The organism is Rothia sp. P6271, from assembly GCF_048512995.1.
In the GTDB taxonomy this organism is placed as follows: Bacteria; Actinomycetota; Actinomycetes; order Actinomycetales; family Micrococcaceae; genus Rothia.
On the sequence record NZ_JBLXXV010000001.1, the window covers coordinates 345,176 to 402,846 of the forward strand.

Below are 57,671 nucleotides of genomic sequence, written 5' to 3' on the forward strand. Positions count from 1 at the left end.
GCAGCTCTGTTGAGTCTTCAATCATGATGAGGCGTTCGTTGTCCTGACATTCTGAGAGCATTGCGTTGAGCAGCGTCGTTTTTCCGCTTCCTGTGCCACCGCTGATTAAGAAATTGGCGCGGAGGGAAAGAATATAGCGTAAAACGTTTGTAAGCTGTGAGGTCAGCATCCCTTGTGCTTCAAGCTCTGTGAGGGAAAACCGTTGAGGTGGTTGTACTCGAATAGATAGGAGTGTCCCTCGTTCGCACAGCGGTGGTAGTACTGCATGAATACGGTGTCCTCGCGAGTTTGTGATGTCGGTGCTGAGGTTACTTTCATCAAGCCGTCCTCCTCCGGAGACAATGAGTCGGGTCGCTAAAGCTCGTATTTCTTCTTCGTTGTCAAACCTTATGGTGGTGTGTTGAAGGGAACCTGATTTTTCAATCCACACTTCTTGTGGGCCGTTGACGTAGATGTCGCTCAAGCCTTCTTCATCAAGTAATGGTTCGAGTTTTCCTAGATGGAAGATCTCGTGCACAGTTTTTTCGTCTAAGACAGTAATTTTTCGTGAAGTATCTAAATCTTCCGATGTAGTTGTGTCATATTGGGGACGGAATTTTTTCAGAAGCATTGTTTCATGCGAATGTGATGCTCTTTTCATGCGGTGTTCTCTTCCTGAGCCGTTGGAGTTTGGTGGCTGTTGGTACTTTGAGTGTTCCAGTTTTGGCGTGAGAATGCACTGTATGGGAGCGATTTGTGGATAGGGCAATCACCTCAAAGAGGTGTTTTGAACTGTCTGCGGGGTTCTCCACAGTTTTAGGGTGAGAAAGTTCTACGGTTTAGGGTGCGCACATTGACGTGTTGCACCTTGTTCAAACGCAGAACGGCCCCGCTATCGGCTGATAGCAGGACCGTTCAAAGTTGTTTTTGAAGAATGAGCACTCAACGTATTCAAACGTGTGTGGCAAGGATGTCGGAGCTAGGTGCTATGCGCTTAGGCTCCAGCCTTGTGCCCGAAGTTCTTGACGTGTAGCCCCATGAAGAAAAGCTAAATGCAAACGTTCTCGGCCTGGGGCGAACTCGTATTTGAGCAGTTTAGTTGCTTGAATTTCATCAGTTTCACCTTCACCGTAGCTAGGGCAAAGGTCTGCTACGGGGCATACCCCACAAGCTGGTTTACGTGAATGGCAGATTCTTCGTCCGTGATAAATCATACGGTGAGAAAGCATCGTCCAGTCTTTTGGTTCGAAGAGGGCGGCAACATCTTTTTCTACACGCTCAGGTTCTGTTGCTTCGGTCATTCCAAAACGACGTGCTAGACGCCCAAAATGTGTATCTACTGTCAGCCCAGGCATACCAAAAGCATTACCCATAACAACAAAAGCCGTTTTGCGGCCAACTCCGGGTAGGGTAATGAGCTCTTCAACGGTGCGAGGTACTTCTCCGTCGTAGCGTTCGAGCAATCCTTGAGCCAGCCGCACGATAGAGGAGGCCTTTGAACGGTAAAATCCCAAAGGCTGTACGATGCTCTCCACATCCGGCAAAGAGGCTTGTGCTAAAGCTAATGCATCAGGATATGAGGCAAAAAGTGTGGGTGTTACACTGTTGACTCTCACATCTGTGGTTTGTGCTGAAAGGACAGTGGCAATAAGCAATTCGAAGGGGTTGGTGAAATCTAGTTCTGCCACCGCGTAGGGGTAAGTATCGTCGAGGATACGTTTAATTTTTCGTACACGGCGCTTTTTCCCCAGCTCACTTTCTTGGGTGCGCGAGCGACGACGTGCCGCTTTTTCTGCTTCAAGAATGGACACTGAACGAATATGCAGAAGTTCTTGTTCTTGCTCTGTTAAGGGGGTGCTATCTGCCTGCTCTTTCACCTTTCTAGCCTACCTGTTCTATTCAGTGAAGCCTTTTATGAGCTGTGGTGTTCGGTCTTTTTACGAGGTAAATCACCTCACCGCATAGTTTGTGAGGTGTTGTTCTGATTCGTTGAGTGCTCTCGTAGAATAGTGCTATGACTCAACAACGTATTTTTGTTCTCAACGGCCCTAATCTCAATCTCTTAGGACATCGTAAACCGGAGGTCTATGGGACTAGCACGTTGAAAGATATTGAGAGTTCACTCCAGCACCGTGCACAAGAATATGGTTTTGCACTTGAGTTTTTACAGACGAATCATGAAGGCGTTTTGGTAGATCAGGTTCAGCGGGCACGTTCTGAAGCGGCGGGGATTATTATTAATCCGGCGGCGTACACTCATACCTCGATAGCTTTACATGATGCGCTTGAGGCTGTTGATGTTCCCATTGTTGAAGTTCATTTATCGAATATTCATCGCCGTGAGCAATTTCGTCATCAGTCTTTTGTATCGCTTCAGGCAACAGCTATTTTTGCTGGTGCTGGTGCTTATGGGTATCTTCTTGCTTTAGATTTTCTTGCACATCTTTTGGGCGAAGAAAGCACATCGTAGGATACTAGGTTCTGGGCCTAAACGTGTGAGCATTAATTAGTGTTCTCGGCAGGTACCTGTTAGTACCGCTTGAGGTGTTTCGGGAATACTCGCTAGGGCTTCTTTAATAGTTGTTGCTGGAATTGCGTAGCCGATTTTATCTCCAGCGACAGAACGGGCAAAGACCATGCCTACGGCGTCTCCGTTCTCTGTTACCAGAGGTCCACCGGAGTTACCTTGGACGATATCTGCGTTGATTTGGTAAAGGTACCTGATGCGAGATAGCTCTTGAGTTTCGGCTTCAATATTTTGGATGTTTCCGAGTCCTCTCACGCTTGCTGGAGTTATCGTGTAGGGGCCGCCTGCTGGGTACCCTAAAACAGCAAGAGCGGTTCCGGGTGCGGCGTCTTCGCCTAGGGGGATTGCAGTAAGATTGAGCGCTGGTGCGTAGAGAACAGCGATGTCTTCTTCGTGATTGTAGTAAACGGGAGTTCCAGTGACGCTGTATCCGTCTCGTTTTTCGAGCAGAATTTGTCCTGCTCCTTGTATGACGTGGGCGTTAGTTAAGACGTAGTTGTTTGAGGAGACGAATCCACTGCCTTCTGAGGTGTATCCGCAGCGAGGTGCGTATCCGTGAATTTTTACAACGGAGGTTCCTGCGTATTGGATGGTGTCGCTCAGTTGTTCGGTGGTGGGTATGTCTGTTGGAATGGAAGTTGGGACGAGTTCGGGAAGGACCTGACCTAGAATTTCTGGCATATTCGAGGTAACGCCTTGTGCTGTTTCAGAGTATTCTATGCCGATGGTTTGGTAGAAGATGCGAGTAAAGCGGTCTTGTAAGGTATAGATGCTTTCTTTGACGGGTTCGGGAGTGTGTTCCAGCATATATGTAATGACTTTTGAGTTATTTATATGCTGTGTGATGCTGGGAATACCGAGCGGTAGCATCATGAGGACGACGGTAAGTAGAAGGAATAGGTAGACGATGGCGTTGCCTATTGCTCCGAAGATTCGGTTGATGGGTCGAAGAACGCTCAGTCCAAAGAGGGCTCGTAGGAGGCCCATGAGTATAGAGCCGACGAGTTTTCCGGCGAGGAGGAAGAGTATGAGCGCGATAAGGTACCCAAATTCGTGTAGTTGTTGGGGCAGATTTTGACGTACCCAGACAAATCCGAAGGTAAATGCACAAAGTAATGCAATAAATGTTGCGATGAGGTTGATGAGTATGCCGATGAATCCACGCCGTGCACCTGAGATTATGCTCAATAGCAGTAGTCCTAGCAGACCAATATCTAGAATCGTCAAGTCCATAATATAACGCACCTTGTCAGATGTGATTTTTGAGGTGTTCCCCCCAAAATATTCACTCATTGTTGTTGAGGTTTTAACGGTAGTGGATATCTCATAAAACGGGTGTGCTTTACTCTATTTTTACCGTTTTATTGAGCATCTTTTAGTATCTATTAAGAAATCTCTTGGTGGGTTTGAGCTGTACATTGAGAGTTTTTGCGGTAGTCTCATTATTGATTATGTCACACCATTTTATGGCACTGAGTGGTTCGAGCGTTATACTTGTCAGTCGGCAAACCCTAAGAATGGGTGGCTTGTAAAAAAATTATCTCAATTCTTGAGGAGAAAAATGGATATCGAGGTTCTACGTCGGGCACCTTTATTTGCCTCACTCGACGACCAAGCTTTTGCAGCACTCACTGAAGACATCACTGAAGTTGATCTTTCCCGCGGCGCTACTCTGTTTTATGAGGGTGATCAGGGCGACCAACTATATTTCATCATTTCCGGAAAAATTAAGCTTGGACGTACCGCTACTGATGGTCGTGAAAACCTTGTAGCCATCATGGGTCCTGGTGAAATTTTCGGTGAGATGGCGCTCTTTGATCCTTCACCACGTTCTACCAGTGCAACTGCTGTTTCTGAAACCCGCCTTGCCGGAGTTAAGCACGAATCTTTACGTAAGGCTATGGAGAAGTCACCTCAGATTTCTGTGCAGGTTCTTCAGGCGTTAGCTCGTCGTTTGCGCCGCACCAATGAAAACCTTGCTGATCTTGTGTTCTCTGATGTTCCAGGTCGCGTAGCGAAGGCTCTACTTGATTTGGCTGACCGTTTCGGTCGCCCTGCAACCGATGGTATTCTCGTTGCTCACGAACTGACCCAAGAAGAATTGGCTCAGCTTGTTGGTGCTTCTCGTGAAACCGTCAACAAAGCTCTTGCAGAGTTTGTATCTCGCGGTTGGATTCGTCTTGAAGCTCGCGCTGTTGTGATTTTGGATCTTCAGCGTTTGCGTAATCGTTCCCGCTAAAAAGATTCTAAATATTTTTTGAGGATACGTTTATGGGGGCGGTAGAGAAACATATTTCTCTACCGCCCCCATATTTTTATCGTTGAATTAGACGGCTGAAAATTCACCTGACTATAGGGAGCATTTCTGCCGATTCTTTGGCTTTTGAGGCAGAGTGTATTTGAGGAAATATTCTCCGTCGTGTTCTACCACCTCAGCTTTTTTAGGGAGTACTTCTCGTTTTTTTGCGAGGTACGCTACCGAAGTATTTACGGCTGCGAGGTCTTCGAGGATACATAGTGTCGCGGGGACGATGAGCTGTTGCAGGGTTTTTCCTCGAGTGCGTTCATGTCCAATAGCGTCACCTAGTTCTGTTGTTTCTTGCTGTTCGAGAAGTTCACGTACGTTCACCCAGTCACCCCATAGCCCTTTGGAGGAAAGAAGTTTGGGGCTTTGCCCAACGGGCGCCACACTAGCAAAATAATGCGTGTCATAGCGTTTATGACGAAAATCTGGAGATTGCCAGCGTGCGATGGGACGTAAGAGGTCTGTGCGCAAGGTCAGTCCTCTTTTAGCGAGGTAATCAGCAAAACGTTGGTCGCAGTGAGAAATCGCTTCGCGTGCGGACATCAGGTCGAGAGCTTCCGAAGACGTTTCAACGGTGCTTAACTCATCTCGTCCGGCAAGGAGCATTCCTGTTTCTTCAAATGATTCTCGAAGGGCACCAACAACTGCAGCTTGAGTAGCAACGGGATCTTCTTGTTTGAATGCTGCTGCCCAAGTTTTAATATCTGGACCAATCCACGCGAGAGGGTCTTGATCGCTGGGGATGCATAGCCCTCCAGGAAAAGCTAAATCGCCTAGTGGTGAATGTTCTGAACGGAGCGTCAAGATTGTTTCGAGACCTTCTTTTCCGTCTCGAACAAAGACCACAGATGCGGCAGTTTTAGGCTGACAGGGTGTGTGTTGGTGGTCTTCTAACCAAGCTTGAGCGGCTGAAGCATATTCGTCGGGGAGCTTGAATAGTCTCTCAGTAGAGATAGAGATGGTGGGGGTTTCTTCAGTACGTTCTCGAACGACTTTCAACGCCCCTGTATATAGTGTTTGATTAGACATATTCTACGATGAGTTCCACTTCCACGGGGGCATCAAGAGGCAGTACGGCAACGCCTACCGCAGAGCGCGCGTGTACTCCTTGTTCTCCTAAAATGTCGTGAAGTAGTTCAGAAGCTCCATTGATCACTTGGGGTTGCTGGGTGAAATCTGGTGCGGAAGAAACGAAACCTACAACTTTAACAACGCGTTTGATGCGGTTGAGGTCTCCTAGAACAGATTGAACAGCAGATAAAGCGTTAAGTGCAGCGATGCGTGCACATTCTTGGGCTTGTTCTAGGGTGAGGTGTTGCTCTCCGGTGTTCTGGGATGAGAGTTTCCCGCGGTGCAGAAGTTCACCGTTGACAAAGGGTAGTTGTCCGGAGGTGTAAACATAATTTCCGCTGACCACAGCTGGCACGTAGGCGGCAACGGGCTGTGGTGTGCTAGGTAGAGTGTAGCCTAGCTGTTCAATACGAGATTCGATAGAAGTTTTTTCGCTCATCAGGCGTCTTTCTCTGTTTTTAGCTGAACAAAGACCGGCTTCACACCCGAGGGTTATGAATCCGGTCTATGTTAACTATCTTTATGATGACGCAACTTTACGTTTGAAGTATGCGATGGGGTTGCCCACCGTTGGAGCAACCATATTTCCCTGAGGTGCAGCCCCAGCAGGTGCGGTTGAAGGAAGGACTGTTACCAGTTCCCAGCCGTCTTGTCCCCAGCTATCGAGGATCTGCTTGGTGGCGTGAATCATCAGGGGCACTGTAGCGTATTCCCATTTATCCATAGCCCCCAGCCTAATAGTTATGAGCCTAATTGAAAAGTTTTATGCTCAGAGAAGCACAAATTACTGTAAATAACCGTGTTTTTCTTGGTGTTATGGTGAGGTTTGAGGTCCTAAATGTGTGAAATATAATGCCAGCAAACCTAAAATCTTTACCGTTATGTGCCCATCTAGACACCTATTTTTCAGGTTCTACTTGTAGACTGTGGGAATGGCTTCATCGAAGAATGTTCGGAAAAAACGTACTCCGAGTGATTTTATTCAGTTTATTGCACTGAGTGTTATCGCTGGTTTTGTCGCAGCAGGTATCCTCATTCCCCCTACTGTTGGTATGGGTATTGCTGCAACATCTTCTATTTCTTGGTTTAAAGGTCTTCCTGATGACCTCTCGGAGGGTTCTCGTTTTAAGGCGTCAACTCTGTATGCTTCTGATGGTAAGACGAAACTTGCCAGCTTTGAATCTCAGCGTCGTCGCGATGTCCCCCTCGATCAGATTTCAAAGTATATGAAAGACGCGATTGTTTCTGTTGAAGATCGTGATTTCTATGAGCACGGTGCGGTTTCTCCTCTAGGCATGGCTCGTGCTTTTATCAATAACTTGATTCGCCCTAATAACCGTCAGGGCGCTTCAACCCTCACTCAGCAGTATGTCAATAACCTTCTCATCGAGCAGGCGGAGTACCGTGGAGAAGAGGCAAGCACCTTAGGTTCGAACAAGGGCTATATCGATAAGATCAAAGAGATTAAGCTTGCTATTTCTATGGAACAGAATAAGTCTAAGGATGAAATTCTTGACGGCTATCTGAACATTGTGAACCTTGGTGGCACAAACTACGGTGTTGAAGCGGCATCTTACTACTATTGGGGTATCAAAGCTAAAGATCTTAACTTGCAGCAATCAGCACTTTTAGCTGGAATGGTGCAGTCTCCAAACATTTACCGCCCCGATGTGAACCCTGAACTCGCTAAAGAGCGTCGTAATACTGTTTTAGGTACGATGCTGCGTGATAAAAAAATCACTGAAGATCAGTTTAACCTTGCGGTGAGTTCCGGACTCGATCTCGACATTCACACCTCTAAGACTGGTTGCGTTACCGCAGGAGATGCAGCATTCTTCTGTGACTATGTCACCGCGAAGATTTATCAGGATGAGGCATATGGCGCAACTCCTGAAGACCGCCAGAAGAATCTTTATCGTGCTGGTTACACCATTGTTTCAACGATGAGTGTCAGCGCCCAGAAGGACGCTAAAGCAGCCGTTGAGCAGACTCAACCTTCGACAAGTAACGTCGATGATATTAATGCTTCTTTGGTATCCGTAGAGCCATCTAACGGCAATGTTGTTGCTATGGCGCAGAACTCTGATTATGGAACGACTGATGATTTCTCAGCCTCGCTGTATAACTACAACGTAGATTACCAAGATGGCGGTACTCCTGGTTTCCAGCCTGGCTCAACGTTTAAGCCGGTTGTTCTTGCTGAATGGCTCAAAGAAGGAAAAGGCGTTAACGCAACAATTGACGGTACTTCTCTGAATTATCCGAATTCTTTTCCTTGGCGTGCTTCTTGTCTTGACGGTGGTGTATTCCATTATTCAGATACTCCTAACGGTTTTAGCTTCGCTAACGCAGAAGAAGGATTCCAACGGTGGGGCACCGTTGCGTTCGGTATCAAAAACTCCATCAACTCGTTCTTGTATAGCATGGCCTCTAAGGAAGATCTCTGCGGTATTCAAGACATGGCAAAAGCTCTCAACATGCTCACTCCTAAAGTAGGCAAGAGCGGGGGTGACGTAGCGTTTAACCCTCGGTTCTTAGCGTCATTAATTGGTGGCTCTTCTCAGGTTTCACCGTTGACGATGGCTTCTGCATATGCAACTTTTGCTAATGATGGTGTCTACTGCACTCCTCAAGCAATTAAGACTGTCGAAGATCGTTCTGGTAAAAAAATTAAGACCTACGATAAAAAATGCCATCAAGCTATTAGTAAAGAGATTGCTAACGGTGTGAGCTATGTGCTTAAACAAGTTCTTGTTAGTGGCTCTGGTTATCAGCGTGGCATTGGTTTGCCGGATGCTTCTGCAGCAAAAACTGGTACAACCGACTATTCCCGACAGACGTGGATGATTGGTTACACTCGTGGTCTTTCCACAGCCTCATGGGTCGGCTCTTTGAAGAGTGGTTCTCGTTCTCTGAATGGCCTATCGATTAACGGCAAGCGTTTAAACTACGTTGATGGTGCAACCTATGCTGGTGCTCAGTGGCAGACCTTTATGAAGGAGCAAGCTAAGAACTATAACACTGACAAGTTCCCGCTTCCTCCCAATGAGATGCTAGGAACTCAGCAGTAGAATGATGATGTTTTCTACTTCTTCTCAATAGGACGTTTAAGGAGTTTCCTGTTTGATGGTAACTACCAACACTGTGGCGGTTTCTTCCCGTTCTGTAGCCCGTTCTCTTGCACGAGTAACGGCTGCCGGAATGGTGGCAGGAGCCGCCACTGTGGCTTATGCCCATTTTTATGAGCTCAACCATTTCACGGTTCGCAGTGAGAAACTTCCGGTATTATCTGAAGGTGCTCAGGACTTTAGTATTCTGCATATTTCGGATATGCATATGATTCCGGGGCAGCAGAAAAAGATTCGTTTCATGCATTCTTTGGCTGAGCTAGAACCTGATTTGGTGATTAATACTGGGGATAATCTGTCTCATCTTCAGGGGTTGCCAAGTCTTTTAGAGGCACTTGATCCTTTGCTGGATATTCCAGGTGTGTTTGTACCCGGCTCTAATTGTTATTATGCGCCGATAATGAAAAACCCTGCACGCTATTTGTGGAAGCAAAGCACCGCAGATGAAGGCATTGATGATGCTCGCGTTAAACTTCCGACAGAGCAGATGCATGAGGCTTTTGAGGAGCGTGGCTGGGTTGGTCTCATCAATCGTTTTGATGTGATGAACTTTGAGAAGCTACGTCTAGAGTTTTCGGGCGTAGACGACCCACATATTGGTTATGATGAGCACCCAGGGTTCTCCCCCAACGCTTTTTCTACGGATGATACTCCATCAGTGCGTTTGGGTGTGTGTCATGCACCGTATTTACGGACGCTTAGACGTTTTGTTGATGATGGGGCTCAAGCAATTTTTGCGGGACATACTCATGGTGGTCAGGTTTGCCTTCCAGGTGGGCGTGCTCTTGTATCGAACTGTGATTTACCACCATCTCGCGCTAAGGGTGTGAGTTTGGAAGATGATGTTCCTGTTCATGTCTCTGCCGGTCTTGGGACTTCTCGTTTCGCGCCAGTGCGACTTTTTTGCCCACCGGAGGCGGTTCTTGTAACGCTCACGGCAGGTTCATAGCTCGTATAACCGTGGAGACCAAGGTGGTGTGTTTGTTTCTGGTTGCTCTGGTATCTTCTATCAGCTATCATTGAACAGTTGCTTGAGGGGTTATCTCTTAAAGCTAGCGGGATGTGGCGCAGCTTGGTAGCGCGCGTCGTTCGGGACGACGAGGTCGCAGGTTCAAATCCTGTCATCCCGACTCTACTGATAATGAAGATAAAAAAATAATATTTAGCTGTATTTTAGATGCAACGGGTAGATAAAAGGCTCTCAGAAAGTTCTGAGAGCCTTTTGCGTACCCTATTTTGATATTGGGTGAGAAAGTATCAGCTCATTACTCCAGTTCTGGGGTTTTTGCTGGCCACCAGAGCTTCTCTCCTAGTTCAACATAACTAGCTGGTATCAAGATCATATGGATTAAGAGAGCTTGGATAGCCACTGCACAGCTAAGGATACATGCTAGTTGTGCTAGGAATGTTAGTGAAATTGCAAGCAGATAGATGAATACCGAAAGAAGTATTACGCCGCTTGAGAGCAAGACTGGAATCATCATTCTTAGCGCATTTCGGTTCCCTTCGTCCCAACCGTGGCGAATGGTTTCTTCTCGAACACGCATAAAGAAAAAGACGTTGTAGCTGAGGGAAAGAACCATCAAGACGATGAATCCGTAAAGGCTGACGTTGGGGTCTGCTCCAGCACCTGACCACAGGAGCTGGCACAGTGGTGAAGATAGTCCGAGGCTAGCAGCATAAGAAATAGCAGTGATAACAACCATTAAAAGGGCAGGAACGACTGCTCTTAAGGTAATAAAGAGCACCAGAAACATCACAGCCAGCATAAGCGGAATGATCATTTGTTTATCCTGCTGCGCACTTATTTTTACGTCGAGTTCTTTTGCGATTTCACCACCGACTACTGCGGTGGTATCGATATTATTGCGAAGTTTTTGACGTATTTCTTTGACGCTAGCTAAGGCCTCTGGGGTGTCTGCGAAATAGTGTAAGTATACGTTCAGAAAAACTTTCTTATGAGAAACGTAAGGTGCCGGCTCAGATGAGATGTGTTCTTTAATTTTCCCGTTTTCTGATAAGAGAACTTGCCCTGTTGTTGACGTACGGGAAGGGGAGGTAATGCTCTCTACTCCTTGAACGCTGGTGAGAGTTTCTACCGTTTTCTTGAGGTCCTTTTCTGAGACGATCACTTGAGCTAGCGGTGTCATGGGCATCTCAAAATGGTTCTGGTAAATTTCTTGCCCAATACGAGCTTGAGAAGTTCCTGTTACTTTCTGGTTTTCGGCAGTACCCATCGAGGGAAAGCTAATTGCTAGGGTAGAAAGAATGAGAATCGGCAGTGCAACCGCTAACCACATTTTACGGGGCGCATGGTGTATCTGTTGGATGAGTTTTTCTCGTAAGCGTTGGGGCTTTCCCATGAGCGTTGGCCGTTGTGGTGTCTTTGGGGGAAGAAAAGAGAACCGTGTAAGTAGGGCAAGCATTGCCTGAAGAAAGCTTAATGAGGCAAGTGTTGCAAAGAGCATACCGATGCTGCCGGTGATACCGAGAGCTTTTGTTGCTTGTGTTTGAGAGAAGGATAGGCATAACAAGGCAATAGTTGATGTGCCACCAGCGATAAGGATAGGACGCCAGGTACGAGAGAAAGCCTGTTGGGCAGCTCTTGCAAGAGAACGGTGACGTTTACGTTCTTCACAGTAACGCCACAAATATAGCAGTGAATAGGTCATTGACGCGGTAAAAACAAGAACGAGTAGAGTACCTTGAGTAGGAGCTTGGATGTAGATGACTCCGTGGTCTGCAAGAACCCATAGCGTCAACAGAGAAGCACAAAGAGCAGCTACGGTGCTAATCATCACTGTTAAAGACACAAGAAGTGAGCGAAAAATTATTGCTAGTAAGATGAGCACGACGGCAACCGCGTACATCATGAAGGTGATGTTCATAGACTCTAGTGAGTCTGAGAGGTCTACGGTAAAAGCTGCTGGACCAGTCACATACCCTTGGATATTTCCAGGCGGATTGGCAATAGCTCCTTGAATTTTATGGATACTTCGGCGAAGGTCTTGGTCTTTAGCAATTGGAATTGTTATCTTTGCGACTTCTTGGTCCTTTGAGTATTCCAAAGAGTGCAGATTTTTAATGTCTAGCCCTTGGTCACGAAGGTATTGAGGTATTCCTTCTAAATAAGCGTAGTCAATGTCTTGAAAAGGTTTTCCTGAGGAAAAGACAATGATCGCAGGAGTATAGTCCTTGACATAGAACTCTCCTCTCTCTTGAGCAACATGTGAGGACTCAACTGATGAAGCAAGTATCGGTTGAGGTGCGTTGATTGCAAGGTCAGAGATTCTTCCAAAGAGTGAACCTCCAATAACGGTTAAGGCTGCCCAAAAGACGATAAGCACCGCCATGAGAGCTAGTCGCCACCATGGAGTTGTTGCTTGAGAAGAAGAAAAATGTTTAGGGGACATACACTCAATCTTAAATAAGGGACATCAATACATCTGTAAAATTTTAATAGATTTGTCTGTGAAAAAGTGAAAATAGGGAGTATCTAACACGTTATGTACGTCTTAGTATTCTCCGTGGGATTCCTTACAAAGCACCTTTCATCAAGTATTGTTACTATCTTTAGATTCCCACTATGTCAGACTTATAAAGAAAAGTCATGTACACATTTTATATGCTAAGGAATAGCGCGTATGGGTTCTGTCGAACACCTGATTATTGCCAATGCCAGCAGTGAAACGGCAAATGCATACATCTCCATTTTTTGGATTGCACTTGTGGCAATGCTGTCTCCTCTTCTTTCTGCTCTAACCAAGAAGAAAATTCCTGACGTCGTGATTCTCCTTTTGCTCGGAGCAATCATCGGACCTAACGTTTTGCATCTGGCAGACACCGATAACGGTGTTGAACTCATCAAAGAACTTGGGCTCGGAATCCTGTTCCTCATCGCAGGTTATGAAGTCAATACAAAAGCGATGCACTCTCGTCAAGGAGGCTTTGCTTTAGGCACTTGGGCGGTGTGTTTTACTCTTGCGCTCTTAGCATCTGCAAACTTTTTCTCTGAGTTCCGCAACGGGCTCGACCATATTGCGGTGTTTGCAATTGCCATGAGTTCTACCGCTCTTGGCACGATTTTGCCCATGGTCCGAGCCAACGGGAAAACTGGTACAAAACTTGGCGACGCTATTATGGTGCACGGCGCATTAGGTGAAGTCATGCCAGTTTTTGCGATGTCAATTTTGTTATCGACTCATTCTAAAGGTTTCGCTGTCCTCATTCTTCTTGGGTTCTTACTCATTGCTCTTATTACAGCGATTCTACCTCGCCGCGCTTTTGCCCATATCCCTGGGCTAGGGCGCACCATGGCTGCCGGAGCAAACCAAACAACCCAGACAATGCTACGTCTTGCAATGTTGATTCTTTCAACTCTCATGATGTTTGCAGCGGTCTTTAACCTTGACGTTGTCTTAGGCGCCTTCGCTGCCGGTATTATTTTACGCTCGCTCACTCCCGAATATGCGTTTGAGCCCTTTTCTGAACGTCTCGATGTTCTCGGCTTTAGCTTCTTAATTCCGCTCTTCTTCATTTGCTCTGGCATGGGAATTGATCTTAAGAGCATCGCGAAATCTCCGGTAGCTCTAATCCTCTTTGTACTGGCGTTACTTATTCTTCGTGGACTACCGGTGTTCCTTGCTGAACGATTCTTCGACACCGGTTCTGGGCTACAAACGCTCAATGAGAAGGTTCAGCTTGGTTTGTACGCTGCAGCTGGTTTACCGATGATTGTTGCGGTAACTGAAGTGGCACTTTCTCATGAGCTCATCACAGAATCAGCAGCTTCACTATTAGTCGGCGGTGGAGCTTTAACAATTTTGATTTTCCCACTCTTAGCTTCTGGTTTAGACGCAATTTTCCGCAATAAAGACGCTGTTATCGAAGAGAAAACCACAAAAGATAAGATTACCGAGAAGAAGCGTCAACGTCATCAGTCCTCACAATTATCAACCAGTTCGTTGCCGGTAATTTCTCAAGGTCCTGACGGTCGCGGTATCGATCCAACGAAGAAACCTGTAGAGTCCTAAATCTTTTAGGTTTAAAAGCATTGGGTGGTTTCCCACGGACTCGTGGGAAACCACCCAATATGTTTAATGAGTTGGTATTTCACCTCAATTATTTGAGGATAATAACGTCCAGGGTTCGTGGCCCGTGCACACCTTCAACACGAATCAACTCAATATCTGAGGTCGCTGAAGGTCCAGAAATCATCGTAATAGGACGTTTATAGGAGACTCGTGCGATAGCTTCTGGAATGAGTTCTACGATGGTGTCCTCTTTAACAACACAAATATGGTGGTCGGGAACAAGCGTAATAGCTCGTCGTCCTTCATCAGGATTCGTGTTCAAGAAGATTGTTCCTGTTTCCGCACATGAAACAGTAGAGTTAGTCACCACTGCGTCAATACGGTCAAGCTCTTTGAGCGAGAGCGTCCCCGCTTTTTGAATGTTACCGGCGTCGAAAACGCGAGAGCGAGTAGCGGTATCTTCGGGAAGCCAGTTCGTGTTGATACCGGTAGGCACCACGTAACGGGAAGCTTTTTCTAGAAGCTGGTCGATACGGTCAACGATGCTCTCTTCTGTTTCGTGGTAAACATTCGCTTTATAGTCGATGAGACGGTCAACGAGCATTTCGATGGTGTCTTCTTTGCTCAGTTCACTGACTCGACGATAGTTGCGGATTGGCTCAGCTGGCTGAGGGTTATCAGAAAGTGAGGCACGAATACGGGCGAGGATATCTTCTTTAGCGGTGCTCATTATTCGCTCTCCTTTGCGTGGCGCGCAGCTTGAGCTTCTCCTGCTGCTCGCGCATTAGCTTTTACTTCTTCGACCTTGCCACGGTTAGCCTCTATGAGCGCTTGAATGTCTACGCGTTCTCCGCCCACACGTTCAGCAGCAGCGCCGCGTTCTTTCTTCCACCAGTTGCGGAAGGACTGTTTGGGAGGTTCTGGAATGTCACGGTATTTTGTCCATCCGCCGACAAGACCGGGAAGTTTAGAAATCTTGTGGTCTCGTCCGGTGATAATACGGGACATGGGCAGACCCTTTTCAGCCAAAGACATCAATTTGCCGGAGCTAAAGAGTACTTTAGCGCCAAACATCATAGCGTCCATCTGTGGGTGAGGATGCTTCTTGCCACCTTTGAAGTCGCCTTGTGCTTTTTCGAAGTCGACGGCTTTACCTCGTAGGTGAACGAGCACGTCAGGAATATTAATCTTGACGGGGCAGGCTTCGTAGCATGCTCCGCAGAGGGAGGATGCAAACGGTAGTGAGGAGTTGTACTCATTTTCGATACCGCCGAGCTGTGGTGAAAGAATTGCACCGATGGGGCCGGGGTAGGTTGAGCCGTATGCGTGTCCGCCGGCACGTTCGTAGACGGGGCAAACGTTCATACATGCTGAACAACGGATGCAGTGTAGTGCTTGACGGCCAACTTCATCGTTGAGGACTGCTGTTCGTCCGTTATCGATAAGGATGACGTGCATGTTTTGGGGTCCGTCACCGGGTGTTACACCGGTCCACATGGAGGTGTAGGGGTTCATGCGCTCACCGGTTGAGGAACGTGGCAAGAGCTGTAAGAACACCTCGTAGTCGCTGAAGGTTGGAAGAATCTTTTCGATACCCATGAAGGTGATGAGAGTATCGGGAAGGGTCAGACACATACGTCCGTTACCTTCAGATTCGACGATGGTTAAGGTGCCGGTGTCGGCAATACCGAAGTTTGCGCCGGATACTGCCACCTTAGTGTTCAAGAATTTATCACGAAGGCGAATGCGGGAGGCTTCTGCTAGTTCTGCGGGGTTATCAGAGAGGTCTACTTTGACGCCTTCAATTTTTCGTTTGAAGATGTCACGAATTTGGGTTCGGTTGAAGTGAATTGCTGGAACAAGAATATGTGAGGGGCGGTCTTCTGCCAGCTGCACGATTTCTTCTGCCAGGTCAGTTTCGATGGCGTTGATGCCTTTTTCTTCAAGAAATTCATTGAGGCCCATCTCTGCAGTTGCCATAGATTTAATCTTGATGATTTCGTCTACGCCTTCGGCTTTGATGAGGTCATAGGCAATTTGGTTTGCTTCACTGGCGTTACGTGCCCAGTGGACGTGTCCGCCGGCTGCGGTGAAGTTCTTTTCGAACATTTCTAGGTATTCTGGCAGGTTCGCAAGAACACGTTGTTTAATCATTGATCCGGCGGTGCGGAGGTCTTGCCAGTCTGGTAATTCGTTAATAACGTCGGCACGCTTATTACGGATTTTGTGGGTTGCAAATCCGAGGTTTGCGCGAAGTTGCTCGTTGGTAAGTTCTTTTGCCGCGTATTTTGGGAATTCTTCGAACTCGAAAATGTTTCCTTCACCGTGATACACACGAGGCATGCCTAGTGATACTGCTGTCATAATTATTTACCTCCTGCGGCTGCTAGTTCTACGGGGCCAGAGACTTTCAGCGGGTTTTCTTTAGTGGATGCAAGAATTTCGGCGAAGTGTACGGTTTTGACGTGTGAGCCTTTTCGGCTGAGTGCACCACCAATATTCATCAGGCACGATACGTCTCCGCCGGTGCAGATGTTTGCGCCGGTTTTTTCGATGTTGTCTGCTTTGTCGGAGACCATAGCACCTGAGGTATCTGCATTTTTGAAGGAGAAGGTTCCTCCGAAGCCGCAGCACTGGTCGAGGCCTTCGATTTCGGTGTATTCAATTCCGCCGACGGTGCGTAAGAGGTCGGCTTGGCGGGTGCCGAGTTTGAGTAGGCGCATGCCGTGGCAGGAGTTGTGGTAGGTGACGTGTTCTGGGAAGTATGAGTTAAGTTGTTCTGCAGCGTTGGTGATACCAAGAACGTCGATGAGCAGTAAGGATAGTTCGAAGGTGCGAGCGGCAATAGTTTCTGCGCGTCGAGCGAGTTCTTCGTCTCCTGCTTTACGAGCGATCATGGGTTGTTGGTGTCCTAGAGATGCAACGCATGATCCAGAGGGTGCAACGGCAACGTCGAAGTCCCAGGAGTCGAATGCGTTGACGTGCGCTTTAACTACTGGATATGCGTCGTCGAAATATCCAGAGTTAACGTGCATTTGGGAGCAGCAGGTCTGGCCTTGAGGGTAGACGACCTCGTGCCCTAAGCGTTCTAAGATTTCCACGGTAGCCTGCGCCGTGCGTGGGTACATGCCGTCAACAAGGCATGTTGAGAATAGTGCAATTCGCATAGCTTTCTCCTTAGATGGTGCGCTACAGACTCATTCGTGGTTCGCACCCAAAAAATAGAACCCTTGAGTTTGAAAGAGATAGCGCGTGTATATTCTTATCTTTCATTTAACACGAGTTTTAGTACGTCGAACCATTTTGATTAGCGCATTTTTTTATGACTAAATACCTCTTTTGTGAGGATTTTTCAAATTACATCAACAATGTTTCACGGCAATACAGAACACATTTTTGAGGTGTTTGAGGATATTTTTCTTGAACTCTCCTCTTTTTTCTTGCACGGAATCTCGTTATTTTTGCAAGACACAGGCACTTCCCACACAAATACACATAATCCCTCAAAAACACGAAGTGGGGTTGAATTCACAATAGTTTTGCAATGGTGATACGCCTCATGTAGGGTTATAACATTCTAGTGGTCAGACCACATATTTTTACATCACACGTCAAACCGCTTACCAGCGGTTTTCTTAGTTCTATAAAGGAGAGCTATGAATACTTGGTTTGCACAAACCGACGCAGTCGGTGGCAGCCTGGGACTCTCAGCACTCGTAGCATGCCTACCGCTTCTCGCGTTCTTCATCATGCTTCTCGGTGTCAAAGCCCGCGCACATATTGCCGGCCTTACATCCCTCGGTGTCGCTATCATCGTCGCAGTTATCGGATTCGGCATGCCTGCCGACCTCGCCTTCATGTCAGCACTTCGTGGTGGACTCTACGGCGCATTCCCCATCGTCTGGGTTATCCTCATGGCAATTTGGTTCTACCAAATTACTGTTCTCTCTGGTCGTTTTGAAGACCTCCGTCGCACCTTCGACGCTATTGGTGGAGGCGACCTACGTATCCAGGCCATCCTCATCGCGTTCTGCTTCGGCGGCCTACTCGAAGCACTTGCAGGCTTCGGCGCTCCTGTTGCTATCACCGCAACAATGATTCTTGCATTGGGTGTTAAACCACTCAAAGCAGCTGTCACCGTACTCATTGCAAATACCGCTCCTGTAGCATTCGGTGCGGTAGCTATCCCCATCACCACCGCAGGTGAAGTTGGTGGCAAAGACGCAACCGTTATTGGTGCAATCGTTGGTCACCAAGCACCTTTCCTCGCATTCTTCGTTCCGCTCATCCTTCTTTTCATCCTTGACGGCGTCAAGGGCGTTAAAGATGCTTGGGTTCCTGCAGTTGTTATCGGCTTCTCTTTCGGTGTTGCACAGTGGCTCACCGCAACCTACTTCGTCTACCAGCTCACCGACGTTGTTGCATGTATCGTTTCGCTCGGTGTAGCAGTTGCCTTCTTGCGCGTATGGAAGCCTCGAGGTATCGCAGGCGTTCGTGAACGTTACGGACTACCTCCGCTAGAAGAAAACGCAAAATCCGAACTTACTGGAATGCGTGTCTGGATGGCACTTATGCCTTACGCAGTTGTTGTTCTCGTCTTCGGCATTGCAAACTTGGCAACCCCCGTTGTTACATGGCTCAAGAGCACCAACCTCGTTATTAAGATGCCACTACTTGAAGACCGCCTTGTTAATTCAGCTGGCGAACACGTCAAGTCCGCATACTCTTTCGCATGGTTGAATAACCCTGGTAGCTTCCTACTCTTTGCGGGTCTCATCGTTGCTGTCTTGTACATGGTCTTCAACGAAAATAACCGCTATGCTCTCAGCTTCGGCGATGTTGTCAAAGAAATTGGTATTACCGCATACCGCATGCGTTTCTCCGCATTGACCATCGTTACTGTTCTGGCGCTAGCATACGTTATGAACTTCTCCGGTCAGACCGTTGCAATGGGTGCATTCGTTGCAGGACTCGGACCAATCTACGCGTTCCTCGCTCCTTCCCTCGGCTGGATTGGAACTGCTGTTACTGGTTCTGACACTTCGGCAAACGCGCTCTTCTCCAAGCTACAGGTTGCGGCAGCAAATAATCTCGCCCATCAAGGTATCACCGGTGTGACACCTGAACTATTGCTTGCGGCTAACACCAGCGGTGGTGTTGTTGGCAAGATGATTTCCCCACAGTCTTTGGCTATTGCAGCAACTTCTGTGGATATGGAAGGCAAAGAGTCCGAGATCTTCAAGTCAGTTCTTCCATGGTCCGTCGCCATGTTGGTTACCGTCTGTACCTTAGTCTTCTTGCAAACCAATATTTTGCACTTCCTAATCGAAATTCACCACTAAGATACGCCCTAAGGTTGTCTCACCTAAAAGTGTGTTACTTACGGTGGCGGTATCTCAACTTCGGCTGAGGTGCCGCCACCGTTTTCTATCATTCCGCCATATCAAAGAGGAACTGTGAAAGAAAGAACCTTTAGCGTTCTCATCGACTCTATAGAAACAAAACTTCGCCGTGGACAATTACGCGTAGGCGATAGACTACCCGGGGAACGAGCTCTCGCCGAACAATATGGTATTTCTCGTGCCTCCGTACGCGAAGGACTACAAGTTCTTGGTGCTGTAGGTCTCATCCGCTCACAGACCGGTTCAGGTCCAAAATCTGGAGCTATCGTAGTGTCAGAGCCTTCGGATGCGTTAAGCTGGGCTATTCGGATGCATATTGCTACCAAGACGCTTCCCGTATCCGACGTTGTGACAACACGTATTCTTTTAGAAGGCCATGCCGCACGTATTGCAGCAAATGGTGAAGAGACTGTTAAACGTTCCCAAGCCTTACAACGAGCCAAAAGCTATCTTGATGAGATGGACTTTGAAAACATTAGTAATGAACGTTTTCATTTTTGTGATACACGTTTCCACTACGAAATCTCTACGCTCAGTGAGAATCTTGCTCTAGAAACTGTTATTGACTCACTTCATTTAGCAACGGTAGGTTATGTCGAAGAAGCTGTACCCTACTTACAGGACTGGGAAAACGTCAAAAAAGAGCTGCAAAAACAGCATCGAAAAATCTATGACTCTATCCTTGCCCAAGACCCAGACACAGCCCAGCAAAGTGTAGCGGAACATATTACATGGTTCTACGCGCTTTCGGATGAAGCTCAAAAACATCGCGAATACCACGAGAAAATTCGTGACGGGGTAACCCCCGACAAGTTCGTAGAATAACAACGCATAGACGCTGGGTATGACCGATGACGGTCATACCCAGCGTCTATCTCAATCTTTTGATGTTGGCCGCATAGCCCCAAGCGCTATGCGGTAAATTTCGTTTGCGTTAGACGCTCGTACGCTTCGATATAACGTTCCCGAGTTTTTTCAACAATCTCATCAGGTAAGGCAGGAACAGCGCCTTGCCCATTCCACCCTGACGCGTCAGACATAAGCCAATCGCGAATAAATTGTTTATCAAAACTAGGCTGTTTCTGTCCTGGCTGATATTTTTCAGCATCCCAGAAACGAGAAGAATCAGGCGTAAGCACCTCGTCTCCAAGAGTGACAGCTCCACGATAAGAATCTAATCCAAATTCAAGTTTCGTATCGGCAATGATAATACCGCGTTCACGAGCAATTTTTTCGGCGTGAGAATATATCGATAAGGTCAGTTCTTCGAGCCTATCGGCCATAGGCTCACCAATTTCTTCATGCAATTCTTGACGCGTAATTAGTTCGTCATGTTCGCCAATTTCGGCTTTGCCGGTGGGAGTAAAAACAGCAGGAGTTAGGGGAGATCCGTCTACTAGTCCCTCAGGTAGCACGGTATCGCCGATGGTACCGGTCTCCTGATATGTTTTGAGTCCAGAACCAGTGAGGTATCCTCGAGCAATACACTCTACAGGGAACATATTCAAAGATTTACAAATCATGGCTCGTCCAGCAACAATCTCAGGCACGTCGGTAGACAGAACGTGATGAGGGACTTCCTCAAGTTCACTAAACCACCATAATGAAAGCTGAGTGAGTATCTTTCCTTTATCAGGGATAAGGGTGGGAATCACTTGGTCAAAAGCGCTCACACGGTCTGAGGCGACAACAAGAACAGAGCCAGCACGCTGTTCGGCATCATCTTTTATAGACAGCCCAAAGACTTCATCGTGCCCTTCAGCTGGAATATATAAGTCTCGAACTTTTCCGGCATATACGTGTCTCCATCCTGGAATCTCAAGAGGCTCCTCTTTCCAGTTCATGATGCTCCTATAGGTTGTAACGAGTCAAAGTTAAAGGGGGGGGATAAAAATGTGTGTGCTCATCGTTGTGAGGAGCAAATCTATAGCTACAAGTATTGTTCTGGCACCGCAACCTGCTGTTGAACAGCAGCTAAAGCAATATCTTGACGGTATTGGGCACCTTGCCAAGAAATACGTTGGACGCCTTCATAGGCTCGCTCTCGTGCTTGAGCAAGGTCTTCTCCTAGTCCAACGACGGCAAGAACTCTGCCGCCAGAGGTCAAAACGTCCTGACCCTGTTGGGTTGTGCCAGCATGAACAACGTAGAGATCTTCTTCATCAGCAAAGTCGTCTAGTCCGTTAATAACGTCACCGGTACGAGGTGTGTCAGGATAGTTTTCTGCTGCCATGACGACATCGACCGCGTATCGTGAATCCCAAGATAGTGTGGTGTTTTCGTCTAGACGTGAACATGCTGCCGAATAAAGAAGCTGCCCTAGCGGTGTTTTCAACCGAGCAAGGACAGCTTGTGTTTCTGGGTCGCCAAAACGGGCGTTGAATTCAATGACGCGAATGCCACGAGAGGTGATAATTAAACCGCAATAGAGCACGCCAATGAACGGGGTTCCACGATGTTTCATATGGGTGATGGTTGGTTGTGCAACGCGTTCCATCACGGTCTGAACAAAATTTTCAGGAAGCCACGGTAGAGGACTATAAGCGCCCATACCTCCGGTGTTTGCACCGCAGTCTTGGTCAAAGATGCGTTTAAAATCTTGTGCTGGGGCTAAGGGGATGCATCGTTCACCATCAGAAATGACGAAGAGCGAAACTTCTGGGCCATCAAGGTATTCTTCAACAACGATGTGTGAGCCAGCGTCGAAACAGGCTTGGGCATGGGCTAGGGCTTCTTCGCGATGGTGAGTGACAACCACGCCTTTTCCAGCGGCAAGACCGTCGTCTTTGACGACGTAAGGTGGACCAAAGGAATCGATTGCTTCGCTGGCTTCTTCCATGGTGTGAGCAATTTTTGCGAGTGCTGTCGGCACTTGCGCTTCTGCCATTATTTCTTTTGCGAAGGCTTTTGAGCCTTCGAGTGCAGCAGCTTCTTGGTCTGGCCCAAATACGGGGATGTTCTCTTGACGTAGAGCGTCTGCAACACCAGCAACTAGCGGTGCTTCTGGCCCGATGACGACGAGGTCAATATCGAGTTGTTGTGCTAACGCAATGACCTCTGCAGGGTTCTGCGCATTGATAGGGTAAGTGGGGATTTGTTGCGCAATTCCAGCGTTCCCAGGGGCACTGTACACCTGGGTTACTTGTGGGTCTTTTTGAAGTGCGCGGATGATTGCATGTTCACGCCCGCCGGGGCCAAGTACCAAAACCTTCATTCTCTAAGGCTACGCGAAAAGTTCATAGTTTAGTCTCAGAATCTCTCTATTTTTCTGGAATTACGGCGTATTGAGGTTTTATGTCTTGACATTAAAACAGGAAACTTTTTCTCAGCCTTCACTCAGCATATAATGAATCTTTTGGTCTCCCCTATAGCGCAGATGTCCCTCCTATTTTTAGGGATAGTGGTCCTCTAGCCTGTACCGCAGGCTAATCATCGGGTCTAAGAATTATGCAATACTGGAGGGTATGCAGACTTTTCATGCTCAAGACGCCGTAGAACTTGCAGTGATTCGCCGTAGCGGATTCGTTGAATCCCGTCACATAGGTTCTGCTATTTTGCTTAACTCAGACGGTTCTACCCGCATTGCTTACGGTGATGTTGACTCCCCTATTTTTCCGCGTTCTACGCTGAAACCGTTTCAGACGATTGCGTCGATGAATGCTGGTGCTGAGTTACAGGGCGCTCAGATTGCTCTTGCTTCGGGATCTCATACTGGTTCTTTTGAGCATATGAAGGTTGCTCAGTCTATCCTCAGCGAAGCAGAGCTTGATGATAGTGCACTCCAATGCCCTTCAGTACTTCCGTCAGATCAGCCAAGTTTGAACGCTCTTATTCAGGCTGGTAAGGGTGCTCAGCGTTTAGCGTTTAACTGTTCAGGAAAACATAGTGCCTTTTTATGGGCGTGTGTTAAAAATGGGTGGGATGTTGATCGTTATCTTGATCCAGAACATCCGCTACAACAGCGTGTTCTCGAAACTATTCGCCAATGCACCCAAGAGGATATCTCTACTGTAGGTGTTGACGGTTGTGGGGCGCCGTTACCTGCGTTGTCTTTACGTGCCCTTGCTCGAGGATATTCTTTGCTCGGGGCAGGCATTGAAAATATTCATGCTGATGCTCGTGTTGCTACAGTAGCTACCGCCATGGTGGATTACCCTGAGTATCTTCAGGGTGTAGATACTCCTTATACTCGACTGTCCGGCCTTTTAGATGCCGTTGTCAAAGGTGGAGCAGAAGGGGTTTTAGCTATTGGTTTGCGCGATGGTTCATCGTTATGCATTAAGATTCTTGACGGTTCACATCGTGCTTTAGTTGTTATTGCGTTGAGTATTTTAGAACAAGCTGGACTCATTACTGCTCAGCAGCGAGCGCAGGGTATAGAGCAGTGCACTTCGCCTATTATGGGCGCTGGTACTGTTGTTGGAGCTGTTGAACCGGGTGCAGCGTTACAGCAGGAGGTTTAGTCTTAGCAGATGAGCACCCGTCATAAGATTTCTTTAGAACAGGGAATAGCGTATGTTTCTGAGATTTTTCGAGTTTTTGAGTCGCCAGAACCGGAGAAATCTTTTGAACAGTTACCGCGCAGTGTTCGAGCTGGTGCGGTGCGTTTTTTATTGGAGGAGTTAGCGTGTCGAGCTCCAGGTAATTCTGTTGAGGTGAGAGTTCCCCCTTTCGGTGTGACGCAATGTATTGCTGGTCCTCGTCATACTCGTGGAACGCCTGCCAACGTTATAGAAATGACTCCTTATCTTTGGTGCGCTTTAGCCTGTGGAGTAGTGGATTGGCAAGAGAAAGAAACTCACATAAGCGCTTCTGGTGTGCGTGCTAATTTGCGCGATATTTTGCCTTTATATCAGAGCGTTTAGGGGTTTGGTTCTCAAGCTTTGACAAGGTTGTTTTAAGTTTTTCTTGTAGAGTAATAGGGTCATATTTTTCTATTTTTGTATCGCGCCAGAATAGAATGGTACGTGATGAGTACTTCTACCCCACATTCTCAAGATTCTTCTTCTCAACGCCCTCAGGAGCGTCTTGTTCAGGTGCGTCGAGCACCTTCTTTGATTGCTTTTGGAGTCACCGGTGTTCTTGTTGGTTTGCTGGTTGCCGCCGTATTAACGTTTTTTGTTGGTAGCAGTGATGAATACACAAGGTCTTCCGTTTTTGGTGTCCTTGCCGTGTGCTCGATGAGCGTTTGCACTGCTATTTCTTTGACGGTTGCTCTTATCATCGATAAGTTTACGGCTCGTCACGCTGAGGTGGTTCGTGCTGTTGAAACAGATGAAGAGTAGTTCTTAAACGAACATATACTCAATTTTTTCTAGAAAGTGGATGTCCATAGGCTAAACTAGTACCGTCTTAGCTTCTTTGGTACACGTCACACACCTTAGATGGTTAGGTCACTATTTTTTGTTCGGCCCCGACCTTCGAAAAGATGGCAACATTGGTTCGTCCCGACGGTAAACTGACCCATGATCTCGACCCTATTGACCACGGCCCTAAAGATGAATGCGGAGTCTTTGGCGTCTGGGCTCCAGGAGAAGACGTAGCAAAACTCACCTACTACGGCTTATACGCACTACAGCATAGAGGCCAAGAATCTGCTGGTATTGCTACTAGCGATGGAAAACGAATTAACGTCTATAAAGATATGGGGCTGGTATCCCAAGTCTTTGATGAGCACACCCTCAACTCTATGCGAGGGCATATGGCAATTGGTCATTGTCGTTATTCCACCACTGGAGCCTCACATTGGGCTAATGCGCAGCCTACTCTTGGAGCTACCCCCCACGGGACGTTAGCTTTAGCGCATAACGGAAATATTACAAACTCTGCCGAACTCTACGACAGAGTTTTAGAAAAAAATAGTGGTGAGACACCCGAACGTGGCGAATTAGCACAAGGAAACACCACAGATACAGCTCTCGTGACAGCTCTTCTTGCTAAACATCAGCACCCCTCCCTCAAAGAGGCCGCTTTGGAACTCTTACCTACCCTCAAGGGAGCTTTCTGCCTTGTTTTTATGGACGAAAACACCCTTTATGTGGCTCGTGATCCACAAGGTGTGCGTCCCCTTGTCTTGGGAAAGCTTCATCATGATGGTTGGGTTGTCGCTTCAGAAACAGCTGCACTAGACATTGTCGGTGCAGCTTTTGTTCGCGAAGTTTCTCCTGGAGAGTTTCTCACCATCACCGAAGACGGCGTTCAGTCAGAACAATTTGCCCCTGCAGAGCCTGCTGGTTGTGTTTTTGAGTATGTCTATCTAGCGAGGCCAGATACCACGATTAATGCTCGTTCAGTATATGAGTCACGGGTAGAGATGGGCAGACAGTTAGCACGAGAGCATCGTGTTGAGGCGGATTTGGTTATGCCTACCCCCGAGTCAGGGGTTCCAGCCGCAATTGGGTATGCTGAAGAATCCGGTATTCCTTTTGGTAATGGTCTTGTCAAAAATGCTTATGTTGGGCGTACCTTTATTCAGCCGTCGCAGACTATTCGTCAATTAGGTATTAGGCTTAAACTCAATCCGCTGCGTTCGGTGGTTGAGGGTAAACGACTCATCGTTGTTGACGATTCTATTGTGCGAGGTAACACTCAGCGTGCATTAGTGCGGATGCTCAAAGAAGCTGGTGCGGCAGAGGTTCATGTGAGAATTTCTTCTCCTCCCGTCAAATGGCCGTGTTTCTACGGTATTGACTTTGCCTCTCGTGCTGAGCTCGTTGCTAATACGATGAGTGTTGAGGAAATTGGAGAATCTTTAGGTGCTGATTCTTTGGGGTATATCTCAGAAGATGGCATGATTGCGGCGACTCAACAGCAACGTAAAAACTTATGTACCGCTTGTTTTACGGGTAAGTACCCTATTGAGATTCCAGAACGTATTGGAAAGAATCTCTTTGACGCCCAAGACACCGTTGCAGGTGCTAGTGGACCGTTATCTAGTTCTATTGCTGAGGTGACCGCAGAACGTCCGGTACCCCAAAAGCCAGAACATGCTCAGGCATATTCTATTCATACTCGCCAAGGCTCATCGTCTACAGCAGCAGGCCCCGTGGTGGGTGGGTGTGCGTCACGCTGTGAGCCTGGTCCAGATTCGGAATTAGAGTCTCTTATCTTGCCCGAAGATACGATTTATCCACAAACGACAAAGGAAGACCCCCATGACCACTGATTCTTCACAGATAACGTATGCTTCTGCTGGTGTAGATGTTGAAGCTGGCGACCGCGCTGTTGAACTAATGAAAGACGCGGTTAAAGCTACTCATAGTTCTGCAGTGGTAGGGGGTGTCGGTGGTTTTGCGGGTCTTTTCGACCTCAGCGTGTTGAAAGACTATCGCACACCGTATCTTGCAACATCAACAGATGGTGTTGGCACGAAAGTTGCTATTGCTCAAGCTTTAGATATTCACCATACAATTGGACACGATCTTGTAGGTATGGTGGTCGACGATATTGTTGTCACCGGAGCTAAACCTCTGTTCATGACTGATTATATTGCGACAGGAAAGGTTGTCCCTGAGCGTATTGCAGATATTGTTCGCGGCATTGCTGAGGGGTGCGCACTTGCTCAAACTGCTCTTGTAGGTGGTGAAACAGCTGAGCATCCTGGCCTGTTAGGCGAACATGAATACGATGTGGCAGGAGCCGCTACAGGCATTGTTGAGTCAGATGAATTACTCGGCCCAGACCGTGTTCAGGATGGAGATGTTCTCATCGCCATGGCGTCTTCGGGGATTCATTCGAATGGTTATTCTTTAGTACGTAAAGTGGTAGAGCATTCTGAGTTCACCCTAGAGAGCCATATTCCAGAGTTGGGGCGGACTCTCGGTGAAGAATTGCTCGAACCGACGCGTATCTACACCGCAGCATGTTTAGAGCTCTTAGAGAAGTTCCCTGTCAATGGTGAAGACGGACATACCGGTTCTGGTATCCGTGCTTTCTCTCATGTAACAGGTGGCGGTTTGGCTGCTAATCTAGCACGAGTTTTGCCGCAGGGTCTGATTGGTGTAGTCGATCGTTCAACATGGGAGGTTCCCGCAATTTTCCGTTTGGTTGAACGTCTTGGTTCGGTCCCTCTGGCAGATATGGAAAGAACCCTCAATATGGGTGTGGGCATGGTTGCGGTTGTTTCATCTCAGGTTGCTGATGAGGTTGTTTCTTCTGCCTCAGAACAAGGCATAAGTTCTTGGATTTTAGGTGAGGTTCATAAGGATGATGGCTCTTACTCATCATGCGAGGATTATGTTCAAGGAGCTAAGGGCGTCGATGGTGGCGCTGCTCTTTTGTCTAAGACGTATCTTTAGCTCAACAAGGTGAAGAGTAAAGCTCTTCTTCTCGTCTCATGAGAGGAGAAGAAGAGCTTTATTGTGTAGCTGAGTAGTACCGTTCGCCAAGATGTTTTAGGTGCGTTTGCGTATAAAAAAGTAGTGTACCCCTCGGGGTACACTACTTTTTTATTGTCTCAAAATGACTAATCGAGAAGATTAGTCTTCATCAACATAATCGTCAGAATACTTGTCGAGGTATTCTGAGTAGTCGTCCTCATCATATTGATGACCGGATGACTTTCTGGATGAGTTATTTTTGGCACCACTGAGCTCGCGTTCGAGCGCAGAGTAATCGGTCTCGGGGCTGTAGTATTTCATCTCCCGAGCCTGCCGTGTTGCTTTAGCCTTTTGACGGCCGCGCCCCATGGCGTGACCCCCTCTTTTATCCATCGTGTCCGGTGGGCCAAGTGTGTGAGCACACAGGTAGCCCCGGAATCCTCTTACAGTCTTTCCTGCTTAAGGGTACATGTTTTTTATTAGCTGTGCTTAATTCGTATCCCTTTGAGAGGAAATTAGTGACGATATTTACTCTTAAAACCGTGAAAGGGCCGTATTTCCCTCCATAGAATCTCAAAAAATGTTTTTCAGATTACATATCGTTACGATTCTTCTCAGCCTCATGAAGCGTCTGCACGACTACATTAGTTGAGCGAGAGCAGCCGCCACGTCACTACGCCACATATACGTTGCTTTGCGATCTGCGCGTGTTGGCCCACCATTAATAATTCCTAAAGGCTTCTGGTCTTTATGGGCTTCAAGAGCAAATTTATATCCGCTCATCACCGCTAGGGAACTGCCCACAACAAGTACAGAACGGCAATCACGGTACATCTGCCAGGCTCGTGCTTTTCGCTGGGCAGGCACGTTCTCGCCAAAATATACAACATCAGGTTTGAGGAAAGTCTGTTGGCAGTTCGTGCAACCAACCATCTGAAAGTCAGAAATTAACGCATCGCTAAGCGACACATCTCCATCGGGGTTTACTTGAAGATTTTGGTCCTCTAACCGTTCTAGGTATCCGGGGTTTTTCTCTTCAATTCTGAGGTCTAGTTCGGCACGGTGTTCACGGTTTTGGCAGATAAGGCATACGACGTACTCTAAGTCGCCGTGAAGGGTGAGAACGTTCCGTGATCCTGCACGCCGGTGTAATCCATCAACGTTTTGAGTGATAATACCTGCCAGTTGCGAGCGCTCTTCAAGTTTGGTGAGTAGGTGGTGTGCTGCGTTAGGTTCGGCTCTTCTCATTCTGCGCCAGCCTACGTAGGAGCGGGCCCAGTATCGTTGGCGTGCTTCGTCGTCGTAGCGGAATTCTTGGTATGTCATCGGGCGGTGGTTTTTCAAAGAACCGCTTTCTCCGCGGTAGTCGGGGATTCCTGAGGCTGTGGAAACACCGGCTCCGGTGAGAACGAGGACTTGTCCTTCGTATAATAGATGCTCAATTCCTTCACGGGCGTATTGAGTGTCGTGGGCGGGAATTTCGTTTTCAACGATACGTGCGATGGAGCGTAGTGCTGATTGATGTGCGCGAGCAATTTCGGGGTGGTTGGTGAGCTCAATGTTGGAACTGTACATCGAAGAGCGGGAGGAGGATTCAAAGTTCACTCTCTTATTATCGAGGATGGCTCTGGTACAGGGTAGTATTCGTTGCCGTGAGAGTGTTCTCGTTCTTCTTGTTGTGGGGTTTTAACGACGTGTTGCCACCCCGTGCGGGGTGGCAACATCATCGAAAGGGGCATCTGAGAGGTTTTTATCGGATGGATTCTAGGTGCAGAGTCTTTGGCTCTTGGTCGGTAACATCCACATGGACGGTGTCTCCTTCGTGGATATCGCCGGCAAGTATGCCCTGAGCTAAGCGGTTTCCGAGCTCTGTTTGAACGAGGCGGCGAAGTGGTCGGGCTCCGTAGGCGGGGTCGTATCCGTTGGTGCCTAACCATTGGATGGCGTTTTCGCTCACGTCGAGGCTGATACGCTTGTCTTCTAGGCGGTGTGCCATTGATTGTATTTGTAGTAGCACAATTTTTCCGAGGTCTTCTTCACTCAGTGGGTCGAACATGATGATGTTATCCAACCGGTTGAGGAACTCAGGTTTGAAAGAAGCGTTGACGACGTTCATGACAGCTTTGCTTCGGTCTTCTTGACTTTGCGTTGAGTCAATTAAGAATTGAGATCCCAAGTTTGAGGTCAAGATGAGGATAACGTTTCGGAAGTCCACGGTGCGGCCTTGTCCGTCTGTTAGACGTCCATCGTCAAGAACTTGAAGGAGGATGTCAAACACTTCTGGATGGGCTTTCTCTACCTCGTCGAGGAGTACAACAGAGTACGGGCGACGGCGTACTGCTTCGGTGAGTTGTCCGCCTTCTTCGTATCCGACGTATCCGGGAGGAGCTCCGACTAGTCGTGATACGGCATGCTTTTCAGCGTATTCAGACATGTCGATGCGAATCAGCGCGCGTTCGTCGTCAAATTGGAATTGTGCAAGTGATTTGGCGAGCTCTGTTTTACCTACACCGGTTGGGCCTAAGAAAAGGAATGAACCGATGGGGCGGTCAGGGTCGCTAATACCAGCACGTGAACGGCGTACCGCGTCAGCAACAGCTTGAACAGCTTGGTGTTGTCCGATGAGGCGCTTGCCGAGTTCGCTTTCCATGTTGAGTAGTTTTTCGCTTTCGCCTTGGAGCATTTTCCCTGCGGGGATACCTGTCCATGCGCTGATGACTTCGGCGATGTCTTCTGCTGTGACTTCTTCTGAAATCATAGATTCTTCGCGGACTCGGTCTTCTGCTTGTTGAGCATCAGTTAGTTCTTTTTCGAGGGCAGGAATTTCCCCGTAAAGAAGGCGTGATGCTTCGGCCAAGTTTCCTTCACGTTGGGCGACTTCGGCACGGGAGCGTAGCTCGTCGATGCTATTTTTGATGTCTCCGACGCGGTTCAGACCGGCTTTCTCTGCTTCCCAGCGCATATTGAGTTCGCGGAGTTCTTCTTGCTTATCTGCCATATCAGCTCGTAGCGCTTCGAGGCGTTCTTTGGAGGCCTCGTCTTTTTCTTTGGCGAGGGCAAGTTCTTCCATGGTCATACGGTCTACGGCTCTGCGTAAAGCGTCAATCTCTTCTGGAGCTGAGTCAATTTCCATACGTAACCGTGATGCGGCTTCGTCGATGAGGTCGATGGCCTTATCTGGTAATTGGCGTGATGGGATATAGCGTTGCGAGAGGTTTGCGGCGGCAACGAGTGCGGAGTCTGCGATGGCTACTTTGTGGTGTGCTTCGTAGCGTTCTTTGAGTCCACGCAAGATACCGATGGTGTCTTCGACGCTGGGTTCGCCTACGTATACTTGCTGGAATCGGCGTTCTAAGGCAGCGTCTTTTTCGATGTTCTGGCGGTACTCGTCTAGGGTGGTTGCACCGATGAGTCGAAGTTCTCCGCGAGCAAGCATAGGTTTGAGCATGTTTCCGGCGTCCATGGACCCTTCAGATGCTCCGGCGCCGACGACAGTATGTATTTCGTCGATGAAAGTGATGATTTGGCCTTGGGAGTTTTTGATTTCGTCAAGAACTGCTTTGAGTCGTTCTTCAAATTCTCCACGATATTTTGCTCCTGCGACCATGGATCCTAGGTCGAGGGAGATGAGTGTCTTTCCGCGTAAAGATTCGGGGACGTCTCCTGAGACCATGCGTTGTGCAAGTCCTTCAACGACTGCGGTTTTTCCGACGCCAGGTTCGCCGATGAGTACGGGGTTATTTTTAGTGCGTCGTGAGAGTACTTGTACGACTCGTCGTATTTCGCTGTCGCGTCCGATGACGGGGTCGAGTTTTCCGCTTCGTGCTATGGCTGTGAGGTCTGTTCCGTACTTTTCCAGGGCTTGAAAAGTTCCTTCGGGGTTTGGAGTATCCACTTTTTTACCTCCTCGTATGTTGGGGATGATTCCTTCAATGGTTTGTGCTGTAGCTCCGTTATTTTTTAGGAGTGTGGCTGCGGCGTTTTGTCCCTGAGCGATTCCTAGCAAGATGATTTCTGTAGAGATATAGCTATCTCCAAGTTTTTGCGCTTGCGTTTGGGCATTTTCTAGTGCGTGGAGAATGTCTTGGCTTATTTGGGGTTTTGCAACTGTTGCTCCAGAAGTTGCAGGAAGAGTTTTAATCTGTGCGGAGACTTTTTCAGATAGTTCGTCGAGGTTTACCCCTGCAACTTTAAGTGTTGCTGCGGCGAGGCTCTGGCGAGTATCTAGCATCGCTTTTAGTAGATGTTCTGGCTCTATTGATGGGTTTTTGAGAGTTTGAGCGTAGCTATTTGCTTGGTTGAGCAGTTCTTCTGATGCGCTTGTTAATTGCATGTTCATATAGTGTCCTTTCTGTGTCGTGTGCTGTTTTATGATGTCCGAGCAGTCCATTAACGATACCCGGTTCAACTAACTTGAGTCTACAACGCTCAACTTAGTTTATGCAATACTTCCCAGAAAAAACGTTTTAAAAATATTTACAGATACAAAAGACTATGATTCAAGAAACTCATAGTCGCTAGACTCGCGAGCTATCCGCTCTTCATCTTCTTCGGTAATACCCGCACTCAGTTTCGCAGAATGCCGGCAATAATTCAGCGCAAGAAAAAAGACTGCGAAGGCACTCACAAAAGTCAGGATTCCAGCAGTGTTACCAAAACCAGCAGCCAGCCCAACGTAGTGTTCGCCAAATATTTGAGAGAGCGCAGAGATTGTTTTCCCATCACGCCGATCAGGACACAACACCCCAAAAGTAAAAGCCCAAAACCACGTAAGGCAATGCATATAAGCTAAAGACACAGGCAAGGAACGCCCATTTGAATACCTACAAGCGTCACGATAACCCCAATAACACCCGCACAGCAGAATAACCAAAAGACTAGGGGTGATACTTATAGCAAAAATCCACGTCAGTTCGCCTTGTGCGTCAAAAAGGATTCTCCCAAAACTAACCCATAAGGCGCTCAAGAAAGCACCAGGCACAGACAGCCTATATACGAGACGCCCAAAAACGCTCTGATGCCTTATCAAAGTATTCTCATTGGAGGGTGTTGCAGTCACTATTCCATCTTAAAACACACAGCCCTCAAAGACGAACAACTCATGGTGCAACACACTTCAAGGCAACCTCCGATAGAGTAAACGTATGAGCGATACACAATATCTAACACCACCCGAAGCTGTTTTCTTTGACCACGATGGGACACTTGTAGACACCGAACCCATCTGGGAACAAGCCAAGCAAGCAATAGCACAAGAACATCACGCTTTTTGGACGGCACAAGATACCGCCGATTGCTTAGGAAAATCTATTGACGCTTCTTTGATTCGATTACAAGAAAACGGCGTACCTCTAGAGCTTCAAGAAATGAAAGCAGAGCTTCAGAAGCAGGCTGAAACAATTTTAGAGACTCATACCATTTCTTTAATTCCTGGAATACCAGAGGTTCTTCAAGAACTTCGCAAGGCGAACATTCCCGTCGGCATTGTCACCAATGCCATCACTAAAGTAGCAGAGCATACTGCCAGCTTATCCCCCGAAACTTTTTCAGTAATTATTGGTGATCAACAAGTTACCAACCCAAAGCCACACCCTGAGCCTTATCTGCAGGCCGCAAAGCAACTCGGCGTTAATCCTCAGCGTTGCGTGGCGGTGGAAGACTCTCCTTCAGGTGTTCAAAGTGCACTATCTGCAGGCATGAAAGTTGTTATTGTCCCAGGTGAGATAGATGTTATTGAAACCAAAGGGACGACTAAGGTTAGCCATGCTAACCTATCTCTTAAGGACATCCTTATTTTGAGTAATTCATAATAAAGCTTGCAAGGGCCTTCTATTCTTGATATATTCGTAATAACGAAGCGTTGGAAATCCCACATTTACCCAACACTTCACAGAACATCACAAATACACAGGAAGGCAACAACAATGGCAAACACTGCATCATTTACCGTACCAGGAATCACCGAGAACTCAGGACATCAGGTCGGAGAACTCCTCCAGATGCGCCTCCACGCAATGAACGACCTCCAACTCGTACTCAAGCACGCTCACTGGAACGTTGTCGGACCATCTTTCATCGGTGTTCACGAAATGATTGACCCACAGGTATCCCTCGTACGCACCTACGCAGATGACATTGCAGAACGCATGGCAACTCTCGGAGTAGCACCTAACGGACTAGCCGGAGACCTCACCGAACAGCGCACCTGGGAAGAATACCCCCTCGGCCGCGCTAAGGCGCTTGATCACCTCCGCGCACTCAACGAGGTATACACCCGCATCATTGAAGACCACCGCGTAGCCATCGCAAAGGTCGCAGACATCGACCCCGTCACCGAAGATTTGCTCATCTCTCAGACCGCAGAACTCGAAAAGTTCCAGTGGTTCGTACGAGCACACCTCGAAGACGGCGAAGGCAACCTCGTCTAAGGTCTAAAGCACCTCTCTAGAGAGAAACCTAACAACCGGCTGTACACCATAAAAACTTATGGTGTACAGCCGGTCTCTCGTTATAAGGTAAAAACCATGGAGCAAGAACAGCACGAACCAACACCCCAAGAGATCAAACGCTGGAGACGATACCTCGCTGAAGAAATATCTGAAGCAAAAATTTACGCGTCTTTAGCACAACGATCACAAGGCGCCGAAGCTGAAATCCTCCACGAAGTCGCCACCGCAGAACAACGTCACCAAAACCATTGGAGACAGCTCCTAGGAGCACATGCAGAACCCACACCACGCCCCTCTATTAGTGCGTATATTCTCGAGTTCTTAGCAAAACACTGCGGAACCGTCTTCGTCCTCGCACTAGCTCAACGTGCAGAACAACGCTCCCCCTACGCCCACGACCCCCACGCAACCGAAGCCATGGCAGCAGATGAAGCTGTACATGAAGAAATAGTCCGAGCATTATCTACCGCCGGACGTGAAAAACTATCAGGTAATTTTCGTGCAGCTGTCTTTGGAGCTAACGACGGACTCGTCTCTAACGTCGCCCTCATCATGGGAATTGGAGCCAGTGGAGCCAGCTCAGAATTTATTCTCCTCTCCGGCATTGCAGGACTACTAGCCGGAGCCCTATCCATGGCAGCAGGAGAATTCGTCTCCGTCAGATCTCAACGAGAATTACTCGATGCCTCAAACCCCACCCAAATCACCCTCAGCGTCGCAGACCAACTCGATATCAACCAAAATGAGCTCAAACTCATCTATAAAGCACGAGGAATGAGCGAAGAAGCCGCAACGCACCGAGCACAAGAACGCTTCGGACAATTCTCTTGCGACTGTGACCCATCATTGTCCTACCAAGAAAACAGCAATACCCCATCAACAGAATCGCACACCACAGCCCTCGGTACAGATATTGGAGCGGCAGCAGCATCCTTCTCATTCTTCGCCTCTGGCGCGCTCATCCCCATACTCCCCTACGTCTTCGGAGCATCCGGAACATTCGCAGTCTTCCTATCGTTACTTCTCGTATCCACAGCCTTAGGTATTACGGGAGGAATTGTCGGACTACTCTCAGGCGCTTCCCCCCTCAAAAGAGGACTACGACAAATCGCCATCGGACTATCTGCTGCAACCATCACCTACATATTAGGCCTACTATTTGGCACCGGAGTCGCCTAATCACCCCCACCAAAACGATACCCACCTTATGAGCTAAGCGCTCCAGAGTCTTTGAGCGACTGCACATTAGCTCTCCATAATGCTCGCTGAATCAAAAGCATCACAATTCCAGCAACACACATTCCCAAAACGTTAATTACCAGTTGAGCAGCAGAGCCCACCACCTCTTCGGAAGAACCAATAGCAATTCCTAGGGCAAGATTCCCCACCGCTGGAATCGTCGTCACCGAAATAAAGACACCAATAAGCGCACTAGATTGGTGGGTGTCTAAAGCCCAAACACCCACTGCACCAGCAAGAACCGCAACCAAAAAAGACCAAATATTAGGACGCCAAATAAAACCGGTCTGAGGCCGTGCCCCTAACACATCCAATGGTGTAAAAAGCCCCAGATAAAGAGTAATACACGCTAACAACGTCACCACTACAGTTGCTAATAAATATCCACCCCATAAAGTGCACAAACTACGCACTATCAAAGAACGTTCCTTAAAAGCGACCCCTGTACACAAAGCAGCTACCGGAGCAAAATCAGGGCCAACAACCATCGCACCCACCACCAAAATAGCGGAATCTGTCAAAACAGCAATCGCAGCAAGAATCACAGCAACAACAATAAATACCCCATAGGTGAGGCTAAAAAAACTTGAATTCTGGGCTTGTGCTAACTGATTAGCCCACATTAAAGTATTACGTTCACGCCGAGTCAGCATCGAAGAATCCTGAACGCCAACAGGGCGAATCTCTTGAATACGCACATCCGAATATTCAGAAAGCAATTCTAAACAGTTCTCCAAAGCCTCTTCTGAAATACACCATTTAATCACATCTTGAGAATCATCTTGAACCGCTCCAGAACGAACCCTCAACTGAGATACCTCAGCAATCGCATGAAGCCGCCGAAAGACTTCTGTACTCATACGGGGAGAAACATCAACACGTAATTGCATGATTCCCATATATTCCACCTACTTTTCGTGAAGGCATCTCTCTACGGATAGCGCAACGCCCCTGTGCCCACTATATAAAATATATGGTAAGCACAAGGGCGTTTCACGCTATCGCACAATAATGTTCACAAAAGAACTAGTCGTGTTTGACTTCCTCAATATATGCATCCGGATCAAACGGAACATACTCTTGGTTAGGAGCAACGCGGGATTCACGCTCATCAAGCTTTGAACCAAGAATACGGTTCATAATCAGCGCAATAGCGCCATCACCAGTCACGTTAGTTGCTGTTCCAAAAGAATCAAGAGCAATATACGTTGCAATCATCAAAGCAACCTGTTGATCGTTGAAACCAAGCATAGACTGCAAAATGCCAACAGCTGCCATAATAGCGCCACCGGGCACACCCGGTGCTGCAACCATCACAATACCGAGCATGCACACAAAACCAATCCACTGGCCCGTAGTCACATCAATATGCTGAGTGAAAGCAATAGCAATAGCAAAAGCTGTAATCTTTGAAGTAGAACCAGCGAGGTGAATTGTGGCGCACAACGGAATAACGAAGTTTGCAATAGGATGACGAACACCGTTTTTAAGCGTCTGACGAAGCGTAACCGGAATCGTCGCCGCAGAAGAAGACGTACCTAGCGCTGTCAAATAAGCGTCTTTCATCGTCCACACAGCGGTTAAGGGGTTTTTACCAGAGATAGCTCCTGCAATACCGTATTGAGTACCTAAAATAACAACTTCAAGAAGAAGTACCAGCACAACAACAACGGCCAAGGTTGAGATGACTTGAGCAGCTTCTCCAGAAGCACTCAAATTCAAGAAAATACCAAAAATATGTAATGGCAAAAGTGGAATAATAACGCGCATAATCAGAGCGTTAATAATTTCTCTAAATTCTAGAAAACCACGGCGCAACACTCCACGAGGAACAATAGAAAGCCCGATACCAATAACAAACGCAAGGATGAGAGCCGTCATGACGCCAAACGGTGGGGCCATCTGAATAGTGAAGTAACCAGAGGCCGCAGATAGCGTTTCTTCAGTAGCAGTAACGTTGTTAAAGGTGGAGGTGTCGATAAGTTTGGGATACGCCAGCAAAGCAACAACAACCGTCAAGAAACCGGCAAACAAAGTAGAAGAGTATGCCAAGGCAGCGGTTAAACCTAGCCATTTTCCTGCGCCTCGACCCAAATCACCGATAGCAGGAACAACAAGTCCAATAATAATCAGAGGAATAGAGAACGATAAGAATTGAGAAAAAATATCGTTATACGTATAAAAAATCCGAGAGATTTCTTCAGGAAGTAATTGGCCAAAAATCAGACCAAAGACTATTGCAAGAATAACCCAAGGTAAGATTCCATATTTTTTGAGCAGAGACATAAGCTTCATTCAGTTTAAGACGAGTATTGTCTCCAAAATCTTCCCACTAGTTCGTACAGCTTCCAGACAACACACTGCATATTCACCAGTTCTGTGGTTCAACTAACGAAAATTATGGGGTACACCGCGTAAAATCTCCGTCATCTTCATCCCTCCCCACGATCCCTCCACATCACAAAACCCCTAGAGCACACACACCTTATCGATGAATATACGCTAGGGGTTTTGGTTCAAGACGGGAAGTGAAATTCTATAGGGATATTTCTACTTCCCCTAAGACTCTTACCATTTTTATGACTGAGCAAAAATCTCACGCATCAGCTGAGCAGCCTCAGACGGGGTTTTACCCACTTTGACGCCTGCGGCCTCAAGAGCTTCTTTCTTAGCTTGCGCCGTTCCAGAAGAACCAGAAACAATAGCCCCAGCATGGCCCATTGTTTTACCTTCTGGAGCGGTGAAACCTGCAACATAACCTACGACAGGTTTTGTGACATGTTCTTTGATGAACTCTGCAGCGCGTTCTTCAGCGTCACCACCAATTTCACCAATCATCACGATTGCTTCAGTCTCAGGGTCAGCTTCAAAGGCTTCTAACGCATCGATATGTGTTGTACCAATGATAGGGTCACCGCCAATACCGATACAGGTTGTGAACCCGATATCACGTAGCTCAAACATCATCTGGTATGTCAAAGTACCGGACTTTGATACAAGACCGATTTTTCCTTTTCCGGTGATATTCGCGGGAGTAATACCCACCAAAGATTCTTCAGGGGTGATAATACCGGGGCAGTTTGGTCCAATGATTCGAGTCACCATCTTGCCGTTTTCATCAACAGAGTTCTTCGCATGTGCCCAGAATTCTGCGGCATCCTGCACCGGAATACCTTCAGTAATGACCACGACTAACGGCATTTTTGCGTCAATAGCTTCAATGACTGCGTCTTTAGAAAAAGCTGGAGGAACAAAAATTACGGATACGTCTGCGCCCGTTTTTTCCATAGCTTCAGCAACAGTGCCGAATACTGTTAGTTCAATATTTTCGCCCTGTGCATTCTGATGCGAAACGGTGCTTCCTGCTTTGCGGGCGTTAACGCCACCGACAATATGAGTACCAGCAGCAAGCATACGAGCGGTATGTTTCGACCCTTCAGCGCCGGTGATACCCTGAACGATGACTTTTGAGTCTTTGTTCAAAAAGATAGACATGTCTTATGTACCTTCTAAGAATTCTGTGTTTGAGATGATGCGTAGGCAAGTTCTGCGGCACGAGCTGCGCCGGAGTCCATTGTTTCTTCTTGATGCACAAGAGGGTGATTAGCTTCTGCGAGGATACGTCGTCCTGCTTCAACGTTATTTCCATCAAGGCGTACTACTAAAGGCTTAGTCGCAGAATCGCCAAGAATCTCCAAAGCACGTACAATGCCCTCAGCCACAGCGTCACAGGAGGTGATACCACCAAAGACGTTGACGAAGACGGATGAAACTTGTTCATCACCGAGAATGATATCTAGTCCGGCTGCCATTACTTCAGCTGATGCACCGCCACCGATGTCTAAGAAGTTTGCAGGTTTGACATTTCCGTATTGTTCGCCAGCATATGCCACTACGTCCAAAGTCGACATCACAAGACCAGCACCATTACCAATAACGCCGACTTCGCCGTCGAGTTTAACGTAGTTGAGGTCGTGTTTTTTAGCTTCTGCTTCAAGGGGATTTTCTGCGGTTTTGTCGGCTAACCCTTGGTGTTCTGGTTGGCGGAACTCTGCGTTATCGTCGAGAGAAACTTTTCCGTCGAGAGCTAGAATTTTTCCATCCTCGGTTCTTACCAGCGGGTTTACTTCAACGAGAGTTGCATCTTCTTTTTCAAAGACAGCGCCAAGTTGAGTCAACACTTCTGCGACAGGGGTTTGTAGCTCTTGGGAGAATCCAGCAGTTTTAACAATGTTGTGTGCGGTGTCTAAGTCGAGACCAGTTGTGGGGTTGACCTCAACTTTAGCAAGCGCCTCGGGGCGTTCTTTTGCTAGCTGCTCAATTTCCATACCGCCTTCAACGGAGCACATCGCGAGGTATGTTCTATTAGCTCGGTCAAGGAGAAGAGAGAAATAGTATTCTTCTGCGATTTGTGCCCCTTGCGCAATCATGACGCGTTCAACGCGGTGACCTTTAATATCCATCCCGAGGATGTTTTGGGCGTGGGTGTATGCTTCTTCTGGGGTTTTTGCGACTTTGACGCCACCGGCTTTGCCGCGCCCGCCAACTTTTACCTGTGCTTTGACGACGGTTACTCCGCCAATTTTTTCGGCTGCTGCTTTTGCTTCTTCAGGTGTTGTCGCGACGATGCCTTCAAGCACGGGCACTCCGTGCTTTTCAAACATGTCGCGTGCCTGGTATTCAAACAGATCCACTAGATTCCTTCTTCGTTGAAGTAGTGCTGGCAGTGATGCATGCCAGCGTCCTTTCTTCTTGGATATTGTTTCTACCCCACTAAAGAGAGGTAGAGCACAATATCTTCTTCAAGACACTTTAGCTCAAAGGAGGAATAGATGCAGGTCTATGCAACAAGAACCCCTATTTTCTTCTTAAAACCTTGGCTTTGACTAGTAGATAATCAATTCTTAACTTTTTCAATAGTGTCAAGTAACGTCACTAAGAATGGTGCTGTTGTAGAAGAACGTGGAACCATCAGATATTCAAAACGGTCGATACGCCACAACATGAGTTCAGCTTCGCCCACGTTACAACGCCACCCCATACCAATATCAAATAGTTCTGGTGTAGCGTCATCTTCAAAAGTGACACAGCGGGCAAGCACTTCAGGAGCTTCTTCACCAGATAGCTCGATAACAGTCCTATTTGCAGAGACATCAAGAACAAGCCCCGGTTCTGAGCCGAGGGCACGATCTAGAGCACGCCCCAATTTTATGGGGTCTACGTGAGTAGCGATGAGGAAGGTATCCTCATGAACCCACAGAGCCGCCACAATTTGACGCGTACCATACAGAATCTCTCGTGCTTGAGAATCCCCCGTAACTTCACCGCGATGACGAGGAAAGTCAATGCCAAGCACCTGAGACATGCGTGCCGCAGCGACAGAGTCTGGTGCAACTTGAATACGTACCAATGTCAACGACGAAATTTCTCGAACCTGCACGCTCGTATCACTTACAGCATTCATTGCTTCGGTGAATTCAGAAGCAACAGAAGGCACAGTATCTCGTTCAGGCATCAGTAATCCTCCACAATGACGGTGAAAACTCACCCCTATTTTATCGGTATTCTTCACGGCGTATCGTCAAACCAACAATCGCGCCGAAGATTATGCACACAGCTAATAATTACCTAAAGTTTCTTTAACGGTGCATAGCGCAAGAGGAGGCGTTTTTCTTCTGAACCAAAACGCACTTTTGCAACGGTTTTATCTCCGCTTCCTTCTAGCGCTATAACTTTTCCTGGTCCAAAGCTTTGGTGCAAAACCTCTTCTCCAACTGTTAGTTGAAGAATCTCTTTATTTGGTTGAACACGAGAGACGTTGACGCGACGAGCTGCTTCACGAAGCCCCGCACCCGAGCTTTTGTGGAGTCCTGTTCCAAGAGCTTCAGTACGGCCGTGCGAAGAAGTAGTAGATACAGTGGTGAAGCCTTTTCGAGCCCATTCAATAAGTTCTTCAGGAATCTCTTCAATAAATGGAGAGGGAGGGTTCATCTGGCTTTGGCCCCAGAGTGAACGGCTCTGAGCCCGCGTAATATAGAGTTTTTTGCGAGCTCTTGTCAGACCAACATAGGCAAGTCGGCGTTCTTCGCTCATTTCTCCTTCATCGGTCATTGCTCGCTGGTGTGGAAAGATTCCGTATTCCATTCCAGTCAGGAACACCACTGGGAATTCTAGGCCTTTAGCCGTATGCAAGGTCATCAACGTAATAACCCCTTGCGCTCGTGCTTGTGCCACTTCTTCAGCAATTTTCTGAGCGCTTACCGTCTGTTCGTCTGTGTTTTCTGGGGCAGCCGGTATCTGGTCGGCGTCTGCTACGAGTGCAACGTGTTCGAGGAAGTCAGCCAAAGACGCTTCGGGGTGGTCATGTTCAAAGTCTTGGACTGCTTCAACTAACGCGGAAAGGTTCTCTATACGAGACTCGTCTTGGATGTCTTGGGATTCTCGTAGTGATTGTAAGTATCCGCTTTGTTCTAGTACAGCTTCTAAGCAGTTTGCTGGAGAGGAGGATTGAACAAGCGTTGAGAGATCTTGGATGAGTTGTACAAAAGAGGCAATTTTTTTCTGTGCAGCTGCACCGAGTCCTGATATTTCTGAGCATTGGGTGAGAGCTTGCATGAAGGAGCAATTTTGACGGAGTGCGTAGTCAGCCACAAGCCCTTCACTCTTTGCGCCGATACCACGTTTAGGCACGTTGAGAATACGGCGAGTATTCACATCGTCATCAGCGTTGACCATAATTCTTAGGTAGCTTAGAACGTCTTTAATTTCTTTGCGTTCGTAGAAGCGTGTACCGCCGACAACTCGATAGGGCAGGCCTTCCCTCATCAGGGCTTCTTCTAAGATACGAGATTGCGCATTGGTTCGGTAGAAAATTGCGACATCTCCGGGGCGTATCCCGTGTGATGCGTAAAGACGATCAATCTCAGCTGCAATATATCGCCCTTCACCATGCTCATTTTCGGCAACATATCCAACAATTTTTTCGCCTTCTCCAGAGGCTGTCCAAAGTTTTTTGGGGCGTCGGTCTTTGTTTTTTTCGATGACCGCGTTAGCTGCCGAGAGAATATTCTGTGTTGAACGGTAGTTCTGTTCAAGCATGATGGTTCGAGCGGAGGGATAGTCTTGTTCGAAATCGATAATATTGCGAATATCGGCTCCACGAAACGCGTAGATAGACTGATCAGAGTCACCGACGACCGTGAGTTCTGCTTCGTTTTTGCCGACGAGTTCTCTCACGAGGGCGTATTGTGCGTGGTTTGTGTCTTGGTACTCGTCCACCAAAATATGTTTGAAACGTGTTCGATAGTATTGAGCGACCTCTGGAACTTTTCGTAGAAGATGCACGGTCTTTGCGATGAGGTCGTCGAAGTCTAGGGCGTGAGCTGCTTGGAGTCGCTGTGTGTACCCGTTATAGACTTGTGAAACTGCACGGTCAAAGGGATTTGCTGGATTCATGGTGGCTTGAAAATCGTATGCTGTGATGAGCTCATTTTTTAGCTGACTAATCCGTGAGGCAATCGCTTTAGGCGCTATTTTTTGAGTATCTATTGCATAGTTTTTAGCTAAAGTGGTGATGAGTCTTAGAGAGTCTGCAGAATCATAGATAGAGAACGTCGTCTTCATATCTAGGTGGGATGCTTCTTTACGTAAGACTCGCACACAGAAGCTGTGGAATGTAGAAATCCACATACGGCGTGCAGATTCTCCGACGAGTTCGATAATTCTCTCACGCATTTCGGCGGCGGCTTTGTTGGTGAAGGTGATCGCAAGAATTTCGCTTTCATAGGCTCGGCCCGTTGCCAGCAAGTAGGCAATGCGATGAGTCAAGACACGAGTTTTTCCTGAGCCAGCACCGGCAACGATCAGCAGCGGTTTCCCTTGATGGATAACGGCTTGATGCTGTTGATCGTTCAGCCCTTCTAGTAGGTCACCGGCTTGGTGATGTTCTGAGGCTGGGGCACGGTGGGAGGTCTCGACCCCGTATCCACCACTTTGGTAGGACGGTGGCAGGAAATCTAACTCTGCAATATCTTGAGGTACGTCAAGGTTAGGAGTAGGTTCTTCAGTCGGTTCCCATAGTGGTTCTTCGAAGATGGGTTCTTCGTATGTAAAGATGGCAGGCTCCTCTAGGTGTGGAGCTGGGGCAGCATATTTTTTGGTGTGTTTCTTCGTGCCAGGAGTTAGGCTCTCATCATCAAATAAGTATTCCATCGTGTGAACAAGTCTATCTCGTACACGTGTTCGATGAAAATAGGTGGATTCTTATGATGTTGCGAATATCCGTTAAAGGTTCAATAAATCACCTTGAGCTGAGCTCATTCACGCACATGGTGTGCCAATACTTCATCCGTAGAGAAGTTCTTTGTGCCCTCGAATGGATTCGAACCATCGACACCCGCTTTAGGAGAGCGGTGCTCTATCCCCTGAGCTACGAGGGCCAAACTTTATTTAATTATTCCTGCTAAGGGACACACTATACCAATAAATTCTTAGGTGAACTACAGGTTCTTTTTCTTCTTACGAAAAATCATCTGAGCAACGACCAATCCGATGATAATACCAATACCACCTGTAATAGAAACCCACATTGCGGCGTTACCGAGGCTCAGTGCCATGAGTAGACCGATGAGGACGCCGGGTACTCCTCCGGAAATCATACCAACTGCCATGTAGGTAAATTCTTGGTCAGAACCGTTGCTGGGGCTTTCAAACTGAGTAGACATAGTCCTATCTTAGCGTGGATATAGAAATGCGACCCCTGCTGGTCGTACGAGGGTCGCATCACCCGAATAAAATATTCGGTGAGATTTCCTAGATCAGGAAAAGTTATGAATCGTTCACCCAGTAGATGACCAGAGGTGAACTCATATTATCCATCTAGTGAGGGGAGCACTATGGGTATTCCCCTCACTAGCATGGGTTGTAAGTTTTTAGAGACCTGCGTAGGTGTAGTAACCGGATACAGGCATGAGTCCGCCACCGTCAACAGCGGTAAGCTGAGTACCCTGAGATGGGTTGAGAGCGGAAATCATCTGACCGTTACCGACGTAGATACCGACGTGTGCGAATCCGTTAGTGAAGACGATGTCACCTGGCTGTGGGTAAGCGGTAGGAACAAGCTGACCAACCATTGCGTAGGTGTAAGGGGTCAAGTTGATGCCTGCGCGTGCGTAAACGTTAGATACGAAGCCGGAGCAGTCCCAAGCTTTGTAGGAGCGTCCACCCCAGATGTATGCGCCACCGATTCCATCGTATGCAGAAGCAAGAACCTGAGCGCGTACGCCTGCAACGTTAGTAGTAGAAGACTGAACAGCGAGACGAGGCGCAGGAGCTGGTGCAGGTGCCGCAACAGGAGCTGGTGCAGGTGCCGCAACAGGAGCTGGTGCAGGTGCAGCTTCTACAGCTGGTGCAGGAGTGCTTTCAACGGTAGCACCCCAAGTGGTGATGTTCTCGTAAGAAACTTCAGGAGTGGTGTAAGTAGTAAGGGTTGCTGAGTAGTCAACAGGAGCAACGGTGTTTGCTACACCGAATGCGTTAGCAGGTGCAATAGAGCCTGCAAGAGCGGCACCAGCAACAACAGCGATACCTGCGTTGCGTGCGATGTTAGACTTCTTTGGTGCCATGTGGCGTGCAGTGTTAGCCATGTTTATTTTCCTCCATTGCCTCACGAGGTAAGCTGTCGGGTTCGAGTAGAAGGTTCACTCGGTTACTGGTATTCCAGTAACTTCACCCCTAGGGCTCTTCATCTAAGAACCCAAAAGGATGGGTCCCCCGCTTCTGCCAAGCATGTCATGATGTTTTCGTTACCTCAGTGTGAACAGTGGCAGAACTAGGCGATCTGTTCTGAGGGTGCCTCTCCGACCAGTGATTGGCACGTTGAAAACACTACTACATCTTCAACTCAAATGTCACGTTTTGGTTACGAAAACGTGTTTTTGTCTCACACAGTGACCCCTCAGAAACGCATTAAAACCACTATTGACCATGTTGTATTTTTTACCGATAACCTTTAAAACCCTTATTTCTTGCAAAAATACAGGGATCTTTAATGCTCAAAACACACGAAAACCAACATAAAGAAGGTCACGAAATGATTAAAAAAATATACGAGGTATGGCTCACACCCGTGTCCTTTTCGTGACTTTTCAGCTCAACAGGTCGCTCTCAATGCAATACCATCTCCTATAAAATAGAGACTCAACAGCCCATCAACCAACAGCAAGATCACAACAACCCACCAAAAAATGAGGTGACGTACCCCTAAATACAGGTACGCCACCTCAATAAACTAAGAATCTCTCTATTAGTCTTGCGACCAAGGCCTGATATCTACCTATCAGGAAAAACAGTCAACCCCTCTTGTGAGAAGACTATCTAACGCTTGACGATAATCGCTTCAGCAACATCCGCAGAAAGTGTCACTTCCTGTTCCTCACCATCAGCACGGACAATAACAGCCCCTTGTGGCGCAGATGCAATAGAAACGGTAGCACCATAAATAATGCCTGCATCCCCTAGACAACTCATCAATTCAACGTCAGTTTGAATAAACTCTGGAAAACGAGAAATAGTAAAACGATCCTCTACACGAGAATCCTTAGCAGCAATACTCATAGAGACAGTACGCTCATCGTTATTTTCACTCTTTGCCCCCAGCTCTTCAAGGCCGGGAATAGCGTTTCCATACGGAGAGAACTTTGGATTGTTTAAGAGCTCAACTAAGCGACGTTCAACACGCTCACTCATGACGTGCTCCCAACGGCAAGCTTCCTCATGGATATACGCAATATCTAAGCCGATAATATCGGCTAACAAACGCTCTGCAAGACGATGCTTACGCATCACCTCTACAGCTTTTTTACGGCCTTGCTCCGTTAACTTCAAAGAACGGTCGGAAGAAACCTCGACAAGACCATGCTTCTCAATACGGGCAACTGTCTGAGAAACGGTTGGGCCAGAATGTTCTAGACGCTCTGCAATACGAGCACGCATAGGGACGATGCCCTCTTCTTCTAATTCCAGAATAGTCCGTAGATACATCTCGGTTGTATCGATTAGGTCAGTCATACGTCCTAACTCCCTTCTCTGGCGCCAAACCAGTGAGCAAATAACCCTTTAACTTGAGTATATATGCACTTACCATTGTAGGGCGAACAGGGGATATAACCCTTGATAAATATGACAAATCTATAAGATTTTACGAAATTCAACAGAAAGTAAATCTGCCATAGAAAGTAACACTCAATACCTCAGGAAATATTATTCCTTTTCAGAGAATGAAACACTCTCTTTTCTTCAAGCAAGGCACAATAGAACATAACCGGACGTTAAAACCGGTATTAGCACTTATACGGTGAGTTCACCATGATTTGGAGAATCAGTGACACAGTTTCCTTCTATCCCAGTTAACATGCTTCCTCAAGACGGACGTTTCGGGGCAGGCCCGTCAAAAGTACGTCGCGAACAGATTTCTGCTCTCACCCGTGCAGCTGATCTTCCTCTTCTAGGAACATCACACCGGCAAGCACCAGTTAAACATCTTGTTGAAGAAATTCAGCAAGGATTATCTCACATGTTCAATGCTCCAGAAGGCTACGAGGTTGTACTCGGCAACGGTGGAGCAACGGCTTTTTGGGATGCAGCAACTTTTGGGTTAGTGAAGAATAAGGCTCAGCATCTAAGCTTTGGAGAATTTGGCTCTAAATTTGCTCAGGCAACACAAAAAGCTCCTTTTCTAGAAGAATCCTCCATTATTGAGGTGCCTGCTGGTAGTTGTCCATCTGCTCAAGCGGAACAAGGCGTTGATGTTTACGCATGGCCTCATAACGAAACGTCTACTGGAGTCGTAGCCCCTGTTCTTCGCCCTGAAGGTATTGATACAGATGCCTTAGTCGTTATTGACGCAACAAGTGCTGCTGGTGGCATCGATGTTGATTTGTCGCAAACAGATGTTTATTACTTCTCTCCACAAAAAAACTTTGCCTCCGATGGTGGTTTATGGGTAGCTTTTTTCTCCCCTGCAGCTATTGAGCGCGCATATACTATCGCCCAATCTGGACGTTGGATACCGGATTCTTTGAATCTTGTGACCGCAATTGAGAACTCTCGAAAAAACCAGACCTATAACACCCCTGCATTAACGACTTTGGTGATGTTAGCTGAGCAGATTCGCTGGATTAATGACAACGGTGGCTTGTCCTTTGCAAGTGGACGAACCGCTGATTCTGCCCAGAGGGTCTACCAGTGGGCGGAAGAGTCTTCCTTTGCAGAACCTTTTGTGCAGAACCCCGCAGAACGCTCTCAAGTGATTTGCACTATCGATTTTTCAGAGCAAGTTGATGCTTCATATGTTGCTCAGGCTCTTCGTAGCAATGGGATTGTTGATACCGAACCATACCGCAAACTTGGGCGAAACCAGCTACGTATTGCGACCTTCGCGGCAATTGAACCAGAGGATGTTTCAGCGCTCTTAGAATGCATTGATTATATTGTTGCTCAAAAGAGTGCATAACCGTTCATGATGTAGGAGTTCTTAAAGAGGTATTTTGAACCTTGATATAGGTGTTCTTGGGGCGCTGTCTGATGTTCAGACAGCGCCCCAAGAATTTAGAGGGGAAAGCATCGATAATTATCGTGGCTGTTGGATTTCTAGGGCTGTTGTCACGGGATCGAGAGGTTCTTCGTCCACGCGTTTGAAAACAAACTTCGTTTTTCGAGAGCGGTCAAAAACAAGTTTAAGTTTTTCAGAACGGTAGTACCATAACAGCCCGATACAACCGGCCAGAACACCTGATAACGCAGCAATGCCAAGGCCCCAACGTGCACCCCAGTGGTCGTTGACTAGCCCAACAAGAGGTGCACCGATAGGTGTGCCGCCTAAGAAAACTGCAACGTATAAACTCATCACGCGTCCTCGCATATGTGGTTCAGTAGTAACCTGAACATATGCGTTCGCTGAAGTGATAATCGTCAACGCACAAAGTCCCATTGGTATGAGTGTTATGGAAAAGAACAGCAAGTTGGGGGAAAGAGCAGCACATAAGGCAGACACGCCAAAGGCTGCTGAAGCCCCAAAAATAAAACGGAGGCGAGGGCGTTCTCTCCGTGCAGCAAGAAGAGTTCCAATGACAGAACCAACAGCCATAGTTGAGTTGAGAAAGCCAAATTCTCCAGCACCTTTATCGAACTCGGTTGTTGCCATTGCCGCGATGTTCATTGCGGAGTTAAGACCGAAGGTTCCCACCAGAAAAACAGCTACCATCACTGCCAAAATATCGGGGCGTTTTCTGACGTAGGCAACACCATCACGGATACGCCCATTCGAACAATCTGCCCGAGGAGTGGGGCGAAGCTCTCGAGTTCGAATCAAGAAGATTGCAGCAAGCATGATGAGGAATGTTGCAGCGTTAATGAAAAATACTGGCCCCGTACCCAAAAGAACAACAAGAATACCTGCACATGCTGGGCCGATAAGACGTGCAGAGTTAAAGGATGTGGAGTTTAGTGCTACAGCGTTAGGCAAGTCGTTATCGTGAACAAGTTCGGAGACAAAGGTTTGGCGAGCAGGAACTTCGAGAGAGACGATGATTCCAGCAGCTAAAGCTAATGCGTAGACATGCCAAATTTGGATATGCCCGCTCATCACTAAGAATCCTAGTATTAGGGAGAGAACGCCCATTGCGCTTTGTGTCATATAGAGCAGTTTTCGGCGATCTAATCTATCTGCAAGGACTCCGGCATAAGGTGCTAAGAAGAGTTGAGGGCCAAATTGTAAAGACATAACGATTCCGAGTCGAGTGGAATCGTTATGAGAGAGTTCGTTAAAAATCAGCCAGTCTTGGGCAGTATGTTGCATCCACGTCCCAATGTTGGAAAGGAATGCTCCAATAAACCATAGGCGGTAGTTAAAAATCCATAAGGAACGGAAAGTAGGAGATTTGCCGTGTACCGGTTCAGGCCCGTTACGTTCAGTTGTGAGCGTTGTTGCAGGAGATGAGGAGGTTTTCTCCTGCGGGAGGGTTTCGGCGCGTGAAATTCTCTTACTCGTAGAAATCAGTCCTTAGGTGTATGTGTCGTTACTCGTCGTCGTTTGTGTCTTCGGAGTGGGATGCTATCTCTTCAGTGTCGGTTGTTTCTGTGTTTTCTTCTTCGATGGCGCTCATGCGTTCAGACCAAGGTACCCATGCTGGAGCAAGAAGTGCATCATCTCCAGGGATAAGTCCTACTTCGCAGACGGTAGCAATTTTAGAGCGTGGTGTTCGAGAAAGCGTCGCAAACCAGAACCAACCTCTGTATCCGGACATCGTACATTCAAAGAGGTGTGTGGTAAGTCGTTCTTCCTCTCCGCGTAGATGATGAACAATCCCGATATTTTCTGCAGAGGTAATCTCTTGGATTCCGGCGAGGGCAATATCTTTTGCTTGAGCAAGAACAGTATCGACTTTGCTAGTTCGACGCCGTTTGGTCGGTGCACCTAATGTTGGTTCTGCGTTCTGGGCAGCTGTAGGAGTTTGTGCATTCCTATTATCGTGAGGGTGTTCAGATAGGGCAAAGCTACGGTCCTCTGATATTGAGGTCTCCGTGGGGGCTATATCATTCTTTATCTGTTGGGACATACCTTCTATTAAAGCGTGAAATGAGAAACTTTGCTGGGTGTTTGATTGATACGGTATGTATATGACTGAGAGTTCTTCTTCACTATCGGATTCATTAGCTGTTTCTTTCTTGAGTTTTTGTGGTGCTTTATGCACTGTTCTTGGAGTGGTCAGTGGGGTGGCGATGTTGTTGTTGATGTGGTTTTACGGCCATGCGCCTCATTTTTTGACGTGGGGTGCGATGGTGTTATTGCCGGTGGGGTTTTTGAGTTTGGTGTGTTCTCTTGTGGTAGCGATGGTGCGGAGGAGAAGGCAAAGAGCAGACTCAAAATCATAGTAAAGAGTCAGCTTATATATATCTGTCTTCCAGCAGACTCCCAGCTTCAAGAGTGAGAATAAGTATCGTGAATACAAATCAACCTGAAGCAAAATTACTCGTTGTAGACGATGAACCAAATATCCTTGAATTACTCGCAACCTCGTTACGGTTCGCCGGCTTTGAGGTTGTTACTGCGTCTAATGGTCGTGAAGCGCTTGAAAAAGCAGAAAGCGAAAACCCAGATTTAGCAGTACTTGATGTAATGATGCCCGACCTTGATGGATTCACCGTCACCCGTAAACTCCGTGCAGCTGGAAGACTATTCCCTGTTCTCTTCCTCACCGCGAAAGATTCCACTGAGGATAAAGTCGCTGGTCTAACAGTGGGCGGAGATGACTACGTCACCAAACCCTTTAGCCTTGATGAAGTCGTTGCACGCATCCGTGCTGTCTTACGTCGAACACATCAGGGAGAAGCAGACGACTCCCGTCTACGCGTCGGAGATCTCATCCTTGATGATGATGCACACGAAGTATTCAGAGGAGACCGAGAGATTGACCTCTCCCCTACTGAGTTCAAGCTATTGCGTTATCTGATGCTCAACCCTAACCGTGTACTATCCAAGGCTCAGATTCTTGACCACGTTTGGGAGTATGACTTCAATGGGGACGCTTCTATCGTAGAATCTTATATTTCTTACCTACGCCGGAAGATTGATAATGTTCCAGATCAAGCACCAATGATTCATACTAAACGCGGTGTTGGATACCTGTTACGCACCGCAAAATAGACGTGAGTTATTGTGACTAGGATTCGTCAAAAAATCGGACAACTGGGCGCGCTCTCTTTGCGCACCCAGTTGGTTCTTTTAACCAGTTTGCTCTTAGCCCTAGCAATTTCAGTAACGTCGTTGGTCGCGATATCTGCTCTGCGAGGACAAATGATTGAGCAGCTTGATGAAGAGATGAGTTCAAATGCTCAGACTCTCACAAGTTATCTCACAGAAGGCCCTCATCAACCGAGTACGAGTTCTCTTCTTCGGTATCAAGCGTATCTTTTAGATAATCAGGGAACGGTTCTCTCCTCTTTGGTGGGTGCTTCGTCTATTCAAAGCTCAACACCAGATTTGTCTGGATGGACGCACGAGAAGGTCAACCGATTCTCTCATAAAGGAATTACCGTTAAATCTGTTAATGGTAAAGCTGAATGGAGAATTCTCCCCATTGATTATGGGGATCTTGATTATTCTGTCATTATTGCGACTCCTTTACGGCAGACTCATGCTGTGGTGGCACTCGTAGCTGTTCTTACGTTGACTTTTGGTGTAGCGACTCTTTTTGCGTCTGTTGCAATGAGCTGGGTCATGGTTACAAGAGCATTTGAGCCGTTAGCACGAGTTGAAAAAACAGCTGCACGTATCGCTGCCGGTGATCTTTCGCAGCGTATGGAAAAATATAATCCGTATACCGAGATTGGTCATCTTTCGGCGTCTCTCAACACCATGTTGAGCCATATTGAAAAAGCCTTTGAGGTGCAGAAAAATTCTGAAGTCAAGATGCGTCGTTTTGTGGGGGATGCTTCTCACGAGTTGCGAACGCCTCTTGTTTCTATTCGTGGATATTCTGAGCTGTATCGTCAAGGTGCTCTCCAAAGTGAAGAAGCTGTAGCTAATGCGATGAGCCGTATCGAAGCAGAGTCAAAACGAATGGGGCAGTTAATTGAAGATTTGCTCACTTTGGCTCGTATTGATGAGCGTCGAGAGCTAGAAAACCGCATTATTGATCTTCTTGATTTAGCCCAAGATGCCTCCCATGATGCTTTTGCGACCTCTCCGGATAGAACAGTTCAAGTTGTTGGTCTTACAGAACATGCTGCTCCTGAAAGCGCTTATGTATATGGGGATGACTCTCGGTTGCGACAGGTCATTGCAAATTTGATGACTAACGCTATTCGATATACGCCCAAAGGCTCCCCTCTTGAGATAGCCGTGGGAACGGTCCAGTCTGATGATGCTCAGCAGTTCTCTCAGATTGAGGTTCGAGATCATGGCCCTGGTATTCATGGCGAAGATCGTCAAAGAGTTTTTGAACGGTTCTATCGTGCCGATACTTCACGTACTCGTGAAACGGGGGGCACTGGGCTCGGGTTAGCTATTGTTGCCGGTATTGTTGCTCAGCATGAAGGAAATGTTGAGGTACTAGAAACTCGTGGTGGAGGGGCAACTTTCAGACTATGTTTTCCCAGTTATATCGGAGACGACGTTTCGCGTGAAACATAAACTTTCCATCTTCTTCTGTGGATAATTAGCTATCGTTGCGTTAGTAGCATCTGGCTATCCACAGTTTTTTGAAAAATCTACTTAACTCATGGATCTCTCCCTAATGTAAAGGGTAGAAGAATCGTTCTTCTACCTCATGTATAGAACATTTTTAGGAGATGTCATGGCACAATTTGTCGTTGATTCAGAAATGATTAGTCAGAAAAGCGCTACTGCACGCGCACAAATTGATTCAATCATTGCAGAAGTTAATGGGTTAACCAGTTCCTTACAAGATTTAGAAGGATCGTGGACTGGCGCTGCTTCACTCAACTTCCAAGGCGTCCTCGCCCAATGGCGAGCAACACAGCAACAAGTAGAACAATCTATTGCACAGATTAATGAAGCCCTTTCACGTGCAGGCATTAATTATGCTGATACAGAATCAGCAAACGCTGCAATGTTCCTTGGCTAAAGCACAAAAGGCAGGAACACTACCACTTAGAGCTGCTAGTGTTCCTGCCTTCTCTGTCACCTCAATGAGTATAAATAGACTCGTCCAGAATTTTTAGGATTCTTGCGGGCAGGCAGTATCTTGTCGTGAAGATAGAACCCACCCCAAATCACCTGTAGTGTCTTGAACCCATAGGCTCGTGCGCATAACCGACATATGGCGAGTCTTTACACGAGACAAAAGACGAATCACAGAATCCCCCAGCATCTCACAGCTGATAAAGATTGGTTCATCATGCGCATAAAAAGCACGTGTACGATATTCCACGGCGAGTGAACGTTGTGTGCGTATCCCCTGATATGTCACCCACCAAAAATCTTCCCCCAATACTTTTTCTAAATATTGTTCCTGCTCATAATGTTCAGGCTGGTAAAGAGTACGTTCATAGCCCTTAACTAGTCCAAGAACATCATCAACGTTCATTGCAGTAGAGGGATTTTTCGTGTGGTCTTCAACAGAAGAATTCTTTGTTTCTTGTGGCACATGTTTTGTGTCCGTCTCCGGTGATACTTCAAGGTTAAACCCCGGCCCGCTAGGAGTCGGTGTTCCTTGTTGGAAGGACAAAGCAGCATCTCTAGCGCGGGTGTCTGCAGCTTCATTCATATCTTGCCCAGAGTGCCCTTTAACCCATACGAACTCGTAATTTCGTCCTTGCATTGCCTCGTCGAGCGCCTGAATCAGCTCTTGATTTTGAACGGGCTTACCGTCCGCTTTCTTCCAGCCTTTTTTCTTCCACCCTGGCAACCATTTAGTCACCGCGTTAATGGTGTACTGAGAGTCACAAAGAACCTTGAGTTTATGTTCAGGAAGATGAGCAGTCGCTTCAAAAAGTTCTAGCACAGCACGTAGCTCACCCTGATTATTTGTTGCGTGTTCCCAGCCGCCCGCTGACCAGTTATCGTGGTCAATGTACCACGCCCACCCAGCAGGTCCAGGGTTCACTAATGCTGATCCATCTGTTGCAGCAATAATCTCTTGTGCCATGTTGACAAGACCTTCCTCAAGGACGTAGCTTCTTCACACCCTAGCTTATCCGCTCTTATGTGTTTCTAGTGCTACCACTTTAAAGCATAAAAACATTTAGAATAGCCTGTATGAGCGCATACCCACAAACAGACCGACAATCTGTTCACCTATACATGTTGCCCTCAGCGATTCTTCGCTCAGGACACGGCATCACATGGTTATCCTATGTTGGTATCGCAGAACAAACTAAAGCAGCACAATACCGCAACCCTGAAGACGCACTCAACTACGCAGCACAACAAACCCTCATGCGATGTATTGCAGCATGTGCATTAGGTATTCGCCCCACTCATGCCTCACAAATTACCGTCGACAGAACGTGCCAGCTATGCGACCAAAAAGCAACACACGGAAAACCGCGGATTTCTGGTATTAACTTCAATATGTCACGAAGCCACGGAATGGTCGTTGGCGCATATTTTGCAGAAGATAGCCAAGACCCACAAGCCCAACTACTCGGCGTCGATATTGAAAGAATGCGCGGAAACCTTCTCGACGGATACGATAAAGTCACCCTTACAGAAGAAGAAAAAACGGTTATCTCAGAATGTCCAGAAGAAAATAAAGCACTACTAAGGTTGCTACTGTGGACAGCTAAAGAAGCCGTACTCAAAGCCACCGGACACGGACTTGTAGCAGGCCCCCAAAAAGTGCATATGCAACTTCTTAACCCGCCACAAAACCTCGTCGAGATTTCTGGATACCGTGCAAGCGGAACCCTCAACATTGAAGGGTATCAACAACAGTTTTACGTACAGTGGTTTGTACAAGGTGAGTTTGTGATAGCAGTAGCAACAAACCAAAACCGCACCATCAAAGCCCACCCCGTTACCAAGCCTTATGACATCAAGCAGAGCATCCCACTATCTACGCAACGTCTCAAAACGGTATAGCCTCAGACACATTAATCTACGAAGATACCGTGTTAATATTTAGCGCTTGACCAAAAGAGCCGAGTTTAGTTCCTGTCTCACGGTGTTCACTATCTGGTGTTGAGGCTTTGACGAGTCCAGCCCCAGCAAATAAGGTGATGTGCTCAGCCTCAACCTGAGCACAACGCAAAACGAGCGCCCATTGTCCGTCTCCAGAGGGGTCCATCCAACCAACAAGTCCCCCAAAGAAACCTCTCTCGAAGCTTTCTAACTCGCGAATTACTTCGCGTGCTGTACTTGTTGGATACCCACAAATTGCGGGAGTGGGGTGGATAGCGCGAGCGCCGTCTAAAGAGCTCATACCATCTTTAAGACGCCCCGTAATTCTTGTCGCCAGATGCCATAGTTGCGGCGTGTTAATAAGCTGTGGCGTCGCAGGAACATGAAGTTCTTGTGTGAGCGAAGACAGACATCTTTTAATATCGTCAACGACCGTAGCATGCTCGGCACGGTCTTTAGGTGAGCGCATTAGTTCTTCACCGATTTGCGCGTCTTCAGTACTGCCAATAGGTGCTGTGCGCGGGGAGCTTCCGGCTAAGGGGAAAGTCGTGAAAACACCGTCTTCAACTCCGAAGACAAGTTCTGGTGAGGCACCCATCAGATAGCTATCATCTGATAGTTTCATCGAAAAAACATAGGCGCGTGGTTGTTGTGCCCATAGATTATGGTAGATGTTCTCTAACGTTGGGCGTTCTTCTTTATAATAGACGTGAAGGAGGCGAGAAAGCACAACTTTATCGAGTTCTCCGTTATTCATTTTTTCGACAGCACGTCCAACGTTCTGGCGGTATTCGGGGTTATCGATACCTTCAATACGAGTTGGTGCAGGGCACTTTTGTTCTTGCACAATGGGGGCAGGTGTTCGCTCGATGCTTTCAGGAACGTATAGAAGTGCAGGTTCTTGAGGGTCGAATGGGATGACTCCGATAACACCAGTTCCGCGTTCTTGGGCGCGTTTGAGTGCGTCTTTTTCGTTAACTGGTTCTAACTCCCCGAGTGCTCTGAGGCAGGTGTTTCCATAGGTAAATTGGAAGGCAGGGTACTCGTTCGTGGGCATAGGCTATGGTGTTCTTTCTATCGAGACGGGGATAGTGAGCGCGGGTTTGTTCATTCCCCGATGAAGGTTAGAAGGTTGCTCCGCCGTCGGCGGTAAGGCTCTGCATCGTCACGTGTTTAGCGTGTGGGCTTAGAAGGAATATTGCGACTTCTGCAATATCTTCTGGTTCTGCAATACGACCTAGCGGTATCCCCAAACGGTAATTTTCTAGTGATCCTTTGATGGGTGCTTCGCTACGGTCTTCTCCATTCCAGGTGTCTGTGACCATGGGGGTTCGTGTTGTTCCAGGGCATAGAACGTTTGCGCGGATTCCGTGTGGGGCAAGTTGCAACCCAAAACTTGTTGTTACTCGTGTTGCAGCAGCTTTTGATGCGCCATAAGCTCCAAATTCAGCTCGTGGTACGTTCGCAGCGTTTGAACTGATAGTGACAATACCTCGACTATTTGTTGGGTCTTGCGGTTGTTGCTCTACCATGTATCGGGCTACTTCTCGAGTAACCAAGAATACGCCATCAGCGTTGACTGCATGAACAGTACGCCACTGTTCTAAGGTTGTATCGAGAAGAGGTGCAGCATGAACAACGCCGGCACAGTTGATGAGTCCTTGTACTAGTTTTTGTTTTTGACGAAGGTAATTTCCCATACGCTGTACACAGGCTTCATCAGTGACGTCTAAAGGATAGTATTCACAATGCTCGTTTTGGTGTTGTGCCTTTTCCTGTATTTGCTCTTGGGCGTCGCAGGCAAGTACGGCGTATCCTTCGGTCAGAAGACGCTCCGTAACAGCTGCGCCGATTCCTCCACATGCGCCAGTAACAATAACGAGGGATGTTGTTGGGTTCATATCGCCTAGTCCTGACCAGATAATGTTCTCAGGATGTCTTGGGTTGAGGTGACGATGCCACATCGTTGGGCAACATAGTTACAGGCAAGTTCGTGCTCTTTTTGGCTGAAATCAGCGAGAGCGTCAGCAACAAAGAATACTTGTATATCCCGCATGAATGCGTCGAGTGCTGTCGTCATACAACCAATGTGTGCGTAGACTCCAGTAATAATCAGTTGGTTTCGTCCACTCAGTTTGAGGTCTTCTTCAAAGGTGCTTTTAGCGAAAGCTGAGTAGCGCCATTTAGTGAGGACGGTGTCCTGTTCGGCCGGTGCTAAGGCAGAGATAATCTCTGCATCAGCGTCTTGTTGTAGCCCTTGTCCCCAGATATCGGTAAGGAGCGCGCGGTCTTTAGGATCTTGACGCGGCGGTTGCGCAGTGTAGTAAACGGGGATTCCGTTATCTCGTGCTGATTTGATAAGTGCAGAAGTGTTATTGATGGCCTGTTGAATTTGCCCTGCTGTTTCGTCTTCAAAGATGGAAACAAAATAGTTTTGCATATCGTGGACGAGTAACGCAGCCTGATGCGGGTTAAGTTCCCACGTGGCGCGTTTTTCATAAGGCCTATAACTATACGTATAGGTTGGTATTGTTTTGAGAGCCATGATGTTTATCGTCCTTTTCCTGCCAAGAGTGTG

Annotated in this window: 52 protein-coding genes, 2 tRNA genes and 1 riboswitch (1 of these 55 cut by a window edge); of the genes, 22 read left to right on the forward strand and 32 right to left on the reverse strand. The window is 47.5% G+C overall.

Annotated features, from left to right (window positions below; translation table 11 throughout):
• A protein-coding gene (locus ACN08X_RS01575; RefSeq protein ID WP_419105679.1) for a CpaF family protein crosses the window boundary here: on the reverse strand, positions 1–640 show its 5' portion. 596 nt of this gene lie to the left of the window's left edge; 640 of the gene's 1,236 nt are visible here — the first part of the coding sequence; it begins with the start codon at positions 638–640; the stop codon falls past the left edge of the window.
• A gap of 325 nt (positions 641–965) precedes the next feature.
• Positions 966–1,856 carry an endonuclease III gene (gene nth, locus ACN08X_RS01580; protein ID WP_419105680.1) on the reverse strand — a complete coding sequence of 297 codons (891 nt, stop codon included), beginning with the start codon at positions 1,854–1,856 and terminating at the stop codon, positions 966–968.
• A gap of 137 nt (positions 1,857–1,993) precedes the next feature.
• On the opposite strand from nth, the gene aroQ reads away from it, so the two are divergent.
• Complete coding sequence (gene aroQ, locus ACN08X_RS01585) at positions 1,994–2,449, forward strand: type II 3-dehydroquinate dehydratase (RefSeq protein WP_419100977.1); 456 nt, start codon at positions 1,994–1,996, stop codon at positions 2,447–2,449.
• 36 nt (positions 2,450–2,485) lie between these two features.
• On the opposite strand, the gene ACN08X_RS01590 is transcribed toward aroQ, so the two are convergent.
• A complete protein-coding gene (locus ACN08X_RS01590; protein WP_419100978.1) occupies positions 2,486–3,739 on the reverse strand; it encodes a MarP family serine protease in 1,254 nt (417 codons plus the stop codon).
• A 328-nt stretch (positions 3,740–4,067) separates the two neighbouring features.
• Between ACN08X_RS01590 and ACN08X_RS01595 the strand changes: the two genes are divergently transcribed.
• Positions 4,068–4,745 (forward strand): Crp/Fnr family transcriptional regulator, encoded by a 678-nt coding sequence (locus ACN08X_RS01595; RefSeq protein WP_419100979.1) that lies wholly within the window; start codon positions 4,068–4,070, stop codon positions 4,743–4,745.
• Between the two features lie 111 nt (positions 4,746–4,856).
• Here the strand turns inward: ACN08X_RS01595 and ACN08X_RS01600 are convergent, their stop codons facing one another.
• From ACN08X_RS01600 to ACN08X_RS01610, 3 genes are all read right to left on the reverse strand, one after another.
• Positions 4,857–5,840: an NUDIX hydrolase gene (locus tag ACN08X_RS01600; protein WP_419100980.1), complete on the reverse strand. Its 984-nt coding sequence runs from the start codon at positions 5,838–5,840 to the stop codon at positions 4,857–4,859.
• Complete coding sequence (locus ACN08X_RS01605) at positions 5,833–6,321, reverse strand: RidA family protein (protein WP_419100981.1); 489 nt, start codon at positions 6,319–6,321, stop codon at positions 5,833–5,835. Before ACN08X_RS01605 ends, ACN08X_RS01600 begins: the two co-directional genes overlap by 8 nt.
• Positions 6,322–6,402: 81 nt before the next feature.
• On the reverse strand, positions 6,403–6,606 hold the full coding sequence (locus ACN08X_RS01610) for a hypothetical protein (protein WP_419100982.1): 204 nt from the start codon (positions 6,604–6,606) through the stop codon (positions 6,403–6,405).
• Between the two features lie 208 nt (positions 6,607–6,814).
• Between ACN08X_RS01610 and ACN08X_RS01615 the strand changes: the two genes are divergently transcribed.
• From ACN08X_RS01615 to ACN08X_RS01625, 3 genes are all read left to right on the forward strand, one after another.
• Positions 6,815–8,953: a transglycosylase domain-containing protein gene (locus ACN08X_RS01615; protein ID WP_419100983.1), complete on the forward strand. Its 2,139-nt coding sequence runs from the start codon at positions 6,815–6,817 to the stop codon at positions 8,951–8,953.
• A 130-nt stretch (positions 8,954–9,083) separates the two neighbouring features.
• Complete coding sequence (locus ACN08X_RS01620; RefSeq protein WP_419107778.1) at positions 9,084–9,959, forward strand: metallophosphoesterase; 876 nt, start codon at positions 9,084–9,086, stop codon at positions 9,957–9,959.
• A 107-nt stretch (positions 9,960–10,066) separates the two neighbouring features.
• Positions 10,067–10,140 (forward strand) — tRNA-Pro (locus ACN08X_RS01625).
• A gap of 135 nt (positions 10,141–10,275) precedes the next feature.
• Here the strand turns inward: ACN08X_RS01625 and ACN08X_RS01630 are convergent.
• Positions 10,276–12,423, reverse strand: a complete 2,148-nt coding sequence (locus tag ACN08X_RS01630) for an MMPL family transporter (protein ID WP_419100984.1) — start codon at positions 12,421–12,423, stop codon at positions 10,276–10,278.
• A gap of 231 nt (positions 12,424–12,654) precedes the next feature.
• On the opposite strand from ACN08X_RS01630, the gene ACN08X_RS01635 reads away from it, so the two are divergent.
• Complete coding sequence (locus tag ACN08X_RS01635) at positions 12,655–14,043, forward strand: cation:proton antiporter (protein ID WP_419100985.1); 1,389 nt, start codon at positions 12,655–12,657, stop codon at positions 14,041–14,043.
• A gap of 88 nt (positions 14,044–14,131) precedes the next feature.
• Here the strand turns inward: ACN08X_RS01635 and ACN08X_RS01640 are convergent, their stop codons facing one another.
• The 3 genes from ACN08X_RS01640 to ACN08X_RS01650 are packed head-to-tail and all read right to left on the reverse strand — an operon-like array spanning position 14,132 to position 17,210.
• Positions 14,132–14,773 carry a LutC/YkgG family protein gene (locus ACN08X_RS01640; protein ID WP_419100986.1) on the reverse strand — a complete coding sequence of 214 codons (642 nt, stop codon included), beginning with the start codon at positions 14,771–14,773 and terminating at the stop codon, positions 14,132–14,134.
• Positions 14,773–16,407, reverse strand: a complete 1,635-nt coding sequence (locus ACN08X_RS01645) for a LutB/LldF family L-lactate oxidation iron-sulfur protein (RefSeq protein WP_419100987.1) — start codon at positions 16,405–16,407, stop codon at positions 14,773–14,775. The genes ACN08X_RS01640 and ACN08X_RS01645 overlap by 1 nt, the downstream gene beginning before the upstream one ends.
• 2 nt (positions 16,408–16,409) lie before the next feature.
• Entirely contained in the window at positions 16,410–17,210 is an 801-nt protein-coding gene (locus ACN08X_RS01650; protein WP_419107711.1) for a (Fe-S)-binding protein, read from the reverse strand.
• A 489-nt stretch (positions 17,211–17,699) separates the two neighbouring features.
• Here ACN08X_RS01650 and ACN08X_RS01655 point away from each other — a divergent pair, with 489 nt between their 5' ends.
• Together ACN08X_RS01655 and ACN08X_RS01660 are read left to right on the forward strand one after the other, a co-directional pair.
• Positions 17,700–19,385 carry an L-lactate permease gene (locus ACN08X_RS01655; protein WP_419107712.1) on the forward strand — a complete coding sequence of 562 codons (1,686 nt, stop codon included), beginning with the start codon at positions 17,700–17,702 and terminating at the stop codon, positions 19,383–19,385.
• 114 nt (positions 19,386–19,499) lie between these two features.
• The gene (locus ACN08X_RS01660; RefSeq protein WP_419100990.1) at positions 19,500–20,270 is read left to right on the forward strand and encodes a FadR/GntR family transcriptional regulator; all 771 of its coding nucleotides are present in this window, start codon (positions 19,500–19,502) and stop codon (positions 20,268–20,270) included.
• An 86-nt stretch (positions 20,271–20,356) separates the two neighbouring features.
• Here the strand turns inward: ACN08X_RS01660 and ACN08X_RS01665 are convergent, their stop codons facing one another.
• Both ACN08X_RS01665 and purD read right to left on the reverse strand, forming a co-directional pair.
• Positions 20,357–21,289, reverse strand: a complete 933-nt coding sequence (locus ACN08X_RS01665) for a phosphoribosylaminoimidazolesuccinocarboxamide synthase (protein WP_419100991.1) — start codon at positions 21,287–21,289, stop codon at positions 20,357–20,359.
• Positions 21,290–21,375: 86 nt separating this feature from the next.
• Entirely contained in the window at positions 21,376–22,659 is a 1,284-nt protein-coding gene (gene purD, locus ACN08X_RS01670; protein ID WP_419107713.1) for a phosphoribosylamine--glycine ligase, read from the reverse strand.
• Between the two features lie 250 nt (positions 22,660–22,909).
• Between purD and ACN08X_RS01675 the strand changes: the two genes are divergently transcribed.
• The 5 genes from ACN08X_RS01675 to purM all read left to right on the forward strand — a co-directional run bounded on the left by ACN08X_RS01675 (position 22,910) and on the right by purM (position 27,742).
• A complete protein-coding gene (locus ACN08X_RS01675; RefSeq protein ID WP_419107714.1) occupies positions 22,910–23,908 on the forward strand; it encodes an asparaginase in 999 nt (332 codons plus the stop codon).
• 9 nt (positions 23,909–23,917) lie between these two features.
• Entirely contained in the window at positions 23,918–24,310 is a 393-nt protein-coding gene (locus tag ACN08X_RS01680) for a sterol carrier family protein (protein ID WP_419107715.1), read from the forward strand.
• Between the two features lie 105 nt (positions 24,311–24,415).
• Positions 24,416–24,730, forward strand: a complete 315-nt coding sequence (locus ACN08X_RS01685) for a hypothetical protein (RefSeq protein ID WP_419107716.1) — start codon at positions 24,416–24,418, stop codon at positions 24,728–24,730.
• 152 nt (positions 24,731–24,882) lie between these two features.
• Positions 24,883–26,610, forward strand: a complete 1,728-nt coding sequence (purF, locus tag ACN08X_RS01690; RefSeq protein ID WP_419105874.1) for an amidophosphoribosyltransferase — start codon at positions 24,883–24,885, stop codon at positions 26,608–26,610.
• Positions 26,600–27,742, forward strand: coding sequence for a phosphoribosylformylglycinamidine cyclo-ligase (gene purM, locus ACN08X_RS01695; protein WP_419107717.1), 1,143 nt, complete (start codon positions 26,600–26,602; stop codon positions 27,740–27,742). Before purF ends, purM begins: the two co-directional genes overlap by 11 nt.
• 180 nt (positions 27,743–27,922) lie before the next feature.
• Here purM and ACN08X_RS01700 read toward each other — a convergent pair whose 3' ends face one another.
• The 4 genes from ACN08X_RS01700 to ACN08X_RS01715 all read right to left on the reverse strand — a co-directional run bounded on the left by ACN08X_RS01700 (position 27,923) and on the right by ACN08X_RS01715 (position 32,561).
• Positions 27,923–28,132: a DUF3073 domain-containing protein gene (locus ACN08X_RS01700; RefSeq protein ID WP_419100997.1), complete on the reverse strand. Its 210-nt coding sequence runs from the start codon at positions 28,130–28,132 to the stop codon at positions 27,923–27,925.
• 270 nt (positions 28,133–28,402) lie between these two features.
• The gene (locus ACN08X_RS01705) at positions 28,403–29,338 is read right to left on the reverse strand and encodes a Sir2 family NAD-dependent protein deacetylase (protein WP_419107779.1); all 936 of its coding nucleotides are present in this window, start codon (positions 29,336–29,338) and stop codon (positions 28,403–28,405) included.
• 175 nt (positions 29,339–29,513) lie between these two features.
• The gene (gene clpB, locus ACN08X_RS01710; protein ID WP_419107718.1) at positions 29,514–32,102 is read right to left on the reverse strand and encodes an ATP-dependent chaperone ClpB; all 2,589 of its coding nucleotides are present in this window, start codon (positions 32,100–32,102) and stop codon (positions 29,514–29,516) included.
• Between the two features lie 153 nt (positions 32,103–32,255).
• Positions 32,256–32,561 (reverse strand): hypothetical protein, encoded by a 306-nt coding sequence (locus ACN08X_RS01715; RefSeq protein ID WP_419100999.1) that lies wholly within the window; start codon positions 32,559–32,561, stop codon positions 32,256–32,258.
• A 346-nt stretch (positions 32,562–32,907) separates the two neighbouring features.
• Here ACN08X_RS01715 and ACN08X_RS01720 point away from each other — a divergent pair, with 346 nt between their 5' ends.
• From ACN08X_RS01720 to ACN08X_RS01730, 3 genes are all read left to right on the forward strand, one after another.
• The gene (locus ACN08X_RS01720; RefSeq protein WP_419107719.1) at positions 32,908–33,573 is read left to right on the forward strand and encodes an HAD family hydrolase; all 666 of its coding nucleotides are present in this window, start codon (positions 32,908–32,910) and stop codon (positions 33,571–33,573) included.
• Positions 33,574–33,687: 114 nt separating this feature from the next.
• Positions 33,688–34,191: a Dps family protein gene (locus ACN08X_RS01725; RefSeq protein ID WP_419101001.1), complete on the forward strand. Its 504-nt coding sequence runs from the start codon at positions 33,688–33,690 to the stop codon at positions 34,189–34,191.
• 96 nt (positions 34,192–34,287) lie between these two features.
• Positions 34,288–35,391, forward strand: coding sequence for a VIT1/CCC1 transporter family protein (locus ACN08X_RS01730; protein WP_419105693.1), 1,104 nt, complete (start codon positions 34,288–34,290; stop codon positions 35,389–35,391).
• Positions 35,392–35,417: 26 nt separating this feature from the next.
• On the opposite strand, the gene ACN08X_RS01735 is transcribed toward ACN08X_RS01730, so the two are convergent.
• The 10 genes from ACN08X_RS01735 to ACN08X_RS01780 form a co-directional block, all read right to left on the reverse strand.
• Positions 35,418–36,350: a DUF389 domain-containing protein gene (locus tag ACN08X_RS01735; RefSeq protein WP_419107720.1), complete on the reverse strand. Its 933-nt coding sequence runs from the start codon at positions 36,348–36,350 to the stop codon at positions 35,418–35,420.
• 127 nt (positions 36,351–36,477) lie between these two features.
• Positions 36,478–37,746 carry a dicarboxylate/amino acid:cation symporter gene (locus ACN08X_RS01740; protein ID WP_419101004.1) on the reverse strand — a complete coding sequence of 423 codons (1,269 nt, stop codon included), beginning with the start codon at positions 37,744–37,746 and terminating at the stop codon, positions 36,478–36,480.
• Positions 37,747–38,028: 282 nt separating this feature from the next.
• A complete protein-coding gene (sucD, locus tag ACN08X_RS01745; RefSeq protein ID WP_419101005.1) occupies positions 38,029–38,946 on the reverse strand; it encodes a succinate--CoA ligase subunit alpha in 918 nt (305 codons plus the stop codon).
• 14 nt (positions 38,947–38,960) lie between these two features.
• Positions 38,961–40,145 carry an ADP-forming succinate--CoA ligase subunit beta gene (sucC, locus tag ACN08X_RS01750; protein WP_419101006.1) on the reverse strand — a complete coding sequence of 395 codons (1,185 nt, stop codon included), beginning with the start codon at positions 40,143–40,145 and terminating at the stop codon, positions 38,961–38,963.
• A 203-nt stretch (positions 40,146–40,348) separates the two neighbouring features.
• Complete coding sequence (locus ACN08X_RS01755; RefSeq protein WP_419101007.1) at positions 40,349–40,966, reverse strand: hypothetical protein; 618 nt, start codon at positions 40,964–40,966, stop codon at positions 40,349–40,351.
• A gap of 113 nt (positions 40,967–41,079) precedes the next feature.
• Positions 41,080–43,662 (reverse strand): DNA helicase PcrA, encoded by a 2,583-nt coding sequence (gene pcrA / locus ACN08X_RS01760; RefSeq protein ID WP_419107721.1) that lies wholly within the window; start codon positions 43,660–43,662, stop codon positions 41,080–41,082.
• Positions 43,663–43,816: 154 nt separating this feature from the next.
• Positions 43,817–43,889: transfer RNA gene (locus ACN08X_RS01765), tRNA-Arg, on the reverse strand.
• A 60-nt stretch (positions 43,890–43,949) separates the two neighbouring features.
• Positions 43,950–44,174 (reverse strand): hypothetical protein, encoded by a 225-nt coding sequence (locus ACN08X_RS01770; RefSeq protein ID WP_419101009.1) that lies wholly within the window; start codon positions 44,172–44,174, stop codon positions 43,950–43,952.
• Between the two features lie 207 nt (positions 44,175–44,381).
• The gene (locus tag ACN08X_RS01775) at positions 44,382–45,095 is read right to left on the reverse strand and encodes a C40 family peptidase (protein WP_419107722.1); all 714 of its coding nucleotides are present in this window, start codon (positions 45,093–45,095) and stop codon (positions 44,382–44,384) included.
• A gap of 3 nt (positions 45,096–45,098) precedes the next feature.
• A riboswitch (cyclic di-AMP (ydaO/yuaA leader) is annotated at positions 45,099–45,256 on the reverse strand.
• Between the two features lie 569 nt (positions 45,257–45,825).
• Entirely contained in the window at positions 45,826–46,518 is a 693-nt protein-coding gene (locus ACN08X_RS01780) for an iron dependent repressor, metal binding and dimerization domain protein (protein WP_419107723.1), read from the reverse strand.
• A 343-nt stretch (positions 46,519–46,861) separates the two neighbouring features.
• On the opposite strand from ACN08X_RS01780, the gene serC reads away from it, so the two are divergent.
• On the forward strand, positions 46,862–47,962 hold the full coding sequence (serC, locus tag ACN08X_RS01785) for a phosphoserine transaminase (protein ID WP_419107780.1): 1,101 nt from the start codon (positions 46,862–46,864) through the stop codon (positions 47,960–47,962).
• A gap of 117 nt (positions 47,963–48,079) precedes the next feature.
• On the opposite strand, the gene ACN08X_RS01790 is transcribed toward serC, so the two are convergent.
• Positions 48,080–49,363: an MFS transporter gene (locus ACN08X_RS01790; protein ID WP_419107781.1), complete on the reverse strand. Its 1,284-nt coding sequence runs from the start codon at positions 49,361–49,363 to the stop codon at positions 48,080–48,082.
• 163 nt (positions 49,364–49,526) lie between these two features.
• Entirely contained in the window at positions 49,527–50,066 is a 540-nt protein-coding gene (locus tag ACN08X_RS01795) for a DUF3027 domain-containing protein (RefSeq protein WP_419107724.1), read from the reverse strand.
• Positions 50,067–50,127: 61 nt separating this feature from the next.
• Here ACN08X_RS01795 and ACN08X_RS01800 point away from each other — a divergent pair, with 61 nt between their 5' ends.
• The 4 genes from ACN08X_RS01800 (at position 50,128) to ACN08X_RS01815 (ending at position 53,096) form a co-directional block, all read left to right on the forward strand.
• On the forward strand, positions 50,128–50,382 hold the full coding sequence (locus ACN08X_RS01800) for a hypothetical protein (protein WP_419107725.1): 255 nt from the start codon (positions 50,128–50,130) through the stop codon (positions 50,380–50,382).
• 67 nt (positions 50,383–50,449) lie between these two features.
• Positions 50,450–51,154, forward strand: coding sequence for a response regulator transcription factor (locus tag ACN08X_RS01805; protein ID WP_419105701.1), 705 nt, complete (start codon positions 50,450–50,452; stop codon positions 51,152–51,154).
• Between the two features lie 12 nt (positions 51,155–51,166).
• Positions 51,167–52,642, forward strand: coding sequence for an ATP-binding protein (locus ACN08X_RS01810; RefSeq protein ID WP_419107726.1), 1,476 nt, complete (start codon positions 51,167–51,169; stop codon positions 52,640–52,642).
• Positions 52,643–52,805: 163 nt separating this feature from the next.
• Complete coding sequence (locus tag ACN08X_RS01815; protein WP_419101015.1) at positions 52,806–53,096, forward strand: WXG100 family type VII secretion target; 291 nt, start codon at positions 52,806–52,808, stop codon at positions 53,094–53,096.
• A 93-nt stretch (positions 53,097–53,189) separates the two neighbouring features.
• Here the strand turns inward: ACN08X_RS01815 and ACN08X_RS01820 are convergent, their stop codons facing one another.
• Positions 53,190–54,119, reverse strand: coding sequence for an RNase H family protein (locus ACN08X_RS01820; RefSeq protein ID WP_419107727.1), 930 nt, complete (start codon positions 54,117–54,119; stop codon positions 53,190–53,192).
• A 110-nt stretch (positions 54,120–54,229) separates the two neighbouring features.
• Here ACN08X_RS01820 and ACN08X_RS01825 point away from each other — a divergent pair, with 110 nt between their 5' ends.
• On the forward strand, positions 54,230–55,054 hold the full coding sequence (locus ACN08X_RS01825; RefSeq protein WP_419107728.1) for a 4'-phosphopantetheinyl transferase family protein: 825 nt from the start codon (positions 54,230–54,232) through the stop codon (positions 55,052–55,054).
• Between the two features lie 16 nt (positions 55,055–55,070).
• Here the strand turns inward: ACN08X_RS01825 and ACN08X_RS01830 are convergent, their stop codons facing one another.
• The 3 genes from ACN08X_RS01830 to ACN08X_RS01840 form a co-directional block, all read right to left on the reverse strand.
• Positions 55,071–56,150 (reverse strand): isochorismate synthase, encoded by a 1,080-nt coding sequence (locus ACN08X_RS01830; protein ID WP_419107729.1) that lies wholly within the window; start codon positions 56,148–56,150, stop codon positions 55,071–55,073.
• A gap of 67 nt (positions 56,151–56,217) precedes the next feature.
• Complete coding sequence (locus ACN08X_RS01835; protein ID WP_419107730.1) at positions 56,218–56,994, reverse strand: SDR family oxidoreductase; 777 nt, start codon at positions 56,992–56,994, stop codon at positions 56,218–56,220.
• Positions 56,995–56,999: 5 nt separating this feature from the next.
• On the reverse strand, positions 57,000–57,638 hold the full coding sequence (locus tag ACN08X_RS01840; RefSeq protein ID WP_419105706.1) for an isochorismatase family protein: 639 nt from the start codon (positions 57,636–57,638) through the stop codon (positions 57,000–57,002).
• Positions 57,639–57,671: the final 33 nt, after the last annotated feature.

Coding starts and splice junctions, on each gene's coding strand:
- aroQ (WP_419100977.1), top strand. CDS start 1,994: ATGACTCAACAACGTATTTTTGTTCTCAACGGCCCTAATCTCAATCTC.
- ACN08X_RS01590 (WP_419100978.1), bottom strand. CDS start 3,739: ATGGACTTGACGATTCTAGATATTGGTCTGCTAGGACTACTGCTATTG.
- ACN08X_RS01595 (WP_419100979.1), top strand. CDS start 4,068: ATGGATATCGAGGTTCTACGTCGGGCACCTTTATTTGCCTCACTCGAC.
- ACN08X_RS01600 (WP_419100980.1), bottom strand. CDS start 5,840: ATGTCTAATCAAACACTATATACAGGGGCGTTGAAAGTCGTTCGAGAA.
- ACN08X_RS01605 (WP_419100981.1), bottom strand. CDS start 6,321: ATGAGCGAAAAAACTTCTATCGAATCTCGTATTGAACAGCTAGGCTAC.
- ACN08X_RS01610 (WP_419100982.1), bottom strand. CDS start 6,606: ATGGATAAATGGGAATACGCTACAGTGCCCCTGATGATTCACGCCACC.
- ACN08X_RS01615 (WP_419100983.1), top strand. CDS start 6,815: ATGGCTTCATCGAAGAATGTTCGGAAAAAACGTACTCCGAGTGATTTT.
- ACN08X_RS01620 (WP_419107778.1), top strand. CDS start 9,084: ATGGTGGCAGGAGCCGCCACTGTGGCTTATGCCCATTTTTATGAGCTC.
- ACN08X_RS01630 (WP_419100984.1), bottom strand. CDS start 12,423: ATGTCCCCTAAACATTTTTCTTCTTCTCAAGCAACAACTCCATGGTGG.
- ACN08X_RS01635 (WP_419100985.1), top strand. CDS start 12,655: ATGGGTTCTGTCGAACACCTGATTATTGCCAATGCCAGCAGTGAAACG.
- ACN08X_RS01640 (WP_419100986.1), bottom strand. CDS start 14,773: ATGAGCACCGCTAAAGAAGATATCCTCGCCCGTATTCGTGCCTCACTT.
- ACN08X_RS01645 (WP_419100987.1), bottom strand. CDS start 16,407: ATGACAGCAGTATCACTAGGCATGCCTCGTGTGTATCACGGTGAAGGA.
- ACN08X_RS01650 (WP_419107711.1), bottom strand. CDS start 17,210: ATGCGAATTGCACTATTCTCAACATGCCTTGTTGACGGCATGTACCCA.
- ACN08X_RS01655 (WP_419107712.1), top strand. CDS start 17,700: ATGAATACTTGGTTTGCACAAACCGACGCAGTCGGTGGCAGCCTGGGA.
- ACN08X_RS01665 (WP_419100991.1), bottom strand. CDS start 21,289: ATGAACTGGAAAGAGGAGCCTCTTGAGATTCCAGGATGGAGACACGTA.
- purD (WP_419107713.1), bottom strand. CDS start 22,659: ATGAAGGTTTTGGTACTTGGCCCCGGCGGGCGTGAACATGCAATCATC.
- ACN08X_RS01675 (WP_419107714.1), top strand. CDS start 22,910: ATGCAGACTTTTCATGCTCAAGACGCCGTAGAACTTGCAGTGATTCGC.
- ACN08X_RS01680 (WP_419107715.1), top strand. CDS start 23,918: ATGAGCACCCGTCATAAGATTTCTTTAGAACAGGGAATAGCGTATGTT.
- ACN08X_RS01685 (WP_419107716.1), top strand. CDS start 24,416: ATGAGTACTTCTACCCCACATTCTCAAGATTCTTCTTCTCAACGCCCT.
- purM (WP_419107717.1), top strand. CDS start 26,600: ATGACCACTGATTCTTCACAGATAACGTATGCTTCTGCTGGTGTAGAT.
- ACN08X_RS01700 (WP_419100997.1), bottom strand. CDS start 28,132: ATGGGGCGCGGCCGTCAAAAGGCTAAAGCAACACGGCAGGCTCGGGAG.
- ACN08X_RS01705 (WP_419107779.1), bottom strand. CDS start 29,338: ATGTACAGTTCCAACATTGAGCTCACCAACCACCCCGAAATTGCTCGC.
- clpB (WP_419107718.1), bottom strand. CDS start 32,102: ATGAACATGCAATTAACAAGCGCATCAGAAGAACTGCTCAACCAAGCA.
- ACN08X_RS01720 (WP_419107719.1), top strand. CDS start 32,908: ATGAGCGATACACAATATCTAACACCACCCGAAGCTGTTTTCTTTGAC.
- ACN08X_RS01725 (WP_419101001.1), top strand. CDS start 33,688: ATGGCAAACACTGCATCATTTACCGTACCAGGAATCACCGAGAACTCA.
- ACN08X_RS01730 (WP_419105693.1), top strand. CDS start 34,288: ATGGAGCAAGAACAGCACGAACCAACACCCCAAGAGATCAAACGCTGG.
- ACN08X_RS01735 (WP_419107720.1), bottom strand. CDS start 36,350: ATGGGAATCATGCAATTACGTGTTGATGTTTCTCCCCGTATGAGTACA.
- ACN08X_RS01740 (WP_419101004.1), bottom strand. CDS start 37,746: ATGAAGCTTATGTCTCTGCTCAAAAAATATGGAATCTTACCTTGGGTT.
- sucD (WP_419101005.1), bottom strand. CDS start 38,946: ATGTCTATCTTTTTGAACAAAGACTCAAAAGTCATCGTTCAGGGTATC.
- ACN08X_RS01755 (WP_419101007.1), bottom strand. CDS start 40,966: ATGCCTGAACGAGATACTGTGCCTTCTGTTGCTTCTGAATTCACCGAA.
- pcrA (WP_419107721.1), bottom strand. CDS start 43,662: ATGGAATACTTATTTGATGATGAGAGCCTAACTCCTGGCACGAAGAAA.
- ACN08X_RS01770 (WP_419101009.1), bottom strand. CDS start 44,174: ATGTCTACTCAGTTTGAAAGCCCCAGCAACGGTTCTGACCAAGAATTT.
- ACN08X_RS01775 (WP_419107722.1), bottom strand. CDS start 45,095: ATGGCTAACACTGCACGCCACATGGCACCAAAGAAGTCTAACATCGCA.
- ACN08X_RS01780 (WP_419107723.1), bottom strand. CDS start 46,518: ATGACTGACCTAATCGATACAACCGAGATGTATCTACGGACTATTCTG.
- serC (WP_419107780.1), top strand. CDS start 46,862: ATGCTTCCTCAAGACGGACGTTTCGGGGCAGGCCCGTCAAAAGTACGT.
- ACN08X_RS01795 (WP_419107724.1), bottom strand. CDS start 50,066: ATGTCCCAACAGATAAAGAATGATATAGCCCCCACGGAGACCTCAATA.
- ACN08X_RS01800 (WP_419107725.1), top strand. CDS start 50,128: ATGACTGAGAGTTCTTCTTCACTATCGGATTCATTAGCTGTTTCTTTC.
- ACN08X_RS01815 (WP_419101015.1), top strand. CDS start 52,806: ATGGCACAATTTGTCGTTGATTCAGAAATGATTAGTCAGAAAAGCGCT.
- ACN08X_RS01820 (WP_419107727.1), bottom strand. CDS start 54,119: ATGGCACAAGAGATTATTGCTGCAACAGATGGATCAGCATTAGTGAAC.
- ACN08X_RS01825 (WP_419107728.1), top strand. CDS start 54,230: ATGAGCGCATACCCACAAACAGACCGACAATCTGTTCACCTATACATG.
- ACN08X_RS01830 (WP_419107729.1), bottom strand. CDS start 56,150: ATGCCCACGAACGAGTACCCTGCCTTCCAATTTACCTATGGAAACACC.
- ACN08X_RS01835 (WP_419107730.1), bottom strand. CDS start 56,994: ATGAACCCAACAACATCCCTCGTTATTGTTACTGGCGCATGTGGAGGA.
- ACN08X_RS01840 (WP_419105706.1), bottom strand. CDS start 57,638: ATGGCTCTCAAAACAATACCAACCTATACGTATAGTTATAGGCCTTAT.